Consider the following 51,973-nt stretch of genomic DNA (forward strand, 5'->3'; position numbering starts at 1 on the left):
AATACCTGAAATCATGGTGGGCGCGGCAGGGATTGAACCTGCGACCCCACCCGTGTGAAGGGTTCTCTAGCACGCCAAATGCACGTTTTGCGTTAACTCGCGACAGAACGAAGCATGACTGAATGGCGAACAAAGCGATTTTCTCTGACCATCCTCTGACCACTCCCAGAATGGTCGACCTGTGGTTGTAGCTCTCAGCGAAGGCTTGGCGCGTACCTAGTCGGGGCGTAGGGAAGGGTGGTGCTGAAGGGATGCTCATGAGAAACACCATCATCAAGCGCGCCTCTCGAGCATTGCTCGGCTGCGGCATAACACTGGATGCTGAAGAGCGCGACGAAGCCATTCGCGCCGTTCTCGAGGCGATCCGCGAACCCACCGACGACATGCTCACAGCGGCTGCCGGATTGCCCGAAGGCGAAGGCGGTCCGACCGAGACGTGGCAGGCGATGATCGACGCGGCGCTGGCCGAAGAGTGACGCGTCTTTAATTTAGATCGATCCGCCAAGCCACCTTACGATCACTGAATACCGCCCGCACGGTCGAGGTTGGCACGAGCTTCAGATAATCTACACTCTCCCACCCCAGCATCGGTCCGGTCTCGCCCCGCGCCAGTTGCAAGTCAGCGCCTTCGACAGTCCCGCGTATGAGCTTGCCACAACGCAGGCGAACCTCGAAGCCGTCCGGAAGCAAAACCGGCTCTAGCTCGTGCGAAAAGTGCAGGCTGGTGGCATACTCAGCCCCTTCCGAACCTTGGACAGTATCGACAATGTGAAGGTGTTTCTCCGGGCAGTAGAGCAAGCGTCGGGAATGCGAGTAGGCCCCGCGTTCAACCTCACCGCCGACGACAAAGCCATCATCCTCTTGTGTGATGAGGTGCAGGAAAGAACCTTTCCTGCTCGGTCGCCCGACCTCTATCGCAGGATCGCGGAAACTGACTGTGTTGTGCGCAGCTGCGCTGACGATGTATGCGCGCTTGTCATCGTATTGGTAGCCGTACTTGCCACTATCGATGAAAACCGGCTCACCATGCTCAAACAAAGTGAAGCTGAGCTCATCGTTGTGCTTGTGCGCGTTGGAATACCAACTGCCAGTGACGGTCAGCATCGATGGCTGATGTTCGGCATTCGGGTCAGATCGAACTATTGCGTAACCCGACTTTGCGAGATCGGCCACGGCGAACGATCTTCCGGAAGCGAGGTGCGCCAGTTTCACCGCACCAGTCAAACGCCGACCTTTGCCACTGCTATCGCCCAGCGGTGAAACATAGTGGTCAGGCCGAACGAACCATGGCCCAAGCTTTTCCGCGCGAGCTAGAAGGTCTGCGGTGGCGGCATCAGCTACGCGCCGAGGGTTGAACTGTAGAATGCGATCGGTGGTAAATAGGTGATAGGAGGGCGAATGCTCTTTGTGGACACCTTCATCAGTGTAGCCCTGCTTCATGATCTTTCGGAACATCTTGGCGCAGTATGCTTGACAAGCCCTATTCGCCATCGGCCCCAGAGCTACGGATGCCAGCAAGCTGAGCCCAAAGACTTGAAAAACGCCATGGTTGCCTTTGCTTATGAATGTCTCGTCGCGAAGGCGAACGATGTGCTCTGATGCGCATTCAAGTAATGCTTCGGTCGCGCCGTCCGGCACTGTGACACGCTTGCTGAAGATGCGATCGAGGAACAGAGCCAGCCTCGCCGCTCGCATCCCGGTCGCCATATCATGCCAGGCGAAAGGGTTCTCGGCGCCGCTCGCATTAAAGCTTTGCCAATCCAAAGCGACGGCAATCGCTTCCAACAGGTATGCGTTGTCGTCTTTCTGAAAATACTTTTCGAGCATCGGCTCGACCTTGCGCCAACCGTTGAGCTGGAATTGCCAGTTTCGGTCTGAATATGGGTTCGACGCCCAATCGATCGGAATTTCGTATGGCCAGGGGGCAAGGTCCTTTCGCGGCTGAAACCCGTCGGTCGTCAAGGACTCATAAGACTGGAAATAATGCGGGCAGATGTCGCGCTCTGTGACATGCGATTTGTGCGTTTTGCGAAAGATGAGCCGTGGGATTTCCAGAGGTTGCAACGATTGAGCCATGTTTAAGCGGTGACCGACCAAGGTAAGAACTGCAACCGCTTTTTCGCTTTCCTACACGGGGACAGCTTGGCAAATCAGCCCGCATGACCAACGATGACGAAATGATCGATGTCCCCCGCATGTCCATGTCGCAATCGGCACATGATGCGTGGAAGACGAGCCCGGAACTGGCCCGGGTCAAACAAGCCTACGAGCGGGTGAAGTCATTCCCCGACGCAAAGCACCCATGGCCGCCCGAGATGCTGGAGTTGCGGCAAGCGGTGGAGATGCTTTTGAGGCGATGGGGGCCGTGAGGCGGTTCGCCCGGGCTGTGGAGTTTTGGGTGCTGCTGGCGATGATGATTGGTGTGACAGCTTACGGGCTACTCAGCGCAGGCTTTTAACGCCGCCTGCATCGTGATCCCCCACGCTCTCAGATCCAGCGCAGACGCCGCTACGATAAGCAGGTCTGATGCAGCATTGCCGGTCAGCTGCTCGCCAACCTGCGGCGGTTCGGGCGGAATGTCTTCTTTCGCGAGACAGGGCTGCGGAACCGGCACTTCGACGGTCTGCACCTGAATGCCGGGCTGCGGGTGGTTGCAGGCAGCGACAAGGGCCACGACGGCAAGAACAAGATAGCGCATTACAATCCTCTCGACTTGAGCACGCCCGCGGGCGATCGGCACTGATCGATCACGCCTTCCGCACGCAAGGCATCGGCCTCGCCCTGGAGTTCGGACGCTTCCGATTCCGCGCGCTCCATGGCTTCCTCGAGTAAGCTTTCGCGGAGTTGGCCGGCGGTGACGAGATCTTCCATCTGGCGCGTCAGAGCGCCGAGCGATGCAGCGGTAACGCTGTGCTGCGCCTCTGAAACGGCCAGCGTATTGCGAAGGCGGTCGTTTTCGCGATCCTTGGCCGCGTTCGACCATAGCGCGATGCCAAGTGCGATCAGCAGGATGCCGATCACGATGGCGAACACCTTGTTCACGGTCGATGCGAAGAATGTCCCGATCATAGCACCATCCAGAGAAAGAGGGAGAAACAGGCGAGGGCAATGCCCACGGCCAGTACAGTCGGCCAGGTTCGGCGATCACCGCCCATCGGACACATCCTCGACGTTCGCGGGCTTGTCAGGCGGGTTCACGATTTCGGTCTCGACAGGGCGTTCATCACCCCGCGCTGTGCTGCCAAAATAGTAGCCAAAAGCGAGAGTGGCCAAAGCGAACAACTGGCCGACGGCGAAGGTCGCGGCCTGTCCTGCTTCGTCGCCTTCGCGCCCGATCAGGATGTTCGCACCATACGCCGCGAACCCCAAGGCGAGCAGCGCCAGCACGAAACGCGCGGTTTGCGGGGAGAGAAAGCGGCTCCAGAACTCGCGCCACATCATCGCGCCCACTCCCCGGTCTTGTTATGCAGCCAGGTAAGGAACTGGCCGACGGTCTTTCCGCGCAGGATGGATGGGTTCGCCCTTGTAGCTGCTGATCCAGCGATCAGGTCCGCGCGCGCGTTTACGTCCGCGCCGATCACCTGAGCAGCCGTCAGAGGGCCGAAGAAGTGCGCGGCGTAGAGCGATGCTCGGTTGATCGGGATGCCCTTCAATTTGAGGTAAGCCGCGTTCTTACCGGTGAACGACTTCGCACGAGCCAGCTGCTCTTCGACGCTCGGGCGCAGGCCACCGAACGCCTGCGACATATCTGTGCCCCACTGCCCACCTTCGCCGATCCACGTCGATCGGATGAACTGGTAGAGGCCGGAAGCGCTGGACGTGCCTGCTTTCACATAGGGATGGTCGTTGCTCTCGATCTTCGACAGCATTGGCCAGTAGTCATCCGGAATGTCCATTTCCTTAGGCGCGGGGTGGGGCAGGAGCTCGTCGAGCACCGCTATGGTGTCGCGGCCTGCCCATCCGTCTACGTCCAATCCTGCGCGTTCCTGGAATAGCCGCACGAATGCGTCGTCTGAGATAGTCGCCATGGTCATTCCTTTTCGATCTTCTTGCGCCGTGCGAGTTCGTTCTGAGCACGATTGGCGGCGAGGCCTGCGGCGGCGTTCATCGTCTGCACCCGGGCGAGGAACTTGCGCGCGCTGTCTTCGGCGGCCTCGGACCGGCCATCGAGGCGGGCTGCGATCAGTGCTTCGACGTGGGTGATTGCCTCTTCGAAATATTCGACCCGCCAGCGCAGGGCACCGAACTGCGCGAGTTCTGCCGTTACTCGTTCGAGCTCCGATCGCATGGCTGCGGCCTGACTGTGTGCCGCCTTCAGCAGTTCGAACGTGAGTCCGTCCTGATGCTGTGTAAGTGCGAGTTCGGATGCTTCACGGCTCTGCTCGCGCTCTACGCGGTCGTTCTTCGCAATGCGCGCCTGTGCAACTGCCCAAGCGATCGCGCCGCCTGCGAGTGTGAGGAAGCCACCGTTCCACCAGTCAAATTCCACGGGATGCGACCCCCTCTGCGGTTTTGCGCCGCGCCTCTGCGGCCATGCTTTCGGCTTCGGCAGGGTCGTGGCGTGCGAGATCGACAAGCGCCAACGACAGGTCGGGGCGCTCGTATATGTCTTTGAACCGGTCCAGCGACTTGCGCTTCACCCGGCGATGCACCCAAACGAACAAGCCAAGTCCAATTCCTACGAGGGTCAACGAGAACACGTTCACGCCCTCCGGCACTTCGCTGAACCAGCGGATCTGAAAAGCGATCAAGCCCGCTGTTATGAAGAACCAGGCGGCGCTATCGGTCGTAGGCACAGATTGATTGCCGCGTGTCAGCGAGACGAAGCTGCGAAAGGTGTAGACTGCGCCGTAGATCGAGAGTGCGAAAACGATGATACGGAGCGCGACCGTCATCCAGAGTAGTGCGGTTTCCATCACACCCACCCCGAGAAAGCGCGGTGCAGCGAGCGGTTGACCTGCCAACCGGTCAAGGCGGCGTAGGCGATGAGCGCGATGGCGAGGGGGCGGCTCATGGCGCGCGATAGAAGTATTGAAAGGTGAACGACATAGACTGGCCCGAGCCAGAGACTGGCGAATTCCAGTTGAAAGTTGCCTTTTCGTCCGTGATATCTCCGTAGATCCCAGCAGCGACAGATCTCAAACTTGCTGAGTAGAAGACACCCGCTCCTCCGAGCTCACCGACTCCGGCGATGTTGCCCGGTATCGGCAAGGACATATCGAATCGGGTGTTTCCGGACGCCGTCGGGGCCACACCTGTCACAAGACCACTGACCGTGATGATGTTCCCGACCCGCGACCATTGCGCGGTAGCTGATGGGGTTCCGGTTAGGTTGAAGGTGTCGTTTATAACTGGAGTGTACGTGCCGCTCGTTCCGCCGATCTTCTCGTTAACGATCGTGGCATCGACGATAACAAAGTTCGCGACACCGTTGCCGGAAACAGTACCGCCAACCGTAGTGATTGTTGCGCCTCTTTCAGCCCAAACGCCGACACGAGCAGCACCGGTTATTGTGGCACCGGGCGCATTGATCGCTGCCCCGGCACCATAGGCGAACAGCGCAGCACCGTTGGCAAGGCCGGTTGAGGCATTAGCCAAATTATCGATGGCCGTGCCATTCGTGAAGTTGATCACGCCGCCCTCGAATGCTCGGAGGTTCGAGCCGAACCCATCCGATCCGCAACGGTTCGCAACGGCGCTGTCCGCATCAACTACTGCGACATCGGACGCTCTGATGCCGTGTCGCGTTGCATCGCTCGCATCGCTGTAACGAAATGCCAGCCTGCCGCCATGCGCCGCCTGAGCACCGTAATATCCCGAGTTGGTGCAGTCGCAGTATTCGGCTGAAACCTGGCTTCCCCAAGCAGTGATACCAGCCCCGGTCGTTCCGTTTCTGGCTGCTCCCGAAAAATTAGTCAGATTGCCTTCGGCCCCATTTGCACCAACTGAGCAGTTGTTGATGGTGGCAAGCCCGGTGCCCCATACATTCTTGACCCCGCAACCGGGATCGATGTCCATCGAAGAACGATTCAAGCTGATGCCATTGCCGGTGATTTGCGCCATCGCATCGATTAGGCACGAAAGGCGAGGCATCTTTGCCCCATCCGTTCCTGTGAAGACGTTACCGCTGAATGCGATCGGCACTTCGGCATCTTCAGACACGATCCGGAATTGCGAATAGTCGCCGCCTGATAGGTTCACACCGGCCGTCAACGTGTGCCCGCTCTCTATGTTGAGCGTAATCGTGCATTGCCGATTGAGCGGGGTCAGCCTATCTAGCGCGATCTGAAGCGTCGCCGCATCCGAGGGGATATTGACGGTCAGATTTTCCGTCACGCCCACTACGAAGTCGTCGGCCACAGCAGCCGCGATCGATGCGGCGGTGGTTGAATAGCCAGCGCGGGTGGGAATATCACGCAAGGCGTCTTCGGCGGTGCGGAGGACGGCACCGATGCCGGGGGCCTTGTACCCAACCAGCGCCGCGCCCTTGTCCTCGTCGGTGGAGGCGAGGTCCGGACCGATAGTGCTGTCCGATCCCTCCGTAGCGACAGGCGAACCGTCGACGGAACTGAAGCCGAGAAATTTACCCTTCCGGTCTGCCAGGGCGGGGAGGGCTGGCGCGCTTTCACCAAAAGCTACCTTTAAGCCACGATCTATCTCGCGCTGCTGGCGAAGATCGCGAGCCGCGGCGCGGTCAAGCGCGCGCGTCAACGCAGCAGGGTTGAACGATGGCCCTGCATTGTCGAAATCGGAAGGCTGAGTAAGGGCAGGATTGCCCGCTATGAAGATCTGCGAATAATCAGCGAGCACGGGCGCGACACTGAACGACAGAGTGCCGCCTTCATCATCGTCCAGCATAACGGAATAGAGCGCCGCCGAGATGGTTTCGCCATCCTGATCGAGCGCGACAACCTCATTGGCGGCAGTTGCCTTGAAGTCGAATGCGAAATCGGTTGTGACCCCGTTCGGCGTGTACGGGCCGGAAATAGAATTTTCAGTCGATACAGGCATCGGCAATCACCTCTGCATTCAGAGGTAAAAGCCGCCCTATCGTATCTCAAAAATCAGTTCCCGGAGACCAGTGCCATCGGGTTGCCGGTCTCACCCTCCGACAACGCGGTCGCACCATCGATCGTCTTGTTGATCTGACCGCTCGGCAGATGGAACAGGATGCCGCCGGTGTTGATCATCGACTTGCGCATCGCCTCATCGAATTCACCTTGCGACGCCTGTTGAGCCGCACGCGTGCCATCAGCGAAGAAACGCAAGCCCGCGGGGCCAGTGTAGCCGAAGTCGTATTCATTAAGCTCTGCACCGGTCAGTGCTTCGGCCACGTTCTGAATCGGCGCATCGAGTTCGCGCAGGCCCACCATTGTGCCGGTCAGATACGACAGGTGTTCGGAGGCAAGCCCCTCGACCATCGTGCGATCATCATCGTCGTCACCGCCAGAGAACGCCACATCGAGGAAATACCCCATCGCGGCCGGCAGCGAGTAGAGCAGCAGGTAATCCAGCGCCAAGGCCATCACATCGCCGGGCTTGCGGAAATCGGTTCGCGCGTAGCTCTCCGCGGTCAGGTTGTACGTCGTGTTGAAGAACGAATAGAAATTCGTGAACAGCTTGCGCACCGGCCCGCCGCGCTGAATTGCCGAGAGGTCGCCGACCTGACCACCGCCCTGCGCATCGCGCACCGCCTGATCGGCGAGGCTGACAGCACGATCATCGTCATTGCCTTGAGCCACAGCCTTTTCGAAAGCGCCCTGCCAAGTAGGCAGATCGATCGCCAGCTGCGTACGGGTGATCATCAGGAAGAACGAAGCGTTGATGAATTCGCCGGTTTTCGTGCCGCCACGGATCCGGTTGCGGATTTCGTTGATCTCGCGCTGCATCGTGTACGACCGTTCTCGCATAAACCGCGAACGCTCGTAGACGACACGAGATGTTTCGAAGGGAGCCGCAAAGAACTGTGATGCGCCTCGGGCGATCCATGGCGCCCCGACGCGGACGATCGATTGCGTGATGCCGAACGGCTGAAGCAGTGCTGTCTTGAGGTTCCAACCCAGACCAGCCACCGTCGCACCCATGCGAACGTGATTGATGCCACGCTCCCAGGCATCCTGAGCGGGCGTGTCCCCGGCAGCAACATCTTCGATGCCGCGGCGAAACTGCTCCATCACTTCAGGCCCGTAATAGTTGAGCATCGCGCTCGACACTTTGGGATGCCGGAGAAGGCGGTTCGCATCGATCAGATATTCATGAAATGCCAGATCGTGGACCACGTCGGTCAGGCCCTGCGTCACACCCGACATGCTATAGAGCAGTGGTCGGTTCGTTACCCGTTCAGCACGGGACTTGGTGAACGAACGCTGCGTCGTCGCAGCCGTGAACGAACCGCGCATTTGACGCTCGGCTTCAGCAGCATCGGCTTGCTGTGCCGCATCGAGAGTGCGCTTGCGATCGTATTTGATCGGCCAGTAGCCGCCCTTGTAGGTTCCGAACTCGGTTTCCACAGGCGTCGGCTCGACCCACTCAGGCTCGACACCGGACACTCGGCGCTCTTTGGCCGCGATCAGCGGGCGGTAGCTTTCGAACATATCCCAGATCGCTTGCACCGCGTCCATTTGCTCTTTCGTCAGCGATGCCTTGATCTCGTTCAACTGCTCCATCGACCAGCGGAAGCCGAATTCACCGCGCTCCCCGTCGATTAAGCGCTGCAGGTTGCCCGCGTTACCCATCTGACCAACGATCGCCATGCGCTCTTCAAGATTGAACGACTGATCGATGCTGGCGAAATAGATGCCCTTGCCGCCCATCTTCGGTCGACCGAGCGCATCGCGGCCATAGAAGGGCGCAAGGATCTCGAGCAGCCTTTCAGTAGCCTCCCGGTTCATCTCCGCTTCCTGATCGAAGCGCTCCATCATCGGGCGAATAAGGTTGTCCCACACGGGACCGCCATCTTGCACGCTGTCCATTTCGCGTGCCAGGCTGGCCATCTTGCGGTGCATCGCCTTGAAGGATTTGAACGCCGATGCGGCCCGGTGTCCGAATGTCTCGCGGGTGCGCGTCGGCTTCGGACCCTTCTTGCTGGCGATGATGCCTTGCTCCATCTCGGTCGCCGCCTGCTCGACTTCACGATCTTTCTTCGCGGTCAGGAGCTTCGACTTCATGCGCCCAAGGGCCGCAATCTGCTTCACTGCGTCATCAAGGAGCGTCAACTCGTCGACAGTGAGGCGCGACCAGTTCTTTGTGTCGATTTCGTTCAGAACGCGCTCTGGCAGTTCGACGGTGCGCCCTTCCGCTTCCTCACCGGCGATCCATTCTCGCAGGGAATTGCGCCGATCGATACCGCGCTGAGAGACGCGCTTGAATTCCACGCCTTCGAGAAGCGTGTGAATGCGGTCGAGACAGTCCAGGGGGAGGGTCTTAGCCTTCGTCTGTTTGGCGAACTTACCCAGGCGACGGACCGCGACATCGACCTGGTCGGAAGCTTCAGCAGCCTCGCGCGCCAAGGCGTTGTGCAGCAGTTCGGTTTGCTTGTGCCGAAATGCCGCATCCATGTCGCCAGCCAGAATCGCCGCCTGCGCATCGCGAGCCGCCTTCGCCGCAGTTCGCGTGTGACGGTGCTGCGCCGCGCCCGAGATCATATCCGCGATCACGCCTTGCTCTATCCGTCCGCGTGCCCACTCGCGCGCCATGCGATAAGGCGTCGGCTTGCGATTGGACTTCGATGCGAGCGCGCGCAGTTCCAGTTCCAGCTTTTCGCCGAGCCTGTCATTCTGCACGGCAGCACTGGCCTCGCGCTCGATTGTGCCGTCAGCTAGCGGATCACCGAAGCGCCGGTTCATTTCGGCATTCACTTCTTGCGCGATTATGGCCTCACGCACAGGCCGCTTATCACCCCCTTCCTTCATGCTACGGCGCCGCGCCTCAAGGCCTATGAGTTCACGCACCAGTTGATCGCCCGACGAGAACCCGGTCAGTTCCGCCATCGCATCGGGATTTGTGCCGCCCTGCTTCCACACAGGCGTGCCGGCCGGAAGTATGCCGAAGACATCTTCGCCGAATTTTTCTTGCAGCCATGCCTTGTCGAGGCGGGGGCCACCCTTCGTTCGCAGCAGTTTGAGGGACGCGAACAGAGGGCGACCGTCGACTTGCTGCTCGACTTCGGAACGAACAACGTTTTCCTGTTCGCGCCACTGCTTCTGCTCGCGCGCCCGGATCGAACGCATCACTTTGCCGGTAAGTTGTTCTTCAGCTTCCGAGCGCACTTGCTCACCGAGCTCTGCGTAGCGGCGAGCATCGGGCTCCGACATGCCCGCAGCGATAGCATCATCGAACTGCAGGTAGGCGGCGCGCGCCTCAGCAGCCTGGGCAATCTCACTTTCGGTTGCGAGCATACGGTCCATGACTTCACGAATCTCAGGCGTGATCGGCGTGTTGAGTTTGGCGACGGCCCGGTAGATGCGCTTCAGCCACCGCGAGAACTTGCGAAAGGCCGACTGTAGCCGAGTGGTCGGCGCCTTGCCCTCCATCAGGTATTGCTCCCAAGCCCGGGCGAACATCTCGTGTGCCTCGGTCGGGATCGTATCACCCTCCACGGGATGGCCATTGTCCTTGAACCACGCCTTTATCGCTTCGACATCGGCGAAGGTCTGGCGCGCGGATTCATTGCCATCCGTCTCGATCGATTGCCGACCATTGGCGAACATCCGCTCAAGCCAGAAGTGCGCCATCTCATGCTGGAAAGTTGAGGCGTTTGCGCTTTCGAACAGGCGGATCAAGGCGGTGCCATCTTCGCCGAACTGGATATTTCCAAGCGGGCTGTCAGCATCAATGCGCTGATCCAACGCCCTCCCGCCATCGAACCGGTCAACTGCAGCGCGAATGTCCGACATCGAAGCGGTGTCAGGATCGAGCCCGGCAGATGCCAGCAGATCGCGCAACTCAGCACCAGCCTGCCGCATCTGATCGACGCGTGTTTCTGCATACACAGGCGAGCCCGAGAGTTCCTGCCCGATCGCGTCAAGCAGTGCCTGCGTGTCGAGCGTCGACGGTCCCGCCTCACCTTCCACGCCCTGCAGTTCAGGGAAAAACCCCGCTTCGATTGCCGCGCGCAAGGTCGTGTCGATACCATAGTCACCGGCACCGGAAATGCCGCCAAGCGTGCCCTGGTCTGGATTGGTTTCGCGGATCAAACGTGCAGGCATACCCATGGACGCCAGATCACCACCGGGATCATTGATGCCACCATGCTCGCGAATGAACTCCATGAGCGTGGCTCCGACACCGATATCCGCATCGCCACCTCCACGCATAGCGTTGACGATGACGTCCAGCGTGTCCGCGGCTTCAGGATCGGCAACCAGACCAGGGAGAACCCGCTGCACCGAGACGGCCTTTTCGAACTCGCGACCGGTCAATTCATAGCCAAGGTTGGCAGCTTCAGTTTCGAACAGCGCCGCCGATACTTCCGCATTTGCCGCGGCCTGATCGGGGTCCATCCCCGAGGTCATTAGCCGATCGCGGATAGATGCCCGTAAACGTTCACCCGGCGCCGCAGCAGCCCGCGCTTGCCGTTCGGCGACATCGAGATTTTCACCAGTCTCGCGCCGAATGGTTTCCCATTCAACTTCCGCCGCTTCGATTTCGTTCATCGTCAGCGCACCGGGAGCGGCACGGACGTCTCCCTTGATCGCTTCCCAATCAGGACGACCAGACAGTTCCGCAGCAGCACGTGACACTGGAATAGCCACATCCCCGCCGGTCAGCAGTGCATCGTCGATCTCTTCGGCGAACTGCCCCCAGAACTCGTCTTCGGCATAGTCTTGGTTGAGCGAGCGGATCGTCTCGCCTGAGACATACAGGTTCCCATCCGATTCCGAACCGGCCAAACTTTCGATCAAAGTGCGGAAATTCTCCGGATCGCGCTGACGGACCTGACTCTCTGCCGAGCGCTGCATCAAACGGTCGACGGCTTCGATGGAACGGGCGGAGCGGGCAACCTCTACCGTCGAGCGGATACCCCCACCGATCCCAGCACCAGCCACCGCTCCGGCGACGCCCTGATCGAAGGCGGTTGCGACATCGAAACCGGCCTGCGTCCCGAGCGCGCCACCTGTGTATTCCAGTGTCGATTGCAGGAACTCGGTTCCGGCTTCGCCAGCAGCAGCCCGGCCGATACGCGTGCCGATCGATGTGCCGGCACCTCCAAATATGCCCTTGAACCCGAGGCGGTCAAGCGCTGCCGTGCCGAAGCCGAAGCCGGTCGACAAAGCAATGTCGCGACCCGTCACATCGTTGCGGCCGTTGTTCTGTGCCCGCTGTGCGGCAATGTTACCGGTCTGCGACGTGCCGATAATACCCAGCCCGGCATAGGGAATAGCCAGCGCCGTCATGGCGGGGAGGCTTTCTGCGCCAGCGTCGATCACATAGCCACCGATGTTCGCCAGCGACGGCTTGTTCTTCACCGCCTCCCACGTTGTTTGTCCCGCCACCTCTCGCCCGGTTGTTCCCCGTGACAGGGTGCGAGCGGCATCGCGGGCTGCAGTCGAACCGGTTGTACCGGCGATGAAGTTGTAGATGCCTTCGTCGACTGCGGCACCGCCTCGTTCGATCAGCGAGCCCATGCGATCAAAGAACCCGGCTTCTTGAGACGCGTCGGAAGCGAACACCCCGCGCCGAGCATTGTTGAATATCTGGCGGGAAGTGCCGCTATTGCGCAGCCACCCGGTTACCGTGTCGCCGATGCTTTCGAGAATGCCGACATCATCCTGAGCAAGTGCGGCATTACGCTGATCGCCAAGCCATTCACCGAGTGGAGCATTGCGAGCAGCAGCATCGCGAGCCTGCTTAACCCGGCGATATTGCGTCATCGCGTCGTAGTTCTGTTCGACCACCTGCGGAGGCTGGCCGACATCGCGGGCAAGTCGGTTTGCGTCGGCGGTGCGCTGCGGATTTGCAGGCTGAGCTATGGATGCCGCAGCACGCGCCTGCCTTGCCGTCTCCCGCTCGCGTTCAATCCTCGCACGTTCTTCGGCGAGGAATTGCTCTTCAAGGGTGGGCAGAGGCATCTATTTGAATGTCCATTCGAGGTTTCGCGCGCGAGCCCGCTCGTAGATTTCGAACCTCTTAGCCTCGCTCACATTCGGGAAGTTACGGTCGAGGTACGCGCGGGCACCTGAGGGGATGGCATCACCGGTTCGCGCGTATTGCTGGCCGGGTTGAAGTTCGAAGCGGTAGATACGGTCGTCACGGAATATGCCAGTGCCGGGCAATTTGACCTTCTGGGTCTGCTCAACTGCGATCGACCGAACGGTTTCCTTGTCGAGCTTGTCGGCAGGGTATTCCAGCATCTCGGCTTCGATAGCTCCGCGCAGCCGTGCCCATTCCTCAGGCTTTTTGTCCCGGTCGATGTCGAGAATTTCCGCGGCCTGGTTGGTCGCGCTCACCACCTTGTCGGCGCTCACCACGGAACCCGGCGACGACTGAAGCTGCTTCTGCTTGCGAATTTTGCGGGCCAGCACCAGCGGATCGGCTCGGCCTGTGTAGAGCGACAGGTTCGTCGAAAGCAGCTCATCGTCGGACATGCTTTCGAGTTCGATCAGCGCGGCCCGTTCGACACGCTCAACACGCGCTGCGGCCTCTTCACTCTCCCGCGCCTGTATGCGCGAGTTCGCAGCCTGCACGCGCTGCTGAAGCGACGCAATCAGGTTTGGAGAAGCGCCGGCCAATACAGAGGCGGGCACTTGGCCGATCGATGTGAGGTCATCGGCATTCGGTGCGTTTTCGACCAGCCACGATGTCACGCGGCGGTCTACGTCGGCTTCGGCCTGAGCGCGTTCGGCGCGGCCATCGGCGACAGCGCGATCAGCAGAGGCGTAGAGAGCCTGCTTGCGCTGTTCGGAAATGCCTGGGTTAGCTGCGACATAGGCGTCGACAGCCGAGCGCATGGAAGCAGTCGACAGGCGAGGATCGGCAGGAATGCCGGGCGTCCCGGGATCGCCAGTGTAGAACGAACGGGCATGTTCCTGCCGACGCGAACGATGCGCACCGGACGAGCGCTCATAATGACGGTCGATGAGGTCGGCGGCTTCTTCGGGAGTGCGCGCGGCCAAGATTGCATCGCGCTGTGCAACCGTCATACCCGCAGTCTGAGGATTGTTCATTTCCCAGACGACGAACTTGGCTTGTTCTGCGTGCGTGGCTTGGTGCGGTTCCTTACCGAACTGGCGGCGGAAGTTCTCACGACGATCATGGCGCCATTGCGCAATCCCCGATGCTGTGCCGCTATCACCGAGCGCGCCGCCATACCCACCTTCGACTTCGAAGTTGCCGAGGAAGCCCGCGACGACCGCCGCTGAGTATCCGGCGCCTGCCAATTCACCCGCTACTCCACCACGAGCGCCAGCTGCTACCGCAGGACCATCGCCAGCGACATCGGGCGAAACCCCCGGCAAATACTGCGCAAGCTCACCAGCGCGCACGATGCCATCAGCCCATGCGCTATCAACCCGAGGTGTCAGCGAGTTGCGCAACTTCGCCTCCATCTCCGGGCCAACCAGATCCTTGTTAGCATCGAGATAGGCGAGCGCTGCTGTCGGCTCGCCGTCCTCACTATCCATCGCGAGCACCACCTGCCCGTGCACGCCCTGGATCATGGCGTCGCGCTCTTCGGCCAGCTTTTCAGGCGACCAGCCCATATCAGCAGCCATCTGTTCGAGGGCCATGTCGGCCACGCCTACCTGCACCGCGAACTGATCGGTCCCGCGCGCATCGACCGCATCGGTCAGTGCCATCGTCATTTGAGCCTGACGCTGTTCGGTGCGGGCCACGCGCATCTGCCCAACCGCGTGATTGGCGATCGAGGTATGTGCTGTATCGATTTTGTTGATGAGAGCGCGCTGCGCCATATCGCGAGCACGTTTCGACCTCGCGCCCTTCAGAAGGTTCTCGGAGGCGGTTTCCAGATCCTTGACCGCTGACTCGCGACCTTCTCCGGCATTGAAGCCCTGCGTCGAGAGGTAAGCGTTTTTGCCGGTCTTCAGCCGATCACGCTCATACGACGAGAATTCGTTTGCGATCCGAAGGGCATCTGCTTCGTCGTATGTGGCTTCGATCTCATCCCAATCGCGCGCTGCCTGGCCAAGGGCCTGCCCACCTTCCTGCAGGGCACGGCCCATGTAATTGCGGCCTTCAGCATATTGGAGGCGAGCATTCGGTTGGGCCTGGACTTGAACAGAGCGGCCGGGAGTGACGGGAACCTGCACCATCAGCCGCGAGCCTTGAATTTGGCGTATTGCGTGGCACCGCCGAGGAACGTCGATGCGACCGAGAACATGCCAGCGGTTTTTGCCTGCCGCGCTTCAGCCTTCGCCGTTCGGCTCTCGCTTTCGTAATTCCATGCGCTGATCTGCTGCGACTTCACCTGCCTGCGGATGTTCTCGGACAGCGCTTCGCTATCTTCACGACCGATCATGCGTGTGTCGTCGAGTAGCCGGGCAGCCGACCCTTGCGTGATGTCGACGTTGTTCCCCGCCAGGCGCGCTTCCTGTGCTCCAATCCGACCGGCTACTTCGCGCCCAAGCTGCCGCTGCTGCTCTTGCCCCTGTGCGATGGCATCTTCCGCGCCTTCACGCTCGATAGCCTTGTTCTGCTGAGCGACTTGCGAACGGTAACGTGCCGTGCGCGACGCATAGAGCGCCGACTGCCATTGGCCCGCCGCAGTCAGGGCAGTCGAGGCTACGACAAGAATGGCAGGGTTACACACTGGCGAACCTCAGGAATGACACGTCGCCAATCTGGACAGCGTCCTCGCAAATCTCAAAACCTGCCCAGCGCAGAAACCGGATCGCGCGCATGTTGTCGGCATCGACTACGTTTTCGAGGCGAGAAAAGGTCTCGCGCATCTCTGCGAACACTGGCGGCGATAGGGAAAGCAGAGCGCGACCGCAGTTATATGCTCGCTCAGTCCCGAGCATCCATGGCACGCCGACGCCTTCCACCATCGACCGGGGGGCGACGCCGAGCATAGCGACGGGCTCATCCTCCACCGCAGTTAGTGCCCAGAGCGACGCGCGCAGTCCCGCTTCCAATGCCGAGTGCGGTGATCGCCCTAACGCGGTGACTTCGCGCACGTCAGCACCGCGCATATTCGCTGCAAGATGTGGGATGTGGTCGACCGAAGCCGGGATCAGTTTCACCCGCGGCCCTTCGCTTCGACCCCGTAATGCACTGCCGTCACGATCAGCGGATATGGCGACGTCTGCTTGACGATGATGGTCGCCTCGCGATCGACAACCTGGTCGGGCCGGGCAGGCTCAGGAACACCGGTGAAGGGCAGGGGTGGGCCGATGTACCCTTCAGGACGCGTGGTGATAAGCTCAAGCTCGTCTTCGTGCCGCCCCGCATAGACGTCAAAGCTGTCGATCATCTCGACATAAATCTCGCCCGTGATCTTCTTGTTCGGTTCGGGCGGCAGCGGCATCGTCTCGATGATAGCGTCGAAAGGCAGGCCGATGACGAACTTCGAAGCGGGTTCGGCGACCTCGATCGCACCATCAGTCACGACCGCAGTAGTCGAGTAGCCATCTGCGAGGATACCGACCGTTTCGCCTTCGAGATGTTGAAGCCCGATAACTTCGGTCGTCGGGTCTTCGAACTGGTATATGCGTGAAGCGTCGAGGTGTGAGGCCAGTTGGTAATCGGTCCACTTGATGCGGTTCAGTATTTCCACATAGCGCACAGTCTCGCCATTGATCTCGCGCTCGACGACAAAATATACCCTCGACTCTTCGCCTTCAGGGATAGCCACAACATCCAAAGCCTTGCCGCCTAGATCGATCTCGGTGAACCCCCAAACTTGCTGTTCCGATTCCCATGTGAACGCCAGTACATCGCCATCGTCCATCACGATCCAGATGACCGAGACAGGCTCAGCCTGGTATGCCCACCGCCGAATACGACGGTTCTGGAACAGGTGCGGAGCGAAGATTGATACATCGCTCGACTTGTAGCCATCAATCTCGAAGGCAAAGCCAATGGCGCGGACGCCGGTTTCGACGCGTGGTTGATAGAACGCGCTTTCCCCGATCATCACCGGCTTAGGCTGCGCAATCCCGCGGCCAACGTGACGCTTGGCGCCAGGTGGCGGTGTGGGAACAAGGATGCCGTCATTGGGGCCGAACAGCGAGAAGATGTTATCGCTCGTGCCAATCAGCAGGCGGTCAAGCGGCAGGATCGCTTCGATGACATTGCTCTCGCCTGTCGAGATAGCCATCGCGATGCTGTCGTTTTCACGCTGCGGACGCGCAAAGTCCATATTCTCGAACTCGGCCGTGCGCGACGCGAACACGGCGTTCGGATTATTTCGTGTCCGACCGAACCACAGCCGCTGTTCCCAAAAGCCAAGGCGGGCAGGGTAGTTGCCGGACGTAGCGAAGGGGGAATATGCTTCGATCGGCGCGTCGGCGTAGTCGGGCTGGAACCCGTCATCGACGAATGAGGTCGATGTCGTTTCGCCTATGAAACCGAAGCTGCCGCTCTCATGTGCCTTGTAGACCCGGTAATAATCGACAGACCCCGCAGGTGCCGTCCAGGACACTGTCGTGTAATTGCGCGGAAGCTCTGTGTCATTGGTCGCGCTCGCGGCAGAAGATCGGCGACTTTCCTGTCCGTCATCGTTCACTGCCGAGACGACGTACCGGTAATCCTGCGGGAAGTATCCATCACCGGAGTTCGCGGTATCGGTGTTTGCCACCGTGGCCACCGCGCTGACACTGGACGGTGCCGAGATACCCGGCGAAAACGTCACATAGGAAAATACCCAATCGTCGTGGTCGTTGCGGACCATCTTGGCGGGCTTGTAATACTCGTGCGCAAGATAGATCGTGTCGAACGACTGCACGAAATCGAGATCGGCGAGTTCGCTTGCATTGTAGGGCGTTGCGACTTTGTAGAGCGGATAGACAGCCATCAGTAAATCACGACGTCGGGGTTGAAACCGCCGCCCCCGCCACCGCCTCCCGGAGGTGTAGTTGCGGGCGGCGTCGGCGTGGGTGTTGGCGTCGGCACGGGCGGAGGCGTCGGAGCAGGCGTGGGAGGTGTTGGCCGAACGATACCATCATCAGACGTGAATGTGGCGTAGCCGGTCGTATCGATGCCGATCGAGAAGGTGTTCGTGCCCGTGACCGTGACTGTGACCGTGCGGCCATTCAGTTCGGTCATTCCCTCGATACCGGACAGAAACACTTCGTCACCCGTCGCAAGGCCATGATAGGGCGCTGTCACTACTCCGGGGTTGGCCTTCGTAATCGCCGTGATGCCAAAGCCTTCGGATAGAACAGCGCCACCGAGCGCAATCGGCTTCATGGTCGCCTGCCCCATCGTCAAAACGTACGATTGCCCCGGGGAATAAGTGAATGGCAGTAGCCGGACATCATCATCGTCTTCAGGGAGCTTGTAGACGAACAGTGTGCCGGGCCGCTTGCGAACACCGCCGTGCTTGAGCAGGAAGACATTCGTGAGCCGCTTGGCGCCGGCAGTCCATGCGTCGACATCGCGCCTCGACTGAACGACTGGCGAGAATATCCCGCGGGTGAAATTCCGCTTGCTCAGCGTCGCCATAGGATACCCCCACCGCGTGCGCGCTCAGCTTCGGAGACATGCTCCTTACGCTCCCGCGGCCGCCGATTGAGATCCGATGCCCGCGCTTCAGCGGCTGCGTATGCCGCGGCCTGCTGTTTCACACGCCACTCACCTGTGTCGGCTTTCTCGCCAAGGATCGGACGATAGATGCGGGCGGCCAGCAAACGGATAACCGCCTGGGCAAACAGTGGGGGCCACTTGTTGGGTTCGAGGGCGTCGACCGAGTATTCGAGAATGGCTTCATCGAGATTGGTGAACAGCGTATTGTCCGCAATCTCGTAATCGATTGGCGCATAGCCGAGCAACCCAAGATCCACGCCGGGCCAATAGTAGATTGGCGTCACGACGAGACCGACCGAATTGGCGCTGTAATCGCGCACGAGTTTGATCGGGGACACGATGGCATCCGGCAAACGGTATGCGTAGCCCCATTCGCCTTCGCGGGCATTGGCCACCGAGGCCAGAGCTACGCGGCGCCGGGCGAAGTCGAAATCATGCTCATCAAGCAGATCCGCGACAACGCCATTGAGGTGCCGCGAGCATTCGCGTGCCTCTTTGCGCTGATCGTCGAGCCCGGTGATCGGGTGCGCAGGAAGGTCGGATATCGCCTCATTGCAAATCTGGATCAGGTTGCGGGCCATTAGACGATCTGCCTCCATTCGAACGCATTGCCGTTCATCACGCACACGAATTTGCGATAGGCCCCGAGAGCCAACGACACGGCCGAGCCAAGGCCCAAACCGGCGACGTTCAGCGCGCCCAGCAATGAGCCAGTAAAGCGTAGATCGAACGATGCACCGGGGAATGCCGTGGCAGTTCCGAGCGTAAGTGTGCGCGTCACACCGGCGCCGATTGAACCCGTGAGGATGAGCGCAGATGGCACGTTCAAAGGTTCGATCGTCTGCGAAGAAGCTGTGCGCATCCCGGCGTAATTTGGTCGCACCGGTTGCCAATACGCTACCGCGCCTGTCTGCGAGGCAAGAACGAGATCGACCTTATCGCCGAACAGGTCCGTCACACGCGCATACTTGCCCACGCGAAGGGTCGGATCGGGCAGCTGAGCAACAGTGTACGTTCCGATGATTTGCGGGACGCTGGAAAGAGCTTCCCCTTGCGCATTCACGGTGCTGCGCACCTGGCTTACTGCACCTTCGATGTCGGAAATCCGCCCACGATCGAACGGAAACGAGCTAGGCCGTTTCGGCTGACGTTCTGCACCGCGCGTGTTGAGAGGATTAGCAGCCATGCGCCGACGCTATGTCGCGCCCTTGCGTATCTCAAAATGAAGGGCCGAGAAGCGCAATGCCTCCCGACCCCTCACCCCCTGAGGATGCGTGATTACTGCGACAGCGCAGCGCGGCGGGCTGCAATAGCCGCCTTCACGCCCTTGCGACCCTTGCCGCTGATTTCGGCCTGCTCGATCACACCGAGGTGATCGTCGACCGTTCCATTGGCAATGGCTTCTTCGATGTCGTCGGCACCGCCTTTCAGGAAGTCGTTCACGTTCAGCCGGTCAAGCTGAGCGGTTGCGACCTCTGCAGTCGTGGTGGGCTGCTCGGCACGAGGCATGTCGGAATCGATCGGGCGGAAGCGCGTGCGCGTCTTTACCGTTTCGACTGCCGTGCGAACCAGCTTGCCATTGTCCATGACCGGCTGCTTGAGCGTGACCTCGACATCCTTTTCGATGAAGTCTTCGTCGGAAACAAAGTCTTCATCGACCATCACCACCTGGCCGGGAGCGAAAAGCTGCCCGTCGAAGTAGTTTTCGGGACCGCGGACGATTGCCTGAATTTTCTTACCCATGGTTCAACCCTCCTTATTCGGCGTAGCCGGTTTCGAATGCCGGATAGGTGCTGTCGTCGGTATCGCGAACGATGCCGCCGAAGACGGTGCCAGCGGTGTGGGTGCCGGCCGACACGAACTGAAGGCCAAGATAGCGCTTGCTCGTGCGGGGAACGGCGGTGCGAAGCAGCACGCGGCCTGCGGTAAGGTTCGCCTCAACCACCGCGCCAGACGTCGCAAGGACGGTCGGGCTCGACAGATCGGCAGAAGCGCTTTCCACGAGGTTCACGGTGAGGCTCGTGCCGCTTGCAAAGGCGGTCGTCACGCTCACGAAAATCTGCAGTTCGCGGTTGGTGTTGATGTTGATGCCAGCAACGCCGGTATCAACTTTGTCGGTGGAGACCTGAGTGCCCGTAGTGACCGCCTGGTCATTCGAGAACGTCAGTTCGCGATCGGTAATCATTGATCCATTCCTTTCCTGTCTCGATTAGACCACGCGGGCTTCGTCTGCCTTGAGGGCATCGACGCGGCGAACGGGGACTTCACCCATCACGAGGACGCGCTTGCCGCCGATCGTTTCGTAGGAGAAGTTGCTGTTGTTCGAATTGTTGACCATCTGCTGACGGAAATTCGAACGGATGGTGCGCGGCATGTACCATGCGGCACGTGCCGAACCGGTGCCGTCGTAGCTGACACCCGAAAGACCTTCGACACGCTCGAGCGCTTCGACCATCAGCATTTCAAGCTGAGCGCCGGTCGAATAGTCAGGCGTGAGAAGCGACTTGTCGATGTTCGCGATACGCACCACGCGGCGCGGATCCTTGACCGACAGACCACACTTCCAGATGAAGTTGTCCGACACCGCGAGGAAGCGCTTGCCGTCCGCATCGGTGACGTAGTGGCCGATCTCGTAACCATCGTCGCCGACGCCGGTGTTGCCGGTGACATTGAGATGCGAGATGCCGGCTTTCGAGCCCTTCGGGTAGATACCCTTGGCGCCCATCTGGTCCCAGACAATGAGCCAGATCGAAGCATTGTCGGTTCCGGTACCGCCAGCGTCGATGATCTGGTCGGCGGTGGAGCCCGACAGGCTGTTGAAGCGCGGAGCAAAGCCCGTGTATTCCTGAGGCGACGTTGCTGCGTTGCCGTAGAACAGGGTCTGCGCCTGTGCCTGGTTGAGCGCTTCGTAGAACGCGGTCGCTTCGGTGAGGCGATAGTTGTCGGGATTGCCGCTCATCATCGCCGCCTGGCGATCAATGTCGGACTGACCTTCGAACATGGCCGCGCCTTCGTCGACCTGAGCCACGCGGCTCTTACTCGGATCTACGCCCTGGTTGATGCCACGCGCGGTGACGGTCGGCAGGCCGACGCGTACAGTCGTGCGCTCACCGGTGGGAAGATTGCCTTCCGCCCAGAGCATATCATCGAGAACTTCATTGGACTGCGACAGCCATTCGCCGATAATCGCGGTCTTGCCATCGGGATCGAGGCGAGCCGTAATGTCGGCGAGGGTGTGCAGTTCGGTGCCAAGAACAGCCATTTACTTACCCTTTCCTTCCGTAGAACACTTCGGCCGCAGACTTATCGCCCCCACCGGCACCCGCCGGAGGAGTAGTCGCCTCGGACATCGCGCGACCGGCGACGTTGAGGACGCGAGTGAGCAGGGGATGATTCCCGAGCCCGCTTTCGTTGAGGAATGTCGAGAATTCGGAGCGCAGCGCCGCATCGGGGATAGCCGCAGCAATCGCCTTCGCGCTGTACGCTTGAGCCTCTTTCAGCTTCGCGCCGCCGACTTCGGGATCGGCCTGAAGGTCGCGAGCGAGATTGGCGCTCAGTTCCTTAGCCGCATCGTCCATCTTCTGACCGGCACGCGCTTCTATCATCGGCACGATCTTTTCGGCATAGGCGCCCATCAGCTTGCCAGCCTGATCGTTATCGAGGTTCAGCTCGCGCAGGACGGGCTCGACAGCGTCGAAGCCTTCAGTGTCGAACTCAACACCATCGGGCAGTGCCCAGGCTGCGGTGTCATATGTGTCGGGTGCGCCAGTGACTTCGGTGGTTGTGTCATCACCGCTCGTGTCAGCGTCGTCGTTCGTTACCGCACCCGTATCCGTGTCGGAGGTGTCGGTCGTGGTATCTGCCGTGGCCGCATCGCCAAGCGCTGTAGTCGCGCCAGCATCAGCGGTCTCGGTGGACGTGTCATTCTGGGTAGTCTCGGTCGTCATGGTTCGCTCCTTCAGGGGTGAGTTCTCTCTTGGCTTCGATGGCCGCAGCTATTGCGTCGATCGGGTCCACGGGCGTTGCCGAGAACCAGCCAAGGATTTCGAGCCCCAAGGAGCGCTTGCCTTCATGGAAAAGGCGTTGCTGCTCTTCGCGAGTTATCTTGGTGATACCGGCCGCACTATAAATCTCAAAAAGCAGGCGGCGGAAGCCTTCGTCCCGCATCAACCGCTCGCGGTCTTCAGCGAGAAGCCTGTCGTATGCCCGGCTCAAAACCGTGCCCCGTCATTTGACATCTCGGCGATGTTCTGGGCCGCAGTGGTGGCGTCCTTGGCAGGAGACGCGAGCGCCGCCATCTCCGCCATCTGTTCCTGCTGCTGGCGCGACTTGCGCATTTGCTCGACCATCGCGCTGTCACGAATTGCCGAGGCAGGAAGGTTGGCGCGTTCGGCGTAATCGTCGATAATCGCGTCGGGGTCGATCTTGTCGAGAACCTGTGGGCCGAAGACCTGACCGAGCGAACCGACAAAGCCGACCACGCGTTCGGTCGAGGACAGGCCGAGCATTTTCTGCGCCATCGACAGGATGGAGACGAACTCAACCTTGAGCTCGCGGCCCTGCAGTTCTTCAGGCGCTTCCGGAATCAATCCACCACGTTCAGCAATGCTGATTATGCGCTCGACTGCGATAGGAAGCATGTCGTCGTTCACCATCTCGACCACGGGGCCAATCTGGCTGAGCTTTTCCTCATCGCGCTTGAGGATTTCCTCGATATTGCGCGGCTGCACGCCCGGCATGTTCGTGATCGCCATGAACAGATCGGCATAGGTCAGCCGGTCGATCTGCTCCTTGATCTCGCGAATGTCCTCCCGCACCGCCGACAGCGCTTGCGGATTGACCTCGTAGATCGGCTTCGCAGCCTGAACGGCACTCAGGTCGGCAACGTGCGTATGGGCACCGGGCCGCATGTCCAGATCGCGAGCGACACCGGCAGTCGGCGGCTTGGCAAGGAGGTCGGTCAGTTCGCGCTTGCGCTTCGCCTGCATGGCCAGTTCGCGCATGTCGCCAAGTGCGTCGTGGCCTACGCCTCGACCATAACCGGATCCGTCACGCGTATTCCAGCGTGGTCCCCAGAAGGGCCGTTCGCCGTACCACTTGGCTTCGAGTACCGCGTTCTTGCGGTCGTCCTTTTCGTCCCAGATGGTTGCGTCGAAGCGTAGGCCACTGCCGGGCTCGATCAGTTGCTTGCAGTGAACTACGGTATCGTAATTCGAAGCGTACCACTGGTTTTTTACATACGTGCTGACGGCAGACCAGTTCATGCGCCCACCGGGACCGGCGACGAATTTCTCGACGATCTGGTCGACCGTCATCGGGCAGTCGCGCAGCAGTGTGTCGACGCCAAATGCGCTGTTGAAGCCGAGCCAGAATGTGCCGATCGGTTGTGCAAGACATGGCGCGACTTCGATCGGGTGTTCGGTCATTAATCCGCAGGCCGGGCCAAAGCGGGCCATCTCACCGTAGTTCTGGCGTGCGACCTGGTAGAAATTGGACGCGTCGAACATGCGGTAGATGATCGACTGAAACTGGTCTTTCCACTCGCGCGCGGCGGCGTATTCGTTGAGTTCCGGATCGGCGAAGCTGAAATCGAACCACGGGCGGTTCGGACTCGAAAGGCCCGAATACATCCCACCCTCGATCGTGCGGAATGAGAGGATGGGATAGCTATCGATCAACTGGCGCATCTTCGGGCGCCGACCGCCGCTGCCGCTCTTGACGCGCAAGCCCGGTATCTCACCGTAACCCGAGAAGTCGGCGATCGAATGCCAATCGTCTTCGTCGCCTGAGCGTTGCGCCTTCAACGACTTGGCGCGTTTCTCCACATGGTCGCGGCGGCCGCGCTCGGAAGACGGCGCACTGTCGGGTTTCTTGCGCAGCGAAAGCGTGCCTTCAGCCATTGGCATCGTGCTCCTTGCCGCAGGCTGCACAGACTATTTTGCCATCGCCCTTGTCCGGCGACTGCTGCTGTTGTCCGCAACCGCAGACGAGCGCGATCCAGTCCTGGCCACGCTGCTTGAAGAGGGTGACGGGATTAGCCACCGAGCGTCGAGGTCGTCAGCGGAGTGTTGGCGCTTGGAGAAGCGCGGGACACGAGCGCGGCATAGCCACGGCGACGACGCATGGGATCGTCGATGCCGGCCGATTTGGTTTCGGGAGCCTTCATCGCCTGGCGCTGAGCCGGGGGCGGGGGAGGTTCGGGAACGTCGGGAGCCATGCACATCGCGGAATTTCCTTTCCGCGAGTGACGCTATGGCGGCGCTAATCGTATCTCAAAATTGGGTCAGAGGTCCGCGTAGGGGTCGTGGCGAGCACAGTTAGGCGGTTCAGGATCGGTCGCGCTCTGCTGCACCTTTCCGCACTCGCGACACTGGCGCGTGTAAACGCCGTGCTGCTGAGACCATGGGCCCCACGGGTGCAGCCCGATTGCGCACCCTTCGGCGAGTTGGTTAGCCATTCAGTTTACCGTGTCGGGCTCGGACTTGCGCAGCAGCACACCCAAGGCCTCGCGATAACCATGCACCACGCCTTCGAAGAACGCGCGCTCGACTGCAGTCGGTAGTAGCCCCGGCTTCACCATCCGGAATGTTACATCGGGCACGCCATCCTTCATTCGCGCTTCGACTTCGATTGGCTTGCCGAACTTGGCGACGAAAGTGTTCTCGGCAGTGGAGATGAGAGTTTCAACAATGTTCATTTCATAGTTCCTCGTATGGGTTGTAAGCCTTCTTCACCATCATCGCCTGCACAACCTCTTCCTTGAGCGTGTCGATGTTGGCCATGATCACCGCATCGCCCTTGTCGGGTGAGCGGCCCAGATCCTCTTTCATTTCGTCTTTCGAGCGGACCTTGATGACGGTCTTCTTCGGACCCTTCACCGGCGTCCACTTGTAGGCGCACAGATCGGCCTTCAGCGCCGGATCGTTCGGCAGCGCGCACTTCACCGGGTTTGCCGGGTCTAGGGTTTCGCGCATGCGCCACACCAGTTCAGAGCGCAGGTTGAAGAACCCGAACATGCCGTCGACCGTCTGCTCCTTGGAGCCGCGAGCCGCGTTGATGCCGACGGTCTGTATTTGGTCCTCGACGAGTACGTTGTAGACGGTCAGCCCCCATCCGATGAGGTCGATATGCACCGGCGCCCGATCGCGGCGATGCTCGATGACCTTGGACGCGCCGACACGCCCTGCGGTGAGCTGCGGAATGTCATGGCCGGGGATGGTGATGAGCTCGTCGAACCATGCGGAATAGCGGGGCGCGATGACGAAGTTGTCGGAGCCGCCGGTCGCCACGTCGACGCCCATTGAATCCATCTCGCCCTTTGCGTCACGCGGCTCCCATCGCTCCATGGCCGCATCGACCCATGCTGTCGGGATAACCTGCCATTCATCGTCCTCGACACCTGCGGAGAAATCGCCTTCGAGCATTTGCGAACGCAGTGGTTCGGGCAGTGATTGCAGCGTTTCGATGTAGCCCGAGCGGACGTAGAAATAATTATCGGTGACGCGTGATGGGATGAACGTGCGCGACTTCGGCGTGATGACTTTCTCAGGCGAGAATTCGGACGGGTCGAAGTCGTAGACCGGTTCGCCGCGGAACAGCACGAACTTGCGATTGTCCGGCATCCAGACATCGCGGCCCTTGATTGTCGTCACCCAACGCACTTCGCCGGGCTGCGCGGGCTCAGGGTGCTTTTTGTCGAGCCATGGACCGAAGAATTCCAGCACCCAGCGGCCCTCGGCAGTTGTAGGCGGGTTGAACGTCATCAATACACGCGCGCGTTGATCGGAGAGGTTGGTACGCGTCCAGCCCATCGTGAACCGCACCTGCCCTTCGCGTTGCTCGGTGACTTCGTCGTATGCCTTGAGGTCGTGCGCGCGGCCCTGCCACTTTTGGTGATCGGTCGGATTGTCGAGACCCGCGAATTCGATCAGTCGTTCGGCGCCATCCGTGTGCGTCTTCCAGATGCCCTTTTGCGAGTTGAGCCCATCGGTCGTGCCGAGAATTTCGGTCATGCGCTGCACAAGGCCTTCGGTCTGCGCTTTCTCGCGCCGGAAGATGGCCGTGCGTCGATGTTCGGTCAGTGCCAGCCCGCAGATCAGGTCCGACTTTCCGCCGCCAGCAGAGCCGCCATAGCCGGTCACGAATGCGGTTGCGTCCGCGGCTTCGGATTGCCTGCCGACCTGAGCGCGCCAGATATGTTCGGCAAGATCGGCTTCGAAGAGGTGGTCTATCTCGGCGCGAAGTTCATCGTCAGCTGCGGCGTAGAGGGCTTCCCAACCTTGTGGCGTGGTCGGGAAGTTCATGCGTCACCGCCTACATCCAGCCCATTCCGAGAGCCAGCGAGACCATGAATATTCCGCCCGATACAGCCGGCGGATCGCACATCACGCTGCCGTCGAAGATCAGCGCCTTGAGGCCCATCGCGGCGTAGAAGCCGGACGCTATCACGATGAGCCAGATTATCCACATGCGGCATAGATTAGTCCTCTTCCGGCGCAGGAAGCAAGCCCTGCTCGCGTTTCTCAGCCATCAGCGCTGCCAGGCGGGAGAATTTCTCGACCTCGCCCGCATCGCGCTGGATCCGTTCGCCGCCGCTGGTGACGTCGAGCCTTGCCCCGTAGGTCTTTGGTTTGAGCATCTGCGCTTGCTTGTGGATCGTATCGACGACCAGCTTGCGGTGCCCGAGCATGTCTTCGTGGCGAACTTCGGTGAATGGCATCGCCACACCGCCGATGTTGACCACCTTGTCGACCTTGATTTCGCCGATCATGGGTGTCTCGGCAACGCGCATAGCCATATCCATTTTCGCCTCGATGCCACAATGCCTCGCGCGCGCGACTTTCTGCACCAACCCATCAGGGTCTTCCGCATCAGCCTCGTAATACCAATTCCAGAACGTCCGCTCGCAGCACAGCCATTGCTCACGATCTTCACCGAGGGTGCGACTGATCGGTATGCCCGCGGATAGTTCTGCCAGGACGTGGCGAGTGATCTTCTCGCGGTCAGGGGTGGTGATCGACTTACCCATCACTGAGCCTCTTTCGGAAAATGCTTGCAACCAATGTCCTTGCGAACCCCACAACGCGGGCAGGGCGTGCGATCGACGCGGACGAGTACGGCAGGGAATTCGATACGCTCGCGCTGCTGGACACGCTTGAGCCGTTCACTGGCCCGGCGCTTCACCCGGCGCTTGTGTTCCTCCCATTCGATGCCGCGGGGATTGTCGGCCATGGTGGAGCGAATGATCTCAGCCGTCGTGATAGTCAGCCTGGTCCCGCGACGAACAGAGGATCGAAGCGAGGGACGAACGCCAGCAGCGGTGACGAAGCGATTGTAGTTGGTCCCGGTGCGCCGACACCACCGATTGATCTCGGCAACAACCTGAAGCGATTCATCGATCGTGAGCAATAGCCGCTCGTGCCTCATGGCCGCGCTCCTTGGGGGTAGTTCATGCCTTGCGAACCGCGATGACGTCGCCCGCAGTTCCATCGTGGATCCAGCGCGGCCCGGTCGCAGGCCATGGTGCCAATTCGTCGCACCAACCCGTGCGAAGCTGCACCCAGTAGCCGTCCGATGCGTTCGGTGGGTTCTTCTTGCCGGATATGCGCGAGAAGCCCGGCGCCGGTATGGGGCGAAAGGGCATTAGCCACGTTGATCCTCGATCGCTTTGATGCTGCCAATCTGCTTCGATCCGCCGCGGCGATCGGTCAGGGCGGGGGCGCTTCGACCGGGGAGCGAATGGCCGTCCCGCTGAAGCTGGCGAACTGTGCGCTCGTGCTGCTCGTGGCTCTTGACCGTGAAGCTGCCGAGGATCGCCGGGATGATCTGGCCATGGTGCGTCACGGTGCGGCCCGCTTCCTTCGCGGCCTGCTGAAGTACGGAGGCCGGAAGATGGGCAACATCCGTAGCGCAGACAGTGAGCCATTCGTGCGCCGCATCGTCGGACATACCGGCGGGCCGAACGCGTGCCAGGCTCGCCGAAAGGATCGAGACGCGCTCAGCCACCGAGGCTGGCGATTGCGCGCTGTGCGGCGGTTGCGGTTCCTGTCGAACGATAGCTTGAGTTTGGGGAGGTCCGCTGTCTGTCATCGTATTGGCCTTCGAGGATCTTGGGGATGGTGTCCGGTCGGGTGAAGAAATCGAGGTTTGCGCCGTTCCAGTTGCCGGTTTCACCTCGGAGGAAAGCACTCTTCGGAACGTGCTCGATGGCCTGAGTGATGGCGTCGAAACCGTGTTCGGAGATGCGGGCGTTGATCGTCCTGCGGCGCTTCGGTGTCAGCTTTTCCCAGCAGGACAGGCTTAGCGGCTTTGCCATGGAGGCCCAGCGCTCAAGAACCTCTTCGGCTTGTCGCGCGCTCCGAGGTTTATCGTCAGATAAACCGATAGAAGGTTCCTTAGAAGGTTCCGTGTCCCGTTTTTGGGACTGTTTCCGTCCATTTTCGGAACTGTTCCGTTTTTGGGACGGTTCCGCTTTTGGGATGCTTCCCATAGCGGCTTGGTAAACTTTGATTTGCTTGGTTTTTCCGGTTCGTTCGCCAGTGTCGACTAGGACGCCTTGCCGTTCAAGTTCAGCAATATTGCCGATGATGGTTTTGCGGTTCTGGCCGGTGATTTCGCATAGGTGTTCTACCGATGGATAGATGCGACCGGTGCGATAGTTGGCGCACTCGCACAGGGCGACGAGCGTGAACTTCACGCTGCTGGATTTGCATTCTTGCTTGAACGCCCAGGCTAGTGCTTCGCTGCTCATTTGGGCCCCCGTAGCCATTGGCCAACTTCAGCAGCGCAGCCGCGCGGGTCCGAATGAATTTCCCGGCCGGTGAAGCGCATGACCGCATATCCATGGATCACACAGTAACGGTCACGGCGCTTATCTCGCTGAATCGCTTCATCGCTATTGTGATACGCCGCTCCGTCGGCCTCGATAACGAGCGAACGGCCTCCATCCTTGAGCAAGATATCAGCACGATACGGACCAATCGCGGCTTGCGTTATCACTTCGGCTTGCGAGGCCTCGTGGCTCAGCCAGTCGATGATCGCGGATAGGAGGAGGTGTTCAATCGGAGTGTCGGTTAAATCGAGTTCGATTTCGCAGGCGGGCACGATTGGAGATCGCGCACCTCTCTCGCGATGAAAGGCCTTGCGCTCACCACGAACACCCAAGCAGCGTTGACCGGCGGGCGCTCCGCACTTCGGGCACGTCTTTTCGATAGGATGGCTCATAGCGCCACCTCGATGCGTCCGGGCTTCTCTGGCGCGTTGAAGCGATAGGTCGGGTGAAAGCGATAGTCGTCGACATCCAGCCCCAACGCGATCCCGTCGAGAGCGGCCTTCAGCATATACTGCATGTTGTCGCGGTCACGCTTGCGCTTGTCGGGCGGAGTGATCGTGATGACGAGCGGGATGGGAGCGTCGCCCGCAAAAGCATCGCGAGCGGCTCTCGTCGGGTACACTTCGCGGGTGAGCGTCCAGGCATCGTCCTTGGCTTTCGCCTTCGCGCGATACAGCGCCATGTAATGGAGGCGCGCATTCGGGCTGAGACGCTTATCCGGCCATGGGAGGGTGATCTTCATTTCCCCTCCAGTGTGTATGGATCGCCACGCTCGGCAGCGTCCAGCTTGGCCAAGAGGACGTGACGCTCCCACGCCGCGTCAGCAGCGGACGGCATATCAAGAAGCGCGCTCAGGTTGTAACGCCGCGCCTCGCGGTAGAGCCCGGCGAGCTTGCGCTCTGCGTTCTCAAGCATCTCTTCCATGCGGCGGATGCGGTACGCTTCGTATGCGAGTTGCCGATCGGTTATCATTGCGGCCACCGCGCAGCAGGAAGACCCATGCGGGCGCGCATCGCGTCCACGTTGGCACGGATGAGCGCGCGATCTTTGGCAATGCCTGCCTTCCGCATTGTGCGGGCTGCATCGCTTGCGTCGGGCGCGCGGCGAAGGAATGAGAACAGGCTCATGCGGCTTCCTCCAGTAGAAGTTCGGGATCACAGCCGAGCGCGTCCGTCAGCAGACGAATGGTGTCGTCGTACAGGCGCTCGAAGGCGTCGCGCTTCATAGACGCGACGGCCATGCTGTGAGGGATTTTGCGGATTTCTCCGGTGAACTGGTCGACTTCCTCGTCGAACAGGTGGAGCGCGATCAGAATGTCTTTGCGCAGGTGCTCGGTCGAGGTCCACTTGCCGGTAGCCTCGACCACATTGTTCAGGATGGCGAAGTACTTGCGATGCTGGGCCATGTTCCGCGGCTTCCACACCTGCATGAAGACGCGTTCGCCTTCAGCAAGCTTGGCCATGATGTCCCGCGCGTCGCGCGACGACGGTGCGAGGGACAAGCCCTGTTTCCGGAAAGTGGCGGTATCTTTCATAGCCCACGCTCCCGCTTCGCCTTGACGATTTCAGCTTTCTTTGGGCTGGACTTGGCGAAGGCATCGGCCAACGCGGCCATATTAATGCCGTGCTCGCTCTCGAAGCTGCTCTCGCCAATTGTGTGCTGCTCGTGATGATGATCGCGGCACAGGCTGATCGTGTGCCAGTCAGAGGGTTTGCGGCCCATGCCAGCATCTGACCCACGCCGAACATGCGCGACCTCGATCGGCCGGTTGTCGCAGCCCGGAACGCAGCAGTGATGGTCCCGCACAAAGTTGCAGTGCGCGGGACTTTTCCAGCGTCCGGGCCGCTTATCGGCTTTAGGGAGGCGCCGAGGAAGCATCAGCCGATGCCGAGCGCCGCTTTGTACATCTCGAGGATGGTTTCCTGTTCGGAACGCTCGTCAGGCTTCATCGCGCGCAGGCGAATGACCTGGCGCATGATCTTGGTGTCGTAACCGACTGCCTTCGCTTCGGCGTACACATCGCGAACGTCGTCAGCGATGCCCTTCTTTTCCTCTTCGAGACGCTCGATGCGTTCGATCAAAAGGCGCAGTCTATCGTCGGTGGCTTCTGCCATCGTCTTTCTCCTTGGTTAAAATGGAAGGTCGGAATCGTCGGCGCCGGTGTCGGGCGCGTCTTCGTAGGTTTGTCTGCGCTCGCCGCGTTCACCGCCAGCGCTGTCGAGCATCGTCAGCACGCCATTCATTCCGCGCAGGTGGATCTCGGTGCTGTATCGGTCGTTGCCGGACTGATCCTGCCACTTGCGGGTCGTCAGCTGGCCCTCGACGTAGATCTTGCTACCTTTGCGCAAGAAGCGCTCGACGACGCCGATCAGGCCTTCGTTGAAAATAGCCACGGTATGCCACTCGGTGCGCTCTTGGCGCTCACCGGTGTTCTTATCTTTCCAGCTTTCGCTTGTGGCGATGCGAAGGTTCGCGACCTTGCCACCGTTCTGAAAGCTGCGGACTTCAGGGTCAGCGCCGAGATTGCCGATCAGCATGACCTTGTTGAGTGAGCCGGCCATTATGCCACCTTCCGATCTTCGGTGATTGTGAAGCCGGGGATCTCGCGCATGCCGCGGCGAACATCCTCATCGGCCAGTGTTTGGAGGAAGGCCTTCACCCGATCGGGCTGCGCCTTGGCGTAGTGGACAAGGGCTTTGCCGCCTTCGCCCGGGTTGAGCGCAGCAGACCAATAAGAACGCATGCCGATCGCGCGGAACTCGCCCTTCGCCTGCACCTTTTCGCGTTCGACCGACTTCAGGGCCGAGGCGGCTTCTTCGGCTTGAGCGAGCAGGTCGTCCGCCTGATCCATCTTGGACAGGTCGTCGGCCTTTTTCGCTTCCTGACGGGCGGCGAGGGCAGCGGCCTGCTTTTCTTCGGCTTCCTTGCGCGCGGCGTCTTCACGAGCGCGCTTTTCTGCCTCGAGCTTGTTCAGCCACGGCGTAAGGAGGTTACCGAGAGCCTGCACCGCCTTGCTTACCGAGCCCGGCTTCTTGTTCTTCAGCGGCGCGGTGTAGGCGTTGTAGCGGTCCTGAATCTCGGCGATCTTGTCGTCGAGCGGCTTCTTCTCTTCGACGCGGGCTTTGTCCGCGAGCTTGGCCGAGTCCTGCAAAAGCTGGCGGAGCTTGCCCACCTTGTCGGCCTGTTCCTGGTTCTCGATCTGAGTGCCGTCGGCCCAGTTGGCCGCTTCGGTCAGCAAGTCGTCCATGTGGATCTTGACCGCTTCCCATTCAGGCTTGATTTCCGCCTCGGGCGGGGGCTCATTGCCACCGATCTGCGCGCGCGGATTGAGCGCTGCCTCGGTCGCTTCGTCCGTCAGCTTCGTGACGTGAGCGTCTAGCGCATCGATCTCGGCGGTACGGTCGGGCTCGGTACGGCGAAGCTTGTTCAGCGCGTTCTTCGCATACGAGAGGGGCATGGTGTCGATCGCGACAGGCCCCTTGCTGGATTGGTATTGCATGGGGGCTCTCCTCAGTAAGGAATTTCGTCTTCAAGGACTTCGGCGAAGTCCGACGCGGGTTTTTCGGATTGCTTGGCCTTCTGATCGCTCTCGGCCTTCGCCATCCTGGCGAGCTTGGTGTTCAGGGCCTCAAGCGCCTTGCCGTATTGGTCCTGATCAAGGTGACGCAGGTTCTCGACGCCGTAGTGCTTGCACATGTCAGCGGTGTCCGTGCCGGTGGCTTTAATCAGCCCGGCAAGACGCGCCCATTCGGCATCCGGCATCTCAGCCTTCGGTTCCTTGGCCTCTTCAGCCGTCGGTTCGTCCGCGTGGAGGTCGCCCTTGTGCCAGAGGTCCAGAGCAGCACCGAAACGCATCGCTGCATTGCGCAGCGCGTCTCCGATGATTTCCTTGATGGCGTCGCCGCCCTTCTTGCCGTCCGCTGAGCCATACCCTAGGCGGGTGACATCAAGGACGGTTAGCTTGATCCAGAGCCCGCCGTTTTGATCGAAGGCCGGAAGACCATCCTGCCCGAAGGACACCGGCTCCCAGTACCAGTGGGGGTCGGTGTCGAGCAGGCGATCGGTCAGCGCGGCATGGCCGACGTAATCCAGATGAACCACGTCAGGATGATGCCAGCCACCGCAAATCTTGCAGCGGATGCCCTTTTTGAAGTCCGCCTTAACTGCGTCATTCTGTGCCTTGGTGGGCTTCGGCAGTTTGCTGATGTGGTGTTGGGGAAACGGCTCCCGTAGCTTGTCGAGCGTTGGAGGCTCGACCTTCACCTGTGCATTCATGGTACTCTCCTTGGTTGAATTGGTCATATGAGACCCGCCCACTTGGCCAGGCCGAAGCCGGTCACGGTCGTCAGCGTAAAGGCGATTGCGAACAGGACGGGGCCGTAGTTGTTGGTCATGCGGCGCTCGCGAACAGACCGCCCAGGTCCGCTTTCGCTTTTTCGAGGTTCCGCTTGGCCTGCGCGAAATACGAGGGCTTCAGTTCGATCCCGATGCCTTTGCGACCCATCTGAACCGCGCTGTAAACTTCGCTGCCGATGCCAAGGAACGGGGTCAAAACAGTGTCGCCGGGATTGCTCCACAGGTCGATGCATCGCTCGATAACGTCGAGTTGCAGCGGCGATATGTGCTGTTCGTCTTTCTCGTCTCGCCCGCCACGATACTGCAGGGTGCGTGTCTGGTTGATATCCATCCAAACCGGCGATGCGTAACGCTGCCAGACTTCGATCGAATACCAGTTACGTCCATCCGTGGGCGTCGTGTACTTGCTGCGATCGGGTTCATCGGTTCCGCTATATCGATCGAAGCAACCGGAGACCGGCTCGGGGTTCTCGCCGGGCTTGCGGAACGTGAGAATGTAGTCAGCCAGTCCTTGCCCGCTGATGCAGCTATCCTTGACGATCTGCTTGTGGAGCAGACGAATAGACTTAGTGCGCTGCTGAGCGACTACGGGGTCTTTCCAAATGCAAACCTCGCTATGGAAGATCCAGCCTGCATCCTCGTAAGCGCGGACAACTTCACCGCGGAAGTCGCGCATCCCGATAAAGCCGTGCCGCACCTTGCTTGTCGGCAACTGCATGACGTGAACGGCATGGAGACGGCCAGGCATTGTCACGCGCAGCAATTCGGAAATCAGGAACCCATAGTGCTCCCAAAAGCCGGGCCCCTCATTGTTCGATATGTCGCGGTCGAAGTTCGAAAACTTGTAAAGCCCCTCGAACGGTGGCGAGTGAACACCGAAGTGAATGCTGTCACCGGGGATCGCGCGGATAACCTCGCAGCTATCACCCTGATAAATTGCGTATTCGTCGGTTACTTGCTGCTCGACGCATTTAATGCCCTCGATCATGCTGCTCTCTCCAAGAATGCGGGGATCGTCACTGGGACGGACGGAGTGTAATTCGGGGTGTCGCGCACGCTGCCGCGCACGGCTTCGCTCGACAGATCGGCCATGTGCATGACCATGGCCGCCGCCATGCGATCTGCGTCAGCTTCCTTGCGTTTGATGTTGGCGACAGTTGCGCCCTCAAGTTCGCTGGCAATAATGTGAGCGGTGACTGGCTTCTGCTGACCAAACCGCCAGAACCTGCGCACGGCCTGATAGAACTGCTCGAAGCTGTCGTTGAGGCCGACGAACCCGGTGTCCGCGCAATGCTGCCAATTCATCCCGAAGCCAGCGAGGCTCGGTTTGGTTATCAGCACGCGGATTTCACCGTCGCTGAATGCCAGTAGGATGCGCTCTTTTTCGCCTTCTTTCAGTCCACCATGGAGATTGACGGCGCCGGGTATCTGTTTGGCTAGAAGTTCGGCTTCGCCATTTAGATTGCACCACCAGACGAAAGGACGATCCGAAGGCGTTATTGATGCCGCCATTTCGCAGCGCGGTTCTACCGTCGTGCGACGTGCAGCGATACGCTCCGAAAGCGTCTGCGCCTGCATAGGGAACAGCGTTCCCATTTCAGCGTCCGGCGCATAGTCAGCGGCTACGATATGCTGGCGGAATTGCAGCGGCGGCAAGTCGTACCCATCGTTCGCATAGCCAAGGTCTGACGGCTTCCGGAGCATGACAGCCCAAGAGGCCATCCATTTCCAGAACTCGTTTTCAGCGTGTCCTTTGAGGCGCCATTTTTGCGTGTCGCCGCCATCGTGAACAAAGAATGTGGCGAGCATGTCGGTATAGGACATGATGCCAAGGAACTCGGCGTGGTTGCCCAATTCCATGAAATCGTTCGGCGCGGGTGTCGCGGTCGCAGCGAGACGGAACGGGATGGCCTGGCAAGCTTCGATCAGCTTTGTGCGGTAGTGGCCATCGGTGTTCTTGAGGATGCTGCTTTCATCCAGGATAACGCCGCCGAACTTCGACAGATCGAAATGATCCAGCTTCTGATAGTTCGTGATGTTTGTACCGGCGCTGCAATCATCTTGTGACGCGACGATGCGCGCGGGGATGCCGAACTTGTCGGCTTCACGCGCCATCTGTTGCGAGACAGCCAGCGGAGCGAGATGCAGGATATTTTTGCCGGTTACCTGATTGATTGCCTGCGCCCACGCCAGTTCCATCAGGCTCTTGCCGAGGCCCGTTCCTGCGAACAATGCCGCGCGACCACGCTTAAGCGCCCACCGAACGATATCGCGCTGGTGAGGAAACAGGCAGTCGGGAAGCGCAGGCGGGTTGTCCAATCCCGTCATGGGATCGGTCACAGCTTTGCGCGTTAGAAACTGGATATACGGGTCCATCACGCCCACACCCCCGCCCAAGCGGCTAGGGCACCAATCACTTCTGCCAGCGCCCACAGCCCGAGCCCGATCAGCGCACCGAACCGCAGTTCTTCGAGCCAGAGACGGACGTTTTCGCGGGTGAAGGGGGTCATGCTGGCACCTTCCCGCCAACCATGAGGTCTATGACTTCACGGTCGAACTCGTCGGCTTTGGGAGGGGTGACTTTGCGGAACAGGCGTGCGTCGAAGTAAGCGAGGAAGCCTTCGCAAAGCAGATAGAGAACATCGCCCTCATCGCCGCCATGTTGCTCACGCCCCATCACAGCCGTGTCCGTCACGGTGTAAATCGAGCCGGTGACGGGCTTGCAGAATGTCTCGCTGAATGTGCCAATGTCATCAGCACGATGATCGGTGCCTTCTGGAATCCAGCTGACGTTGCGAATGCATTGCGCCAGATCGCCTTTCTGCCAGTCGCTCATGCTGCCCTCCGCTTCGCGTCTTCGTCGACGATGGCCTGCATCTGCGGGATCAGCGGGCGGAACAGCTTGGCGAGCACTGCGGTATCGACGTGGCAGCGCTTCCCATCGGCAAGGCGCTGAAGGTACTCGGCGACCGTGCCGGACAGGTTCGTAACGAGGTCCATGTCGTTGGCCGGCTGCGCGTTCTTCGGACGCGGCGAATCCAGACCGTAGAGAGCGAAAACCTCTTCCAGCGCATTCGGATCGGCTGCGAGGCTATTGAGCAGGTTCTCGGACGATGGCAGCGATGGCCCTGTCAGCGCGCGGTTGATCGTGACCGTATCGCCGAAGCCCGCCTTATCGGCGAATGTACCCTTTCCGAGGGCGTTGCTGACACGACCCCATGCAGCGCTGAGTGCGCGCGACAGGTTTGTCTTTGTCTGCGGCTCGCGGCGACAGACTTGCTTGACCTGATCAGTCATTACGAACCTCATGAAAGGAGATCGGAGATTGAGCGCCAGCGCGACCCGGGAGAGTGGAGGCCACGCTGGCGCTCGCCGCCTCGCCAAGGGGGTGGCGAGTGGGTTTGGTTGTCAGGAGCCGTTCGAGCGCACGGGCTTCGGCGCGGCGCATAGGCAGGCCGCCGACGTTGACCGGATCGGCAAAGGGCTGGGCCAGCGCGACACGCACAGCAGCGAGGGTGGAGGGGCAGGAGGTCATGCCGCACTCGGACCCAAGCCGTGTTCACAGAACGGGCAATTGCAGAGGGGGCCATGCTGATCGTTAGCGGGGCGGGGGAGAGCGCCGCGAAACGCGTAGCGGGCGGCGATCATGTCGTAGGTGAGCGAGACGAGGAGATTCATCATCACGCTGCCTCCTTCACTTTGCGAGGCCGCCCACGGCTCAGTTTGATACCGTGCTTTCTCGCGACCTTGGCTGCGGTTGATGCGCTGCAATCTGCGAGCTTGGCCGCATCCACAGCGTTATGGCCGAGCTTTAGGAAGCGGAGGACGCGGGCCGAGGGCTTCTTGCCTTCAAGCTTCACTCGCAACGCTTCTGGCGAGATGGCCGCCGTGGGAATATCTGGATGGTTCAGGCTGGCGAATTCACCATGCAAATGAAGGGCCAGCGCGTCATATGCCAGATCGGCCTCTCGGATCGTGTCAAACCCGTAGAAGGTATGAAGCGAGCCGCGGACCATGATCTTAACGACGATATGCCCGGAGATGAGGTGGACGCCCTTTCCGCCGCCCCACTCTTTGCGTTCACGGCGTTGATTGCGGACATTCTGGCCGAAGGTCGCAAAGCGAAGATTGACCTTGCGGTTGTCCCATGGATCGCCGTTGATGTGATCGACCACCATGCCTTTGGGCGGACGCCCCAAGATTTCGTGATGGGCGAAAATGACCTTACGCCTGCCGGTGCTTTCGCGACGGGCTGGGCGTTTATGATTGCCGCTTGGGTTGCTGCAATTGTGCGCATACCAAGAGTGGGCGTTGAGGCGTTCAAAATCCTCGTCGTCGCAGAGCATCGAATAGCCCTGTGTGGCTGGGATCGACCTCATGCTGCCACTCCCGTCTGCCGAGCCTTCGCAATCACCGGGCAAAGCTGCGAAGCATTGAGCGCCCCACCAGTCTTACTTTCAGCGTTGAGCGCCAGTTCGGCGGGCCAGTCGCTTGAATTGCGAAGCTGAGAGAGGCGGCTTTTGGAAACCCCCATCTCAGTGGCTAGCTGGGTCAGCGACATTGCGTCGGCCCGCTGGAGATATTTGTGCAACGTCATAGCCAGTGGTTTAGCGAGACTAAACGAATGACGCAAGCATTTTGTTTAGTCAGACGAAACGACTATGTTTTCCGACCGATCTATAATCGGCGGATGGCTGCACCCGGACACGACTGGTATCTGAAGCAATGGCTTCGCTCGCTTAATAAGAAGCAGGCGGACATCGTGCGCGACCTCGATTGGAACAAAGCGCGCGTTTCCCTCACCGCTAGCGGGAAGCAGGCCTATACGCGTGACGATATAAACGAGATCGCGGAATACCTGAACCTGCGGCCATACGAACTGCTGATGCATCCAGACGATGCGATGCGGCTGCGCCAGCTAAGGGCTGAAATGCTCCGCCTGGCACACGAGGCCGATGAGGCTGTTGGAGAGTCGGTCGACAAACCCAACAAGCCGGAGCGTGTTTCGACAGGCTAAACTTTTCTCTTGTGTTATTCGTTTAGCTAGCCTAAACCTACTCCCACACCACCAATCCACCGATTGGCGAAAGGGAGTAGTTATGACCTCGAATTCCAACGGTACGGCAAGCGAACTTGCGGGCGCCCTCAGAGACTGCCTCAAGGTTATCAGCGATGCGCTCCAGGACGATTTTCTAGACGCTTCGACAGACGCGGGCGCGATCCTGTGTGGTGACGTTTGCGCGAATGCTATCTCGCGAGCTCAGAAGGCACTAGCCGCACATAAAGCCATGCGAGGCGAAGTGATCGCTCCGGAGGGGTGCAATGAGTACCTAACGCCCGGGAAGGCATACGAAGCTTTCGGGGCTGATGACGATGAGGACAGCTTCAAGGTCATCGATGACACCGGCGACACGCTATTCTGCCTGAGAACTGGCGACGCGCACCTCAACGGCCTCGATTGGATCACTCCCGTCGATCAGGTTGACGCCCATGCTGAGCAGGTGCCAGCATGACCCCCTCCAAGATCGAGGGTGGGCCCAGGCATACCGATGCAGACGTAGAGGACGCCTGCAACACGCTACGAAAAGCCATTGAGGCGGCTGAGAACAGCAATCACGCTGGCGAAATTTTCGTGCTAGCAGCAGTTGCCAAGGCTCAATCCGAAGTCGTCGTTTGTAGGCCTGAATTTGAGAAAACTCTGGATGATCTGGCGCAGCTTTGTGCTGGCGCGATCCAGCTAATCGAGAGCGCCGAGAGCGATACGAACTGGGGTCAACCCACGTTCGGGCCTTCCTACAGTGAAGATCAGCTGGAGCGTCTCGAGGCTTTGCATGAGCCACTTGCCGACCTGTTTATCTATTTGTCCGGCAAGCGCCGCCACGCATCCGACTGCGCAACCTCCATCGCGCCAGCTTATCTGCCACGCCCCTGTGACTGCACCTATCGGGAGGATGGCCAATGACCCCCTCCAAGATCGAACGCGAGGGTGGGGTGCCGCAAACCTTCACCGTTGAAGTTACTCAAACCATCGAGGTCGAACTAGACCCCGCTAAGTTTGACGACACGTTCATGGAAGAGTTCCGCGCGAGCTTTTTCCCGTTCTACACGCTTGAGCAACACGCTGAGCACATCGCGCAGCTTCAGGCTCGCGGCATTATCGATCTGGACGGATTCCTGTCCGATCTTGAGTTCGTAGAGGGTTACGGGCCGGTCAGGAAAATGGGCCTCAAGGCGCGCGTGACTGACAGCGACACCGAGGTTGTGCTGCCATGACCGCCGTAACCCCGATCACCCGCGCCCTAACCGCCTATAACCAGACGGCCCGCAACGACGAGATCGACGCTTTCGCCCGAGACATGACCGAATGCGAGCAAGTCCGCATGCTTGTGGCGATCATCCAGGGCGGTGCGGGTATCGAGCAATGCGACGATCTGGTCGATGCTCTGGCCCCGTTGAGTGAGGTTCTGAGCGAGCACTATGACGACATCGCGGATGCCGCAGTGTTTGGCGACATGGCCAAGCCGAGGGATCGCCGGTCGCCTCGTGCCGTGTCTTGGATGGAGGGGGCGTCGTGAGCAAACTCCTTTCATCCAGTGCCGCAATATTGAAGCAGGCCATCGAAGATTTCAGCCCGACGCATATCGTGTCGATGGTATCGGGCGGCTATGATAGCGCCGCCAGTGATCAGGTGGCGCGCGAACTCGGCGTAAAGATCGATCTCGTTATGCACGGCAACACACGCTGCGGCATTCCGCAGACCAGTGAGTTCGTGCGTAGCCACTATGGCAGTCTCGGTGAATATGTCGAAGCGGACGCTGGCACCGCTTACGAAGACTATGTTTTGCGCAAGGGCTTCTTTGGCAAGGGTATTGCCGCCCACGGCTTTTCATATCGCATTCTGAAAGCCACCCCGTTCCGCAAGGCTGTTTCCAAGCACATTCGCCAGCGCAAGCGTGATGTTCGCGTCATGCTCCTTAACGGTGCGCGCAAGGATGAAAGCGAGAACCGTCAGAAGCATTTGCAAACATTCCGTCGTGACCCTGCCTGCCCGAACAATATCTGGGTGAACCTCATCCACGATTGGGACCAGCAGAGCCGCGACGATTATCTGCGCAGCCGCAAAACCCCGCTAAACCCGGTTGCCACTCAGCTTTGCCGTTCTGGCGAGTGCATGTGCGGCACCATGCAAACCGCGCAAGAGCGTGGCGAGGCGGCGGCAATCTATCCCGAGTGGGGGAATTGGCTTTCCGAACTGGAGCAGGAAGCACGGCGCTTGCACGGCTTTGGGTGGGGCGAGCCATTCCCCAAGATCGACCGACGCCAGAAGATGCTGCCACTCGATTTCCAACCCATGTGCAAAGACTGTGTGAGGTAGAAATGAGGCTTACAACATCGGACGCCCTTAGGCGAGCCAGAGGGGCATTGGCTGCGATTGTGGCCGACCCTGATAGCAGTCAGTCGGCCGTCGATATAGCGAAACGGGCTTTACGAGAAACAGCCTTTCCCACCCCCGAAAGGGGGGAGTTGTGATGGCTTACGGCGATTTACCACACGATGCCCCGTGCAAGCCCAACAAGGGCAAGGAGGATGGCGCCTGCAACCGCCAGTCCTGTCAAGCTGAACCAGCGCGTTGGTACAATCACGGCAGCCTCTCTTGGTACTGCGATGATTGCCGCAAAGACATTCAGTTCGACAGCTTCAATCTGCGCGATTGGCAACTGAATTGGCGGCCCCGGCTCGGCCATCCGATGTTCGAAACACGTCAGCAGATGGACGCCCGCACCCCCACAGGAGAAACCCATCATGGATAGGACCAAGGACGTGCCGGAGGTGACGCAGGCGGATCGTGAGGCGGGATGGCTGTATCGGCCTTCCTGCTACAAGGAGGATCCAGAGACGAAGGCTTGGTGGATGGAGGGAGGCTATGATCGCGCTGGCGGTGTGCCGAACCAAGCCTTCGCCCGCCACCGCACCGAAGCCACCCGCCCCCTCACGGCAGAGATAGCAGACCTACGGCAGCGCACCGAGTCTCTTTGGGATGCCATCAAGCACGGCGACGATGAACACCGAGCATGGCTCAAGGAGGCGATCAACGCGCACCTTGCTGGCGAAGCTGTTCCAGAAACGCGCGGAAAAGGTCGCAAAGAAGCCGAAATCAGCGACCTACGTGCTCAACTGGATGAGGCGATGTGGGTGATGAAAGAAGCGCGGTTCCTTTGCGACCGCCTTGGAGAATTGGACTGGTCGCAGGACATTGATGACCTCGCCAACGACTTCAATGGTCATGTCGATCCGCCGCTTTCACGCCTTCGTCGGGTACTGTCGGAGATGAAGCCATGAGCCGCACCGGACAACTCAGCCGCCAGCAAGACCATGCCGCGCGTGATGTTCTCACCCGCGAATGGGTAGCAAACTATAGCATTGCAGACCTGCACTATCGTCTCGGCAAGGCTGTCGAAGATCGTCCAGGCGTTTTGCACATAGCGAGCGGACCAAAGCACAATACCGATAAGCGGCTGTTCGATGGTGCCTATCTCGACTGTCATCCGAACATGGATTGCGCCAATCGGTTGCAGGAATTTGCCGCCGAAGCACGCGATCGCATGGGCGAGGCGAGGTGGGCGGAACTCAACGCCGAATGGGACGACGCACAATCAATGGCAGGGAGTGTTTGAGATGGATATCGACATCATGGAGTATGTCAATGAGGCCGAGATCAAGGACGCCATCCTTTCTGGGCTGAGTGGATATGCCCGAGAGAACGCTGAGCGGATCATTACGAACGCAGGCTATTCTCTCGCCACCGACATCGCCAACGCCAAACTTGACGACGACGCAGGCCAGAAAATCTACGACAAGGCAGTGAGCCTTCTGGACGACCTATCCACGTTCACCATGTTCGATCTCGGCGGATACGGGAGGCCCCCAAGTGAAGCCCGACAGATACTGAACAGCGCCGTCCGCAAGGAAGCAGATGCGCTTTCGGCGGCTATTCGGTCGGCCATCCACAACCTGACTAAGCGCGAAATCGTGGACATCGTAAAGTCTGGCGCGGTCAAGGTGGTGATCGAATGACCCGCTCGCACACATACGAACGCAGCCACAGGTGCGCACCCCGCCAGAACTTTGGCGGCGGCTACCACTACAACGCGCCCATCCTGCCGATGGAGAGGCCCGGACTGTTTGCGCGGATATTCAAAGGATCGAGAGCATGAGCGATAACGCACCTTGGAAAGAGTTCAATGGAACCGAAAGCCCGGTCGCTGCGGATGTCCGCGTAGCCGTGCGGAATGCAAACAGTTCCTCGCCGTTAGCCCAGCACATGGAGGCTGACGCAGGCGTGGTGAAGTGGGGAAATGTTACTCACTGGTACGAAACGAGGAAAGCATGACCAAGACCAACACCGAGGCCGTGGAGGCGCTTGGAGAGGCGCTGCACAATCTGTCCGCAGTAATGTTAGCGGAAGGTATGTTCGAAAACGACGATGTGCATGGCTCTTACGAGCGTGTCGTTAGTGCGTTCAAGGCCCTCTCCCCCACCGCCAAGACCGAGCCGAGCGCGGCGGGGTTGGAAGGCGATACACCATCGATGCAGGCGTCACGATTCGCTGAGATGATAGCTGAGGTACAGGTAGATGGCGCATGCGTTCTTGGACGTAGCGATCTTGGCGACCTCAAAGCAGCTTACACCGCCCTATCCGCCCCCACGCGAGAGCGGGAGAGCGAGGATAATCTAGATCAATTCCGTGTCGTTACCTTGCAAGTAAGCAAGAGAGACGGGGCTTCGATTGCTCATTCCGTGACCCAACACTGGGGAATTTACAGCACCGATGAAGAAGCCGTGGGGGCGGCGGTTGCTAAACTGCCAGAGTTGAAGCCGGGATTCTCGGTTGATCAATTCCTTGTCTGCCAACCCTTCAACCTACTCAACGAAGGATCAGGCCAGTGAGTGATATTGTGGAGAACGTAAGAGAGTGGCTTGAGGAAGAGCCTCTGGCCAAGCCGCCCTATTCTGACATTAGAGACCTACTCGACCACATCGCCGCACTCGAAGCCCGTAACGCTCGGTTGGAGGAAGCGGAGCGCAAGGCTTTCACCGCAGGTTGGCGCGCCTCGCGCATGGTGAAGACAGAATTCGACAGCAACAACGCGGTCGCAGAAGCATGGGAGGGGTATTCGGCAGTCACCGAAGCCCTCCGCGCCCGAGGGGAGGGGTAACACCGTGACTGCGCAGGCGATAGCACATCGGTGGCGAAGGGCGCTCAGGAAGGATTCCGGCCTCAAGCTTACGGCCGACCAATTGCGGGAGCTGACCGAATACGGCTACCTCCTTGATCTAGCACAGCGTGAAGCCGAGGAAATATGCCCCGCGAAAACAGCCCCTACATCCGTGATCCGTACTGGCTCGACAAGAGAAGGGATGGCCGCTCGAAGTTCTGGCAGATCGCCAGATACGAAGGCGGGACGGTCCTATATCGAAGCACTCGCAAATTAGACGAGGATGCGGCCCGTGCTGCCATGGACGCCTATATTGACGCTCAGAAGTCACTCAGCCCACAAAAGCCGGACGAGGCGCCGGTTGTGTCGATGCTCGTCAATTATTGGAAAGAGAAGGGCTGCAAGTCGATCAATAGCGATCAGACCTCGCGATCGCTTCGCACCTTCGCCGCGTTTCTCGCTCAAGACATGGCCGGCGCACACGCCGTCGTAGTAGATATGGGACCGGCCCTGTTTGAGCGCTTTCGTGAGTGGCGCATAGGGCCACACGACTTCAAGCTGGCATGGTTCGGGGAGCAATACGATTATAGCAGCGGAGGCGTCTCAGGGGCCACCGTGCAGCGGAACATCAATGACGTTCGCGCTGCGGTGCATCACGCTGAGGCCAATCTGCGTATACCGCTTGCCCCGCGCATCCGCGACCTCGATCAACGCTATCTATCAGTCCCACGTGAGCGCGTGCTGACTATCCAGGAAATGGGAAAGATCGCGTGGTTTGCCTCGCACAACCCGGCGCTGTTCCGCTTCGCAGCATTGCAACTGGCAACAGGGGTTAGGCCAATGGCAGCGATGGCATTCGATCCCGTTACCCAATACGATGACAGGCGGGGGCTTATAGACCTTCAGCCTGGCGCATCGCCGCAGACGCGCAAGCGCAACTCGATCATTCCTGCGATCCGACCGATACGGCCTATTCTACGGGCATGGGCCAAGGATGGTGCGGACGAGGTGAAAAGCCGCAAGACCGCTTGGCGGAACATGCGAAGGGCCCTTGGCCTATCGGATGACGTATTTCCCAAGACCATCCGGCATACCGTCGCAACGATGCTTTATGAAGACGAGAGTGTGCCCGAACGCGAGATCGTGGAAATGCTTGGCCATGAAGGAAAGCTAGCGCGAACCACGCGCATCTACGCGAAATATAATCCTACAAGGCTGCGCGCCGTGACACGCGCTCTGGCCACCATTTGGTTGCAGGTCAGCAAAGAGGCTCGTTCGTTTGGCTCTGACCACTCTCTGGCCACTGGCCTTTCGGGAGGCAAGCTAAAGGTTGTGCAAAAAGTGGAATAATGCTAATATTCACGGGCATTTGGAAATGGTGGGCGCGGCAAGGATTGAACTTGCGACCCCACCCGTGTGAAGGGTGTGCTCTACCACTGAGCTACGCGCCCGCCCGCAAGAGCGGCTTTTTATGGCAGCCGCAGGGCAGGCGCGCGCCTTTACTGTGCGAATCGATGTGTGGCAAGCCGCCCCTTAGCCGGTCACGGATGCCAGGATCCGCGCAAGCCAGGTTTCCGAGATGGTCGACCGGGGTTGGGTTGCCTTGCTCGGAGGGCAAGCGAGACAATAGGCCTGTGCGCCGCGCGCGCCCAACAGACGATCCCCGTCGGCGGCAATCTGCGAGACGATTGCCGTCTGACCGCGCGCCATGCGGGCGAATACATCACCGCCCATATCGGCATCTTCGCTACCGCCGATCAGCATCTGGCGCAGCAGAGTGTCATAGGTTGAGGGCTGCGATCCGAGATATTGCACGTGCCAGTCGTCACCGAGCTTGGCCTGAGCGGCAGTCCAGGCGAGGGCTTCTTCCATACCGCCATATTCATCCACCAGGCGCAACTGACGTGCCGTGCCGCCGTCCCAGACGCGGCCCTGGCCTACCGCATCGACCTGGTCGCGCGTCATGCCGCGTGCGGCGCCGACGCGGCTGAGGAAGTCTTCGTATCCGTTTTCGATGAAGGCCTGCATCATGGCGTCAGCCTCGGGCGTGAACCCGCCGATGAAGTCCGGCTGGCCCGACAGGGGCGTGGTGCGCACGCCATCGGTCGTCACGCCTATCATGGCAGCGGTTTCTTCGAATGTGGGTACGACGGCAAAGATGCCAATCGAGCCGGTGATGGTTTCAGGTTCTGCAAAGATGCGATCGGCAGGTGTCGACACCCAATAGCCACCGCTGGCCGCAACATTGGCCATGGACACCGCCACTGGGATCTTGCGCGCCTTCTGACGGAGGATCGCGTCGCGTATGACTTCGCTAGCGAGCACCGACCCCCCGGGGGAATCCACGCGCACGACCAGCCCGGCGAGATCGTCATCGAGCGCTTCGTCCAGAAGGGCTGCGATCCTGTCGCCGCCGGCCACGCCGGGACCTGCATCGCCATCAACGATTTCCCCGGCCACGGTGATCACACCGATCGGTTTGCCCTTGGTCGGCAGGGGGTTATCCGACAGCCACGTCGCAAGCGTCGTGTGGGGATAGGCATTGGGTCCTTCACCCCATTCGTCGTCACCGACCAGTTCGACGACGCGTTTTTCAAAGTCCGCACGACTTCCCAGCTTGTCCACCAATCCCGCTTGCAGCGCCGCCGTCGCGAGATCGCCGCGAGCTGCAGTCACCCATTCGACTGGCTGGGTCGTGACGCGTTCGATGTCGGCGCCGGGACGCGCCTTCTTCATATTGGCGCGGTATTCTTCCCACAGCGTCGCATAGAGCGCGCGGGCATTTTCGCGGGCCGGCTCCGACATGCCGGTGCTGTTGTACGGTTCGACTGCGCTCTTGTATTCGCCCACCTTGTAGACCCGCGCATTGACCTTCAGCTTGTCGAGAAGGCCGGCATAATAGAGCCGTTCGCCGCCAGGACCTGCGACCACCGCGCCGCCCAGCGGATTGACCCAGACTTCGCTTGCATGGGCCGCCAGCAGCATCGAATCGTCCGTATACGCCGTTGCATAAGTAAGGACCGGCTTCTGCGCTGCCCGCACTCGGTCGAGCGCCTCGCCGACTTCCTGCAGGTGCACTTGCCCGCCGCCGACAAAACGGTCGAGATCAAGCACTACAGCATCGATTCTGTCATCCTCGGCCGCCTTGTCCAGAGCGTGGACCAGGTCGCGGGCCTGATATTCGCCCATCGGTGCCTGTCCGGAAAGGAGCGCGGCGAACGGATCGACTTCGGTACGTTCTTCCACGATGGCGCCGTCGAGTGCGAGAAGAAGTGCCCCGTCACGAACGGAAGCCGGGCTCGGCCGGGCGGTGAGGACGGCGAAGAGCGCAGAAAAGAACAACAGCATGAAAACGAGCACGAGCCCGTCCTTTATGCCTACCAGCAGGCGCCACACTTTTCCGGCAAATCGCATCCATGAATCTCCTGTTGTCGGGGGGATTAGGGAACCCTGCCGTGCATTGCCACTGGAAAGCGCTTGAGCGGGCGATAGGCCTCGACTAAGGGCGTGGTCTCAATGACATCGACGCCAAACTCGCCGCACGCGGCCCGCTATCCAGCGGGCGCGCTCGCATTTCCGCACCGGGACCTTATCGGTATCGGCCAGCTGGAACGGCACGAAATCCTGTTCCTGCTCGACGAGGCGGAGCAGTGGGTGCGATTGAACCGTCAGGCATCCAAGCACGAAAATCTTCTGTCTGGCCTGACCGTAATCAACGCCTTCTTCGAGAACTCAACCCGCACCCTGCTAAGCTTTGAAATCGCGGGCAAACGTCTTGGCGCGGACGTCGTCAACATGCACGCTGCGCAATCGAGCGTGAAGAAGGGCGAAACGCTGATCGACACGGCGATAACGCTGAACGCCATGCATGCCGACGCCATCGTCATCCGGCATGGATCGAGCGGAGCGACACAATTGATCGCCGATAAGGTGGACTGCCCGGTCCTCAATGCCGGTGACGGTCAACACGAACATCCAACACAGGCCTTGCTCGACGCGCTGGCCTTGAGGCACGCCCTGCGGGATCGGGGCGAAGCATCCGAAGATTTCACCGGATTGAAGATCGTCATTTGCGGTGACATTTTGCATAGCCGCGTGGCGCGTTCGAACCTGCTGTGCCTGCAGGCATTGGGAGCGAGCGTCCGCCTATGCGCACCCCCTGCACTGATGCCTGCGGGTATCGAGGCGATGGGGGCCGAGGTTTATCACGATTTCGATGCTGCATTGGACGGCGCGGACGTGGTCATGATGCTTCGACTTCAGACCGAGCGCATGAGTGGGCAGTTCATCCCTTCCGCCCGGGAATATCATCACCTTTACGGCCTGACCAAGAAACGCCTGGCGCAAGCGGCCGAAGATGCCTTGGTCATGCATCCGGGACCGATGAACCGGGGCGTGGAAATCGACAGCGAGGTAGCCGACATGATCGATCGCTCGATCATCACCAGACAGGTGGAAATGGGGGTCGCCATTCGCATGGCAGCGCTTGACGTGCTGACCCGCCGTTCACGCTGCGTCGATGGATGGGGAGCAGCGGCATGAGACAGCAGCGCCCGATTACCATTACTGGAGGAAAGCTGGTCACGCCCGATGGTGTGCGCGACGCCGCTATTCGATTCGTGGATGGCAATATCGTCGAGATCGGCGGTGAGGCGTATGATGGCGATCTGACTGTAGATGCGAAAGGGCTGCTCGTTGCACCCGGCCTTGTCGATCTTGGTGTTTTCGCCATCGACAAGCCGGCGTTTCACTTCGGCGGTATCACGCGGGCCGCTCTGATGCCCGATCAGTCGCCGCCCTTGGATCTGCCCAGCCGGACTTCCTACATCGCGAAAAGCGGCAAACCCGATTTTTGGGTGCACCCGCTCGCAGCGGCTAGCAGGGGTATGGAAGGGCGAGAGATCGCCGAGCTGGCACTGATGCGCCATGCCGGAGCGCTTGGTGTTGCGACTGGACGCCAGTGGATACCGGATTCGGGCGTGATGCTGCGGCTGCTGCAATATGCGGCTATGCTGGACATGGTCGTTATCGCGCATGCTGAAGATGCGGCACTGGTTGGCGGCGCTGTCGCAACTGCTGGCGAGATCGCAACGCGGCGCGGTTTGCCAAGCGCCCCAGCAGCAGCGGAGTCCATCGCCTTGGCCCGCGATATTGCGCTGGCTGAGCTGGCCAATGCGCGAATTCATTTCCGACAAGTGACGACACGCGATGGTCTGGAGATCGTGCGCGCAGCAAAGGTACGCGGGGCGAAGGTCACCTGCGGTATCACCCCCGCACATTTCATGTTGTCCGACCTTGCGACGGTCGACTTTAGAACTTTCGCACGGCTATCCCCTCCATTGCGCAGCGAGGATGATCGGCATGCCGTGCGCGAGGCGATTGCCGATGGGACGATCGATGTGATTGCCAGTGGCCATGATCCGCGCGGTCCGGAAGACAAGCGGCTGCCGTTTTCCGATGCAGAACCGGGCATGGCAGGGGCGGAAACATTGCTCGCCATGACCCTCTCGCTGGTGCGGGACGACGTTATCGACATGGGACGCGCTTTCGAACTGATTGCCGCCACGCCGGCAGGTATCCTGGGCGTAGATGCCGGCGTCATCGTGCAAGGGTACGAAGCCGACATCGTTCTGGTCGATCCGGATAAACCCTGGGTTATCCAGAGCGCCCGGATGGAAGCCACGGCAGGCAATACGCCCTTCGACGGTCAGCCAACGCAGGGGCGCGTAACCGCCATGTACAAGGGCGGTGTCGAAATAGATTGTTAAGACACGAAAGACCCCGCCCGGATCGCTCCGAGCGGGGTCCATCGAGGGTCTGGTTAGAAAGGGTTGCGGATCAGCGAGCTGCGACCCGCACGTCACCGCCGACTACATCGATTGCGCCCGGCAACGGACGGCTCGACGCGTAGGCGATGCAACCGCCACCTTTGCCTTTGACGCTGCTGCACATGGACTGAGCGGAAGCCTTGGCAAAGCCGGCCGCCGCCACGCGATAATAGATCTTACCATTTACGCGAGCCTTTGTGATCACACGTTCGGCATCGCCGAGTTCGGGGTAGCGCTTGCGAAACTGCTTCCACGCTTCATTGGCGTCGGACATGGAAAAATACGAACCGAGCTGTACGTTGTAATCGCCACCGCGAGCGAGGCTGGCAGGGGCGGTGCTCTGTTTCATGCGGGACACTGCCGGTTTGCTGTCTGCAATCGGCATGGCTTGCACAACCTCGTTGCTTACGAAGCGGATACCCCCCGCGGTCGGTACGAGGCCGGCATCTGCAAGACTTGCATCCGCTCTGTCCATACTGACACTGGCTGAGCCTACTGGCGGGAGCTCGGAGGCAAACGCAAAATCGCGCTGTGCGGCGCTCGCGACCGGTTCTTCCATTTCGGCCGCGGCGAGCATGTCCACGCTCGGATGATTGGCGAGGGCGAGCATCTGCGGTTGGCCGGGGTCGGCCTGCGGGCGCACGCCGATCAGGTTCGCGATGCGGGTCGTGAAAGCTTCGGGTTGGATCATCGCGGCCCATTGGGAGATCCGGTCGCCCACCTCGTTTGCCGGTACGTCTTCCGAAACCATTACGCGCGCTGCGCGCCAATTGCCTTGCAAGGCATAGGCATAAGCAAGGTTCTGGCGCACCTTCGGGGTATTCTGGCCCGAACGCAGCGCATTGCTCAGTACGTTGACACCGTGATCAGGACGACCGGCGAGCGCAACGGCGAGACCGAAATCGGCCGGATCGAGCATGCTGTCGAATCGCTGAAGCGTGCCAAGTGCCCCAGCTTGGTCGCCGATAGCAATTTGCGAGAGCGCGTAACTGATAATCGTCCGGGGCGCGGTGTCACCCAATTCGATCGCCTCTGCAAAAGTGGTCGCCGCCGAAACGAAGCGTCCGTCTTCGAGATAGGCGTTGCCCAGGAGAGTACGGGTATTGGCATCGCGGGGCGCAGCAAGCACAGCGGCTTCGGCATACTCCACAGCCTTGGACGCCTTACCCTTCAACAGTGCCGTTTCGGCATGTTCCGCCGAATATGCATGGCTTGGCGCTACCTTCCCCGTGCATCCGGTCAATGCGGTGGTCGCCAGCGCCGTTGTGACGGCGAGCTTTACGAACCGCTTGCTCGTGGCTTTCGTTTCGATGCTCATTTTTACCCCCTTGACGGCGATCCCACGACGTCGGTGTTTACTTGTTACCGTGCTGCACCTGGGCAGCGAGGCTTGCGATTTCCGGCATTTCGGCGAGCAGCGCGTCGAGCGCATCGGTCACCAACTGCTGCGCACTGCGGCCGCGCACGGTACAGGCCAGTCGCAGCATCAAATGGCGTTCCTGATCGAGCCGGAGCGTGAAAGCTGCTCGCTTGCCCTGTAATTTGGCCGACTTGCGTACGACGGTCTTGCTAGCCCGCTCCGGCTTTTCCAGATGTGCCTGGATGCGATCCAAGGATTCGCGCACCTGATTTGGTGCGTTGTCTTCACCGACAGGGCGGCGTGCGCTTGGCTGCGGGGCAATGGCCACTACCTTGTCCTGCAGCGGCGCGGCCGCCGTGGTCTTTTCCTGAAGAGGTGAATGCGCCGCGAGTTCTTCCTCGCCCATATCGTTCCAGCCCAAATCTTCGAGATTGGCCGCGGCTTCTTTGCCATCGACCGGTCCAGGAATTCCAGACTGAGGACGCATGGCAGGCTTCGCGCCGCCCTTGCGTGCCAGCAGGGTGGAGGAGAGAGAGGCGAAATTGGCGTCAGACATACGGCAGTCTCCGCCTGAAGGGTCTTATTGTGCCACGCGGCGGCCGAAGCCGCCGGCGGGACGATGGGCACCGGGCATCACGTTCTGTGCGTTCGGTGCGGCGAAGATCGTGCGACGGAAATT

72 protein-coding genes, 1 tRNA gene and 1 pseudogene (1 of these 74 cut by a window edge) are annotated in these 51,973 nt (G+C 60.1%); 18 read left to right on the top strand and 56 right to left on the bottom strand.

Translation table 11 applies throughout. From position 1 onward, the window contains the following. Nucleotides 1–257 precede the first annotated feature (257 nt). A complete protein-coding gene (locus KYK83_RS05210) occupies nt 258–476 on the top strand; it encodes a hypothetical protein (RefSeq protein WP_222827452.1) in 219 nt (72 codons plus the stop codon). Nucleotides 477–483: 7 nt separating this feature from the next. Here KYK83_RS05210 and KYK83_RS05215 read toward each other — a convergent pair whose 3' ends face one another. Continuing rightward, a complete protein-coding gene (locus KYK83_RS05215) occupies nt 484–2,064 on the bottom strand; it encodes a heparinase II/III domain-containing protein (protein WP_222827453.1) in 1,581 nt (526 codons plus the stop codon). Nucleotides 2,065–2,159: 95 nt separating this feature from the next. Between KYK83_RS05215 and KYK83_RS05220 the strand changes: the two genes are divergently transcribed. Then, the gene (locus KYK83_RS05220; RefSeq protein WP_222827454.1) at nt 2,160–2,369 is read left to right on the top strand and encodes a hypothetical protein; all 210 of its coding nucleotides are present in this window, start codon (nt 2,160–2,162) and stop codon (nt 2,367–2,369) included. 68 nt (nt 2,370–2,437) lie between these two features. Here KYK83_RS05220 and KYK83_RS05225 read toward each other — a convergent pair whose 3' ends face one another. From KYK83_RS05225 to KYK83_RS05465, 50 genes and pseudogenes are all read right to left on the bottom strand, one after another. After that, nucleotides 2,438–2,698 carry a hypothetical protein gene (locus KYK83_RS05225; RefSeq protein ID WP_222827455.1) on the bottom strand — a complete coding sequence of 87 codons (261 nt, stop codon included), beginning with the start codon at nt 2,696–2,698 and terminating at the stop codon, nt 2,438–2,440. Next, a complete protein-coding gene (locus KYK83_RS05230; RefSeq protein ID WP_222827456.1) occupies nt 2,698–3,069 on the bottom strand; it encodes a hypothetical protein in 372 nt (123 codons plus the stop codon). Before KYK83_RS05230 ends, KYK83_RS05225 begins: the two co-directional genes overlap by 1 nt. Nucleotides 3,070–3,144: 75 nt before the next feature. Next, nucleotides 3,145–3,441 carry a hypothetical protein gene (locus tag KYK83_RS05235; RefSeq protein WP_222827457.1) on the bottom strand — a complete coding sequence of 99 codons (297 nt, stop codon included), beginning with the start codon at nt 3,439–3,441 and terminating at the stop codon, nt 3,145–3,147. Further along, nucleotides 3,438–4,028: a peptidoglycan-binding domain-containing protein gene (locus tag KYK83_RS05240; protein ID WP_222827458.1), complete on the bottom strand. Its 591-nt coding sequence runs from the start codon at nt 4,026–4,028 to the stop codon at nt 3,438–3,440. The genes KYK83_RS05235 and KYK83_RS05240 overlap by 4 nt, the downstream gene beginning before the upstream one ends. 2 nt (nt 4,029–4,030) lie before the next feature. Continuing rightward, complete coding sequence (locus tag KYK83_RS05245) at nt 4,031–4,489, bottom strand: hypothetical protein (protein WP_222827459.1); 459 nt, start codon at nt 4,487–4,489, stop codon at nt 4,031–4,033. Continuing rightward, nucleotides 4,479–4,916, bottom strand: a complete 438-nt coding sequence (locus KYK83_RS05250) for a hypothetical protein (RefSeq protein ID WP_222827460.1) — start codon at nt 4,914–4,916, stop codon at nt 4,479–4,481. The genes KYK83_RS05245 and KYK83_RS05250 overlap by 11 nt, the downstream gene beginning before the upstream one ends. Nucleotides 4,917–5,010: 94 nt before the next feature. Further along, complete coding sequence (locus tag KYK83_RS05255; RefSeq protein ID WP_222827461.1) at nt 5,011–7,011, bottom strand: autotransporter outer membrane beta-barrel domain-containing protein; 2,001 nt, start codon at nt 7,009–7,011, stop codon at nt 5,011–5,013. Between the two features lie 53 nt (nt 7,012–7,064). Then, nucleotides 7,065–13,070 (bottom strand): hypothetical protein, encoded by a 6,006-nt coding sequence (locus tag KYK83_RS05260; protein ID WP_222827462.1) that lies wholly within the window; start codon nt 13,068–13,070, stop codon nt 7,065–7,067. Then, nucleotides 13,071–15,269 (bottom strand): phage tail tip lysozyme, encoded by a 2,199-nt coding sequence (locus KYK83_RS05265; RefSeq protein ID WP_222827463.1) that lies wholly within the window; start codon nt 15,267–15,269, stop codon nt 13,071–13,073. Beyond that, the gene (locus KYK83_RS05270) at nt 15,269–15,766 is read right to left on the bottom strand and encodes a hypothetical protein (RefSeq protein WP_222827464.1); all 498 of its coding nucleotides are present in this window, start codon (nt 15,764–15,766) and stop codon (nt 15,269–15,271) included. Before KYK83_RS05270 ends, KYK83_RS05265 begins: the two co-directional genes overlap by 1 nt. Then, nucleotides 15,759–16,199, bottom strand: a complete 441-nt coding sequence (locus KYK83_RS05275; protein ID WP_222827465.1) for a hypothetical protein — start codon at nt 16,197–16,199, stop codon at nt 15,759–15,761. Before KYK83_RS05275 ends, KYK83_RS05270 begins: the two co-directional genes overlap by 8 nt. Then, nucleotides 16,196–17,971: a phage tail protein gene (locus KYK83_RS05280; protein ID WP_222827466.1), complete on the bottom strand. Its 1,776-nt coding sequence runs from the start codon at nt 17,969–17,971 to the stop codon at nt 16,196–16,198. Before KYK83_RS05280 ends, KYK83_RS05275 begins: the two co-directional genes overlap by 4 nt. Then, entirely contained in the window at nt 17,971–18,621 is a 651-nt protein-coding gene (locus KYK83_RS05285; RefSeq protein ID WP_222827467.1) for a ubiquitin-activating E1 FCCH domain-containing protein, read from the bottom strand. The genes KYK83_RS05280 and KYK83_RS05285 overlap by 1 nt, the downstream gene beginning before the upstream one ends. Next, nucleotides 18,609–19,283: a phage connector family protein gene (locus KYK83_RS05290; protein WP_222827468.1), complete on the bottom strand. Its 675-nt coding sequence runs from the start codon at nt 19,281–19,283 to the stop codon at nt 18,609–18,611. Before KYK83_RS05290 ends, KYK83_RS05285 begins: the two co-directional genes overlap by 13 nt. Beyond that, nucleotides 19,283–19,888 (bottom strand): hypothetical protein, encoded by a 606-nt coding sequence (locus KYK83_RS05295; RefSeq protein ID WP_222827469.1) that lies wholly within the window; start codon nt 19,886–19,888, stop codon nt 19,283–19,285. The genes KYK83_RS05290 and KYK83_RS05295 overlap by 1 nt, the downstream gene beginning before the upstream one ends. Nucleotides 19,889–19,980: 92 nt before the next feature. Further along, on the bottom strand, nt 19,981–20,445 hold the full coding sequence (locus KYK83_RS05300) for a hypothetical protein (protein WP_222827470.1): 465 nt from the start codon (nt 20,443–20,445) through the stop codon (nt 19,981–19,983). Nucleotides 20,446–20,458: 13 nt separating this feature from the next. Continuing rightward, entirely contained in the window at nt 20,459–20,887 is a 429-nt protein-coding gene (locus KYK83_RS05305) for a Bbp16 family capsid cement protein (RefSeq protein ID WP_222827471.1), read from the bottom strand. Between the two features lie 24 nt (nt 20,888–20,911). Next, on the bottom strand, nt 20,912–21,964 hold the full coding sequence (locus KYK83_RS05310; RefSeq protein ID WP_222827472.1) for a major capsid protein: 1,053 nt from the start codon (nt 21,962–21,964) through the stop codon (nt 20,912–20,914). A 4-nt stretch (nt 21,965–21,968) separates the two neighbouring features. Beyond that, nucleotides 21,969–22,649 carry a hypothetical protein gene (locus KYK83_RS05315; RefSeq protein ID WP_222827473.1) on the bottom strand — a complete coding sequence of 227 codons (681 nt, stop codon included), beginning with the start codon at nt 22,647–22,649 and terminating at the stop codon, nt 21,969–21,971. Beyond that, nucleotides 22,624–22,917 carry a hypothetical protein gene (locus tag KYK83_RS05320; protein WP_222827474.1) on the bottom strand — a complete coding sequence of 98 codons (294 nt, stop codon included), beginning with the start codon at nt 22,915–22,917 and terminating at the stop codon, nt 22,624–22,626. Before KYK83_RS05320 ends, KYK83_RS05315 begins: the two co-directional genes overlap by 26 nt. Beyond that, the gene (locus tag KYK83_RS05325; RefSeq protein ID WP_222827475.1) at nt 22,914–24,602 is read right to left on the bottom strand and encodes a portal protein; all 1,689 of its coding nucleotides are present in this window, start codon (nt 24,600–24,602) and stop codon (nt 22,914–22,916) included. Before KYK83_RS05325 ends, KYK83_RS05320 begins: the two co-directional genes overlap by 4 nt. Further along, nucleotides 24,595–24,744, bottom strand: coding sequence for a hypothetical protein (locus KYK83_RS05330; RefSeq protein ID WP_222827476.1), 150 nt, complete (start codon nt 24,742–24,744; stop codon nt 24,595–24,597). Before KYK83_RS05330 ends, KYK83_RS05325 begins: the two co-directional genes overlap by 8 nt. Further along, nucleotides 24,737–24,919 (bottom strand): hypothetical protein, encoded by a 183-nt coding sequence (locus tag KYK83_RS05335; protein ID WP_222827477.1) that lies wholly within the window; start codon nt 24,917–24,919, stop codon nt 24,737–24,739. The genes KYK83_RS05330 and KYK83_RS05335 overlap by 8 nt, the downstream gene beginning before the upstream one ends. A 240-nt stretch (nt 24,920–25,159) precedes the next feature. Then, nucleotides 25,160–25,399: a hypothetical protein gene (locus KYK83_RS05340; RefSeq protein WP_222827478.1), complete on the bottom strand. Its 240-nt coding sequence runs from the start codon at nt 25,397–25,399 to the stop codon at nt 25,160–25,162. A gap of 1 nt (nt 25,400) precedes the next feature. Next, entirely contained in the window at nt 25,401–27,005 is a 1,605-nt protein-coding gene (locus KYK83_RS05345; protein ID WP_222827479.1) for a terminase family protein, read from the bottom strand. Between the two features lie 10 nt (nt 27,006–27,015). Then, nucleotides 27,016–27,171: a hypothetical protein gene (locus KYK83_RS05350; RefSeq protein ID WP_222827480.1), complete on the bottom strand. Its 156-nt coding sequence runs from the start codon at nt 27,169–27,171 to the stop codon at nt 27,016–27,018. A 10-nt stretch (nt 27,172–27,181) separates the two neighbouring features. Beyond that, entirely contained in the window at nt 27,182–27,730 is a 549-nt protein-coding gene (locus tag KYK83_RS05355; protein WP_222827481.1) for a terminase small subunit-like protein, read from the bottom strand. Then, nucleotides 27,730–28,128, bottom strand: a complete 399-nt coding sequence (locus KYK83_RS05360; RefSeq protein ID WP_222827482.1) for a hypothetical protein — start codon at nt 28,126–28,128, stop codon at nt 27,730–27,732. The genes KYK83_RS05355 and KYK83_RS05360 overlap by 1 nt, the downstream gene beginning before the upstream one ends. A gap of 22 nt (nt 28,129–28,150) precedes the next feature. Beyond that, on the bottom strand, nt 28,151–28,345 hold the full coding sequence (locus tag KYK83_RS05365) for a hypothetical protein (RefSeq protein WP_222827483.1): 195 nt from the start codon (nt 28,343–28,345) through the stop codon (nt 28,151–28,153). Further along, complete coding sequence (locus KYK83_RS05370) at nt 28,345–28,707, bottom strand: hypothetical protein (protein WP_222827484.1); 363 nt, start codon at nt 28,705–28,707, stop codon at nt 28,345–28,347. Before KYK83_RS05370 ends, KYK83_RS05365 begins: the two co-directional genes overlap by 1 nt. Next, nucleotides 28,700–29,452, bottom strand: coding sequence for a helix-turn-helix domain-containing protein (locus tag KYK83_RS05375; protein ID WP_222827485.1), 753 nt, complete (start codon nt 29,450–29,452; stop codon nt 28,700–28,702). Before KYK83_RS05375 ends, KYK83_RS05370 begins: the two co-directional genes overlap by 8 nt. Next, nucleotides 29,449–29,925, bottom strand: a complete 477-nt coding sequence (locus KYK83_RS05380; RefSeq protein ID WP_222827486.1) for an endonuclease domain-containing protein — start codon at nt 29,923–29,925, stop codon at nt 29,449–29,451. Before KYK83_RS05380 ends, KYK83_RS05375 begins: the two co-directional genes overlap by 4 nt. After that, nucleotides 29,922–30,275: a RusA family crossover junction endodeoxyribonuclease gene (locus KYK83_RS05385; protein WP_222827487.1), complete on the bottom strand. Its 354-nt coding sequence runs from the start codon at nt 30,273–30,275 to the stop codon at nt 29,922–29,924. The genes KYK83_RS05380 and KYK83_RS05385 overlap by 4 nt, the downstream gene beginning before the upstream one ends. Next, nucleotides 30,272–30,505 carry a hypothetical protein gene (locus KYK83_RS05390; protein ID WP_222827488.1) on the bottom strand — a complete coding sequence of 78 codons (234 nt, stop codon included), beginning with the start codon at nt 30,503–30,505 and terminating at the stop codon, nt 30,272–30,274. The genes KYK83_RS05385 and KYK83_RS05390 overlap by 4 nt, the downstream gene beginning before the upstream one ends. Then, a complete protein-coding gene (locus KYK83_RS05395; protein ID WP_222827489.1) occupies nt 30,502–30,660 on the bottom strand; it encodes a hypothetical protein in 159 nt (52 codons plus the stop codon). The genes KYK83_RS05390 and KYK83_RS05395 overlap by 4 nt, the downstream gene beginning before the upstream one ends. Continuing rightward, nucleotides 30,657–31,067: a DUF1367 family protein gene (locus KYK83_RS05400; protein WP_222827490.1), complete on the bottom strand. Its 411-nt coding sequence runs from the start codon at nt 31,065–31,067 to the stop codon at nt 30,657–30,659. Before KYK83_RS05400 ends, KYK83_RS05395 begins: the two co-directional genes overlap by 4 nt. Next, complete coding sequence (locus KYK83_RS05405; protein WP_222827491.1) at nt 31,064–31,411, bottom strand: DUF968 domain-containing protein; 348 nt, start codon at nt 31,409–31,411, stop codon at nt 31,064–31,066. Before KYK83_RS05405 ends, KYK83_RS05400 begins: the two co-directional genes overlap by 4 nt. Next, nucleotides 31,411–31,647, bottom strand: coding sequence for a DUF2312 domain-containing protein (locus KYK83_RS05410; RefSeq protein ID WP_222827492.1), 237 nt, complete (start codon nt 31,645–31,647; stop codon nt 31,411–31,413). Before KYK83_RS05410 ends, KYK83_RS05405 begins: the two co-directional genes overlap by 1 nt. Nucleotides 31,648–31,728: 81 nt before the next feature. Continuing rightward, a pseudogene (ssb, locus tag KYK83_RS05415) lies at nt 31,729–32,094 on the bottom strand (single-stranded DNA-binding protein); the annotation flags it as partial. Further along, nucleotides 32,094–33,032 (bottom strand): hypothetical protein, encoded by a 939-nt coding sequence (locus KYK83_RS05420; RefSeq protein WP_222827494.1) that lies wholly within the window; start codon nt 33,030–33,032, stop codon nt 32,094–32,096. The pseudogene ssb and the gene KYK83_RS05420, both read right to left, overlap by 1 nt. Before the next feature lie 11 nt (nt 33,033–33,043). Continuing rightward, nucleotides 33,044–33,808 carry a hypothetical protein gene (locus KYK83_RS05425; RefSeq protein ID WP_222827495.1) on the bottom strand — a complete coding sequence of 255 codons (765 nt, stop codon included), beginning with the start codon at nt 33,806–33,808 and terminating at the stop codon, nt 33,044–33,046. 115 nt (nt 33,809–33,923) lie between these two features. Then, on the bottom strand, nt 33,924–34,877 hold the full coding sequence (locus KYK83_RS05430; protein ID WP_222827496.1) for a DNA-methyltransferase: 954 nt from the start codon (nt 34,875–34,877) through the stop codon (nt 33,924–33,926). Continuing rightward, nucleotides 34,874–36,265, bottom strand: a complete 1,392-nt coding sequence (locus tag KYK83_RS05435) for a DEAD/DEAH box helicase (RefSeq protein WP_346729433.1) — start codon at nt 36,263–36,265, stop codon at nt 34,874–34,876. Before KYK83_RS05435 ends, KYK83_RS05430 begins: the two co-directional genes overlap by 4 nt. Further along, on the bottom strand, nt 36,265–36,399 hold the full coding sequence (locus KYK83_RS17400) for a hypothetical protein (protein WP_283249913.1): 135 nt from the start codon (nt 36,397–36,399) through the stop codon (nt 36,265–36,267). The genes KYK83_RS05435 and KYK83_RS17400 overlap by 1 nt, the downstream gene beginning before the upstream one ends. Next, nucleotides 36,396–36,725: a hypothetical protein gene (locus tag KYK83_RS05440; protein ID WP_222827498.1), complete on the bottom strand. Its 330-nt coding sequence runs from the start codon at nt 36,723–36,725 to the stop codon at nt 36,396–36,398. The genes KYK83_RS17400 and KYK83_RS05440 overlap by 4 nt, the downstream gene beginning before the upstream one ends. Continuing rightward, on the bottom strand, nt 36,722–37,186 hold the full coding sequence (locus tag KYK83_RS05445) for a hypothetical protein (protein WP_222827499.1): 465 nt from the start codon (nt 37,184–37,186) through the stop codon (nt 36,722–36,724). The genes KYK83_RS05440 and KYK83_RS05445 overlap by 4 nt, the downstream gene beginning before the upstream one ends. Further along, entirely contained in the window at nt 37,179–37,424 is a 246-nt protein-coding gene (locus KYK83_RS05450) for a hypothetical protein (protein ID WP_222827500.1), read from the bottom strand. The genes KYK83_RS05445 and KYK83_RS05450 overlap by 8 nt, the downstream gene beginning before the upstream one ends. Then, nucleotides 37,421–37,570 (bottom strand): hypothetical protein, encoded by a 150-nt coding sequence (locus KYK83_RS05455; protein ID WP_222827501.1) that lies wholly within the window; start codon nt 37,568–37,570, stop codon nt 37,421–37,423. The genes KYK83_RS05450 and KYK83_RS05455 overlap by 4 nt, the downstream gene beginning before the upstream one ends. After that, entirely contained in the window at nt 37,570–38,268 is a 699-nt protein-coding gene (locus KYK83_RS05460) for an HNH endonuclease (protein ID WP_346729421.1), read from the bottom strand. Before KYK83_RS05460 ends, KYK83_RS05455 begins: the two co-directional genes overlap by 1 nt. Then, nucleotides 38,265–38,486 carry a hypothetical protein gene (locus KYK83_RS05465; protein ID WP_222827503.1) on the bottom strand — a complete coding sequence of 74 codons (222 nt, stop codon included), beginning with the start codon at nt 38,484–38,486 and terminating at the stop codon, nt 38,265–38,267. Before KYK83_RS05465 ends, KYK83_RS05460 begins: the two co-directional genes overlap by 4 nt. 93 nt (nt 38,487–38,579) lie before the next feature. Between KYK83_RS05465 and KYK83_RS05470 the strand changes: the two genes are divergently transcribed. From KYK83_RS05470 to KYK83_RS05535, 14 genes are all read left to right on the top strand, one after another. Next, complete coding sequence (locus KYK83_RS05470) at nt 38,580–38,906, top strand: hypothetical protein (protein ID WP_222827504.1); 327 nt, start codon at nt 38,580–38,582, stop codon at nt 38,904–38,906. Nucleotides 38,907–38,988: 82 nt separating this feature from the next. Further along, nucleotides 38,989–39,402 (top strand): hypothetical protein, encoded by a 414-nt coding sequence (locus KYK83_RS05475; RefSeq protein WP_222827505.1) that lies wholly within the window; start codon nt 38,989–38,991, stop codon nt 39,400–39,402. Continuing rightward, nucleotides 39,399–39,851, top strand: coding sequence for a hypothetical protein (locus tag KYK83_RS05480; RefSeq protein WP_222827506.1), 453 nt, complete (start codon nt 39,399–39,401; stop codon nt 39,849–39,851). The genes KYK83_RS05475 and KYK83_RS05480 overlap by 4 nt, the downstream gene beginning before the upstream one ends. Continuing rightward, nucleotides 39,848–40,162 (top strand): hypothetical protein, encoded by a 315-nt coding sequence (locus KYK83_RS05485; protein ID WP_222827507.1) that lies wholly within the window; start codon nt 39,848–39,850, stop codon nt 40,160–40,162. The genes KYK83_RS05480 and KYK83_RS05485 overlap by 4 nt, the downstream gene beginning before the upstream one ends. Beyond that, a complete protein-coding gene (locus KYK83_RS05490; RefSeq protein ID WP_222827508.1) occupies nt 40,159–40,464 on the top strand; it encodes a hypothetical protein in 306 nt (101 codons plus the stop codon). Before KYK83_RS05485 ends, KYK83_RS05490 begins: the two co-directional genes overlap by 4 nt. Beyond that, a complete protein-coding gene (locus tag KYK83_RS05495; RefSeq protein ID WP_222827509.1) occupies nt 40,461–41,264 on the top strand; it encodes a phosphoadenosine phosphosulfate reductase domain-containing protein in 804 nt (267 codons plus the stop codon). The genes KYK83_RS05490 and KYK83_RS05495 overlap by 4 nt, the downstream gene beginning before the upstream one ends. 154 nt (nt 41,265–41,418) lie before the next feature. After that, nucleotides 41,419–41,700: a hypothetical protein gene (locus KYK83_RS05500; RefSeq protein ID WP_222827510.1), complete on the top strand. Its 282-nt coding sequence runs from the start codon at nt 41,419–41,421 to the stop codon at nt 41,698–41,700. Next, complete coding sequence (locus tag KYK83_RS05505; RefSeq protein ID WP_222827511.1) at nt 41,693–42,229, top strand: hypothetical protein; 537 nt, start codon at nt 41,693–41,695, stop codon at nt 42,227–42,229. Before KYK83_RS05500 ends, KYK83_RS05505 begins: the two co-directional genes overlap by 8 nt. Next, the gene (locus KYK83_RS05510; RefSeq protein ID WP_222827512.1) at nt 42,226–42,564 is read left to right on the top strand and encodes a hypothetical protein; all 339 of its coding nucleotides are present in this window, start codon (nt 42,226–42,228) and stop codon (nt 42,562–42,564) included. Before KYK83_RS05505 ends, KYK83_RS05510 begins: the two co-directional genes overlap by 4 nt. Nucleotide 42,565: 1 nt before the next feature. Next, nucleotides 42,566–42,964 carry a hypothetical protein gene (locus KYK83_RS05515; protein ID WP_222827513.1) on the top strand — a complete coding sequence of 133 codons (399 nt, stop codon included), beginning with the start codon at nt 42,566–42,568 and terminating at the stop codon, nt 42,962–42,964. A gap of 136 nt (nt 42,965–43,100) precedes the next feature. Next, nucleotides 43,101–43,280, top strand: coding sequence for a hypothetical protein (locus tag KYK83_RS05520; RefSeq protein WP_222827514.1), 180 nt, complete (start codon nt 43,101–43,103; stop codon nt 43,278–43,280). Beyond that, nucleotides 43,277–43,837, top strand: coding sequence for a hypothetical protein (locus KYK83_RS05525; protein ID WP_222827515.1), 561 nt, complete (start codon nt 43,277–43,279; stop codon nt 43,835–43,837). The genes KYK83_RS05520 and KYK83_RS05525 overlap by 4 nt, the downstream gene beginning before the upstream one ends. Beyond that, nucleotides 43,834–44,106: a hypothetical protein gene (locus KYK83_RS05530; RefSeq protein ID WP_222827516.1), complete on the top strand. Its 273-nt coding sequence runs from the start codon at nt 43,834–43,836 to the stop codon at nt 44,104–44,106. Before KYK83_RS05525 ends, KYK83_RS05530 begins: the two co-directional genes overlap by 4 nt. A gap of 144 nt (nt 44,107–44,250) precedes the next feature. Beyond that, nucleotides 44,251–45,456: a tyrosine-type recombinase/integrase gene (locus KYK83_RS05535; RefSeq protein WP_222827517.1), complete on the top strand. Its 1,206-nt coding sequence runs from the start codon at nt 44,251–44,253 to the stop codon at nt 45,454–45,456. Between the two features lie 26 nt (nt 45,457–45,482). Here the strand turns inward: KYK83_RS05535 and KYK83_RS05540 are convergent. Together KYK83_RS05540 and sppA are read right to left on the bottom strand one after the other, a co-directional pair. Next, nucleotides 45,483–45,557, bottom strand: a tRNA-Val gene (locus KYK83_RS05540). An 82-nt stretch (nt 45,558–45,639) separates the two neighbouring features. Next, a complete protein-coding gene (gene sppA, locus KYK83_RS05545; RefSeq protein WP_222827518.1) occupies nt 45,640–47,520 on the bottom strand; it encodes a signal peptide peptidase SppA in 1,881 nt (626 codons plus the stop codon). 102 nt (nt 47,521–47,622) lie between these two features. Here sppA and KYK83_RS05550 point away from each other — a divergent pair, with 102 nt between their 5' ends. Both KYK83_RS05550 and KYK83_RS05555 read left to right on the top strand, forming a co-directional pair. Then, nucleotides 47,623–48,648, top strand: coding sequence for an aspartate carbamoyltransferase catalytic subunit (locus KYK83_RS05550; protein ID WP_222827519.1), 1,026 nt, complete (start codon nt 47,623–47,625; stop codon nt 48,646–48,648). Then, nucleotides 48,645–49,874, top strand: a complete 1,230-nt coding sequence (locus tag KYK83_RS05555; RefSeq protein ID WP_222827520.1) for a dihydroorotase — start codon at nt 48,645–48,647, stop codon at nt 49,872–49,874. Before KYK83_RS05550 ends, KYK83_RS05555 begins: the two co-directional genes overlap by 4 nt. A gap of 70 nt (nt 49,875–49,944) precedes the next feature. Here KYK83_RS05555 and KYK83_RS05560 read toward each other — a convergent pair whose 3' ends face one another. The 3 genes in view from KYK83_RS05560 to KYK83_RS05570 are tightly spaced (at most 37 nt apart) and all read right to left on the bottom strand, a layout consistent with a single transcriptional unit that may run on beyond the window. Further along, on the bottom strand, nt 49,945–51,252 hold the full coding sequence (locus KYK83_RS05560; RefSeq protein ID WP_222827521.1) for an SPOR domain-containing protein: 1,308 nt from the start codon (nt 51,250–51,252) through the stop codon (nt 49,945–49,947). A 37-nt stretch (nt 51,253–51,289) separates the two neighbouring features. Beyond that, on the bottom strand, nt 51,290–51,850 hold the full coding sequence (locus tag KYK83_RS05565; RefSeq protein WP_196846774.1) for a hypothetical protein: 561 nt from the start codon (nt 51,848–51,850) through the stop codon (nt 51,290–51,292). A 24-nt stretch (nt 51,851–51,874) separates the two neighbouring features. Further along, a protein-coding gene (locus tag KYK83_RS05570) for a ParA family protein (protein WP_103022487.1) crosses the window boundary here: on the bottom strand, nt 51,875–51,973 show its 3' end. It continues 618 nt past the right edge of the window; the window shows 99 of its 717 coding nt (coding positions 619–717); the start codon falls outside the window, past its right edge; the stop codon is at nt 51,875–51,877.

The organism is Qipengyuania pacifica (assembly GCF_019857205.1).
Classification (GTDB): Bacteria; Pseudomonadota; Alphaproteobacteria; order Sphingomonadales; family Sphingomonadaceae; genus Qipengyuania; species Qipengyuania pacifica.

What these genes read in the sequence shown, in the direction of transcription:
- KYK83_RS05210 (WP_222827452.1), top strand. Translation starts at nt 258, where the DNA reads ATGAGAAACACCATCATCAAGCGCGCCTCTCGAGCATTGCTCGGCTGC.
- KYK83_RS05220 (WP_222827454.1), top strand. Translation starts at nt 2,160, where the DNA reads ATGACCAACGATGACGAAATGATCGATGTCCCCCGCATGTCCATGTCG.
- KYK83_RS05225 (WP_222827455.1), bottom strand. Translation starts at nt 2,698, where the DNA reads ATGCGCTATCTTGTTCTTGCCGTCGTGGCCCTTGTCGCTGCCTGCAAC.
- KYK83_RS05230 (WP_222827456.1), bottom strand. Translation starts at nt 3,069, where the DNA reads ATGATCGGGACATTCTTCGCATCGACCGTGAACAAGGTGTTCGCCATC.
- KYK83_RS05235 (WP_222827457.1), bottom strand. Translation starts at nt 3,441, where the DNA reads ATGATGTGGCGCGAGTTCTGGAGCCGCTTTCTCTCCCCGCAAACCGCG.
- KYK83_RS05240 (WP_222827458.1), bottom strand. Translation starts at nt 4,028, where the DNA reads ATGGCGACTATCTCAGACGACGCATTCGTGCGGCTATTCCAGGAACGC.
- KYK83_RS05250 (WP_222827460.1), bottom strand. Translation starts at nt 4,916, where the DNA reads ATGGAAACCGCACTACTCTGGATGACGGTCGCGCTCCGTATCATCGTT.
- KYK83_RS05255 (WP_222827461.1), bottom strand. Translation starts at nt 7,011, where the DNA reads ATGCCTGTATCGACTGAAAATTCTATTTCCGGCCCGTACACGCCGAAC.
- KYK83_RS05260 (WP_222827462.1), bottom strand. Translation starts at nt 13,070, where the DNA reads ATGCCTCTGCCCACCCTTGAAGAGCAATTCCTCGCCGAAGAACGTGCG.
- KYK83_RS05265 (WP_222827463.1), bottom strand. Translation starts at nt 15,269, where the DNA reads ATGGTGCAGGTTCCCGTCACTCCCGGCCGCTCTGTTCAAGTCCAGGCC.
- KYK83_RS05280 (WP_222827466.1), bottom strand. Translation starts at nt 17,971, where the DNA reads ATGGCTGTCTATCCGCTCTACAAAGTCGCAACGCCCTACAATGCAAGC.
- KYK83_RS05285 (WP_222827467.1), bottom strand. Translation starts at nt 18,621, where the DNA reads ATGGCGACGCTGAGCAAGCGGAATTTCACCCGCGGGATATTCTCGCCA.
- KYK83_RS05290 (WP_222827468.1), bottom strand. Translation starts at nt 19,283, where the DNA reads ATGGCCCGCAACCTGATCCAGATTTGCAATGAGGCGATATCCGACCTT.
- KYK83_RS05295 (WP_222827469.1), bottom strand. Translation starts at nt 19,888, where the DNA reads ATGGCTGCTAATCCTCTCAACACGCGCGGTGCAGAACGTCAGCCGAAA.
- KYK83_RS05300 (WP_222827470.1), bottom strand. Translation starts at nt 20,445, where the DNA reads ATGGGTAAGAAAATTCAGGCAATCGTCCGCGGTCCCGAAAACTACTTC.
- KYK83_RS05305 (WP_222827471.1), bottom strand. Translation starts at nt 20,887, where the DNA reads ATGATTACCGATCGCGAACTGACGTTCTCGAATGACCAGGCGGTCACT.
- KYK83_RS05310 (WP_222827472.1), bottom strand. Translation starts at nt 21,964, where the DNA reads ATGGCTGTTCTTGGCACCGAACTGCACACCCTCGCCGACATTACGGCT.
- KYK83_RS05315 (WP_222827473.1), bottom strand. Translation starts at nt 22,649, where the DNA reads ATGACGACCGAGACTACCCAGAATGACACGTCCACCGAGACCGCTGAT.
- KYK83_RS05325 (WP_222827475.1), bottom strand. Translation starts at nt 24,602, where the DNA reads ATGGCTGAAGGCACGCTTTCGCTGCGCAAGAAACCCGACAGTGCGCCG.
- KYK83_RS05335 (WP_222827477.1), bottom strand. Translation starts at nt 24,919, where the DNA reads ATGGCTCCCGACGTTCCCGAACCTCCCCCGCCCCCGGCTCAGCGCCAG.
- KYK83_RS05340 (WP_222827478.1), bottom strand. Translation starts at nt 25,399, where the DNA reads ATGAACATTGTTGAAACTCTCATCTCCACTGCCGAGAACACTTTCGTC.
- KYK83_RS05345 (WP_222827479.1), bottom strand. Translation starts at nt 27,005, where the DNA reads ATGAACTTCCCGACCACGCCACAAGGTTGGGAAGCCCTCTACGCCGCA.
- KYK83_RS05350 (WP_222827480.1), bottom strand. Translation starts at nt 27,171, where the DNA reads ATGTGGATAATCTGGCTCATCGTGATAGCGTCCGGCTTCTACGCCGCG.
- KYK83_RS05355 (WP_222827481.1), bottom strand. Translation starts at nt 27,730, where the DNA reads ATGGGTAAGTCGATCACCACCCCTGACCGCGAGAAGATCACTCGCCAC.
- KYK83_RS05360 (WP_222827482.1), bottom strand. Translation starts at nt 28,128, where the DNA reads ATGAGGCACGAGCGGCTATTGCTCACGATCGATGAATCGCTTCAGGTT.
- KYK83_RS05365 (WP_222827483.1), bottom strand. Translation starts at nt 28,345, where the DNA reads ATGCCCTTTCGCCCCATACCGGCGCCGGGCTTCTCGCGCATATCCGGC.
- KYK83_RS05375 (WP_222827485.1), bottom strand. Translation starts at nt 29,452, where the DNA reads ATGAGCAGCGAAGCACTAGCCTGGGCGTTCAAGCAAGAATGCAAATCC.
- KYK83_RS05380 (WP_222827486.1), bottom strand. Translation starts at nt 29,925, where the DNA reads ATGAGCCATCCTATCGAAAAGACGTGCCCGAAGTGCGGAGCGCCCGCC.
- KYK83_RS05385 (WP_222827487.1), bottom strand. Translation starts at nt 30,275, where the DNA reads ATGAAGATCACCCTCCCATGGCCGGATAAGCGTCTCAGCCCGAATGCG.
- KYK83_RS05390 (WP_222827488.1), bottom strand. Translation starts at nt 30,505, where the DNA reads ATGATAACCGATCGGCAACTCGCATACGAAGCGTACCGCATCCGCCGC.
- KYK83_RS05395 (WP_222827489.1), bottom strand. Translation starts at nt 30,660, where the DNA reads ATGAGCCTGTTCTCATTCCTTCGCCGCGCGCCCGACGCAAGCGATGCA.
- KYK83_RS05400 (WP_222827490.1), bottom strand. Translation starts at nt 31,067, where the DNA reads ATGAAAGATACCGCCACTTTCCGGAAACAGGGCTTGTCCCTCGCACCG.
- KYK83_RS05405 (WP_222827491.1), bottom strand. Translation starts at nt 31,411, where the DNA reads ATGCTTCCTCGGCGCCTCCCTAAAGCCGATAAGCGGCCCGGACGCTGG.
- KYK83_RS05410 (WP_222827492.1), bottom strand. Translation starts at nt 31,647, where the DNA reads ATGGCAGAAGCCACCGACGATAGACTGCGCCTTTTGATCGAACGCATC.
- KYK83_RS05420 (WP_222827494.1), bottom strand. Translation starts at nt 33,032, where the DNA reads ATGCAATACCAATCCAGCAAGGGGCCTGTCGCGATCGACACCATGCCC.
- KYK83_RS05425 (WP_222827495.1), bottom strand. Translation starts at nt 33,808, where the DNA reads ATGAATGCACAGGTGAAGGTCGAGCCTCCAACGCTCGACAAGCTACGG.
- KYK83_RS05430 (WP_222827496.1), bottom strand. Translation starts at nt 34,877, where the DNA reads ATGATCGAGGGCATTAAATGCGTCGAGCAGCAAGTAACCGACGAATAC.
- KYK83_RS05435 (WP_346729433.1), bottom strand. Translation starts at nt 36,265, where the DNA reads ATGGACCCGTATATCCAGTTTCTAACGCGCAAAGCTGTGACCGATCCC.
- KYK83_RS17400 (WP_283249913.1), bottom strand. Translation starts at nt 36,399, where the DNA reads ATGACCCCCTTCACCCGCGAAAACGTCCGTCTCTGGCTCGAAGAACTG.
- KYK83_RS05440 (WP_222827498.1), bottom strand. Translation starts at nt 36,725, where the DNA reads ATGAGCGACTGGCAGAAAGGCGATCTGGCGCAATGCATTCGCAACGTC.
- KYK83_RS05445 (WP_222827499.1), bottom strand. Translation starts at nt 37,186, where the DNA reads ATGACTGATCAGGTCAAGCAAGTCTGTCGCCGCGAGCCGCAGACAAAG.
- KYK83_RS05450 (WP_222827500.1), bottom strand. Translation starts at nt 37,424, where the DNA reads ATGACCTCCTGCCCCTCCACCCTCGCTGCTGTGCGTGTCGCGCTGGCC.
- KYK83_RS05455 (WP_222827501.1), bottom strand. Translation starts at nt 37,570, where the DNA reads ATGATGAATCTCCTCGTCTCGCTCACCTACGACATGATCGCCGCCCGC.
- KYK83_RS05460 (WP_346729421.1), bottom strand. Translation starts at nt 38,268, where the DNA reads ATGAGGTCGATCCCAGCCACACAGGGCTATTCGATGCTCTGCGACGAC.
- KYK83_RS05465 (WP_222827503.1), bottom strand. Translation starts at nt 38,486, where the DNA reads ATGACGTTGCACAAATATCTCCAGCGGGCCGACGCAATGTCGCTGACC.
- KYK83_RS05470 (WP_222827504.1), top strand. Translation starts at nt 38,580, where the DNA reads ATGGCTGCACCCGGACACGACTGGTATCTGAAGCAATGGCTTCGCTCG.
- KYK83_RS05475 (WP_222827505.1), top strand. Translation starts at nt 38,989, where the DNA reads ATGACCTCGAATTCCAACGGTACGGCAAGCGAACTTGCGGGCGCCCTC.
- KYK83_RS05480 (WP_222827506.1), top strand. Translation starts at nt 39,399, where the DNA reads ATGACCCCCTCCAAGATCGAGGGTGGGCCCAGGCATACCGATGCAGAC.
- KYK83_RS05485 (WP_222827507.1), top strand. Translation starts at nt 39,848, where the DNA reads ATGACCCCCTCCAAGATCGAACGCGAGGGTGGGGTGCCGCAAACCTTC.
- KYK83_RS05490 (WP_222827508.1), top strand. Translation starts at nt 40,159, where the DNA reads ATGACCGCCGTAACCCCGATCACCCGCGCCCTAACCGCCTATAACCAG.
- KYK83_RS05500 (WP_222827510.1), top strand. Translation starts at nt 41,419, where the DNA reads ATGGCTTACGGCGATTTACCACACGATGCCCCGTGCAAGCCCAACAAG.
- KYK83_RS05505 (WP_222827511.1), top strand. Translation starts at nt 41,693, where the DNA reads ATGGATAGGACCAAGGACGTGCCGGAGGTGACGCAGGCGGATCGTGAG.
- KYK83_RS05510 (WP_222827512.1), top strand. Translation starts at nt 42,226, where the DNA reads ATGAGCCGCACCGGACAACTCAGCCGCCAGCAAGACCATGCCGCGCGT.
- KYK83_RS05515 (WP_222827513.1), top strand. Translation starts at nt 42,566, where the DNA reads ATGGATATCGACATCATGGAGTATGTCAATGAGGCCGAGATCAAGGAC.
- KYK83_RS05520 (WP_222827514.1), top strand. Translation starts at nt 43,101, where the DNA reads ATGAGCGATAACGCACCTTGGAAAGAGTTCAATGGAACCGAAAGCCCG.
- KYK83_RS05525 (WP_222827515.1), top strand. Translation starts at nt 43,277, where the DNA reads ATGACCAAGACCAACACCGAGGCCGTGGAGGCGCTTGGAGAGGCGCTG.
- KYK83_RS05535 (WP_222827517.1), top strand. Translation starts at nt 44,251, where the DNA reads ATGCCCCGCGAAAACAGCCCCTACATCCGTGATCCGTACTGGCTCGAC.
- sppA (WP_222827518.1), bottom strand. Translation starts at nt 47,520, where the DNA reads ATGCGATTTGCCGGAAAAGTGTGGCGCCTGCTGGTAGGCATAAAGGAC.
- KYK83_RS05550 (WP_222827519.1), top strand. Translation starts at nt 47,623, where the DNA reads ATGACATCGACGCCAAACTCGCCGCACGCGGCCCGCTATCCAGCGGGC.
- KYK83_RS05555 (WP_222827520.1), top strand. Translation starts at nt 48,645, where the DNA reads ATGAGACAGCAGCGCCCGATTACCATTACTGGAGGAAAGCTGGTCACG.
- KYK83_RS05560 (WP_222827521.1), bottom strand. Translation starts at nt 51,252, where the DNA reads ATGAGCATCGAAACGAAAGCCACGAGCAAGCGGTTCGTAAAGCTCGCC.
- KYK83_RS05565 (WP_196846774.1), bottom strand. Translation starts at nt 51,850, where the DNA reads ATGTCTGACGCCAATTTCGCCTCTCTCTCCTCCACCCTGCTGGCACGC.